Source organism: Brevundimonas goettingensis (assembly GCF_017487405.1).
GTDB classification, from domain to species: domain Bacteria; phylum Pseudomonadota; class Alphaproteobacteria; order Caulobacterales; family Caulobacteraceae; genus Brevundimonas; species Brevundimonas goettingensis.
This window is the reverse complement of the sequence record NZ_CP062222.1, coordinates 3,615,140-3,662,500: the sequence shown is the minus strand read 5'-3', so window position 1 is coordinate 3,662,500 and position 47,361 is coordinate 3,615,140. Positions and strand designations below refer to the sequence as shown.

General features: G+C 68.4%; 50 protein-coding genes and 1 riboswitch (2 of these 51 only partly in view). Of the genes, 27 read left to right on the top strand and 23 right to left on the bottom strand.

All coding sequences use genetic code 11. The features are described from left to right. The 5 genes from IFJ75_RS18040 to IFJ75_RS18020 all read left to right on the top strand — a co-directional run. Positions 1–324, top strand: partial view of an Hsp20 family protein gene (locus IFJ75_RS18040; RefSeq protein WP_207870085.1) — the 3' portion only. Its footprint begins 96 nt before the window's first position; only the last 324 of its 420 coding nucleotides appear in the window; the start codon falls outside the window, past its left edge; its stop codon occupies positions 322–324. 83 nt (positions 325–407) lie between these two features. After that, positions 408–668 carry a DUF1150 family protein gene (locus tag IFJ75_RS18035; RefSeq protein WP_207870084.1) on the top strand — a complete coding sequence of 87 codons (261 nt, stop codon included), beginning with the start codon at positions 408–410 and terminating at the stop codon, positions 666–668. Positions 669–795: 127 nt separating this feature from the next. Beyond that, on the top strand, positions 796–1,476 hold the full coding sequence (locus IFJ75_RS18030) for a nucleoside/nucleotide kinase family protein (RefSeq protein ID WP_207870082.1): 681 nt from the start codon (positions 796–798) through the stop codon (positions 1,474–1,476). Continuing rightward, positions 1,469–2,677, top strand: a complete 1,209-nt coding sequence (locus IFJ75_RS18025; RefSeq protein WP_207870080.1) for a BaiN/RdsA family NAD(P)/FAD-dependent oxidoreductase — start codon at positions 1,469–1,471, stop codon at positions 2,675–2,677. Before IFJ75_RS18030 ends, IFJ75_RS18025 begins: the two co-directional genes overlap by 8 nt. A gap of 274 nt (positions 2,678–2,951) precedes the next feature. Continuing rightward, complete coding sequence (locus tag IFJ75_RS18020) at positions 2,952–3,308, top strand: TFIIB-type zinc ribbon-containing protein (RefSeq protein WP_207870079.1); 357 nt, start codon at positions 2,952–2,954, stop codon at positions 3,306–3,308. Positions 3,309–3,311: 3 nt separating this feature from the next. On the opposite strand, the gene IFJ75_RS18015 is transcribed toward IFJ75_RS18020, so the two are convergent. Continuing rightward, complete coding sequence (locus tag IFJ75_RS18015; RefSeq protein WP_207870078.1) at positions 3,312–5,021, bottom strand: hypothetical protein; 1,710 nt, start codon at positions 5,019–5,021, stop codon at positions 3,312–3,314. A 165-nt stretch (positions 5,022–5,186) separates the two neighbouring features. Between IFJ75_RS18015 and IFJ75_RS18010 the strand changes: the two genes are divergently transcribed. The 7 genes from IFJ75_RS18010 (at position 5,187) to IFJ75_RS17980 (ending at position 10,390) form a co-directional block, all read left to right on the top strand. After that, positions 5,187–5,891, top strand: coding sequence for a response regulator transcription factor (locus tag IFJ75_RS18010; RefSeq protein ID WP_207870076.1), 705 nt, complete (start codon positions 5,187–5,189; stop codon positions 5,889–5,891). Then, positions 5,860–7,512: a stimulus-sensing domain-containing protein gene (locus IFJ75_RS18005; RefSeq protein ID WP_207870074.1), complete on the top strand. Its 1,653-nt coding sequence runs from the start codon at positions 5,860–5,862 to the stop codon at positions 7,510–7,512. The genes IFJ75_RS18010 and IFJ75_RS18005 overlap by 32 nt, the downstream gene beginning before the upstream one ends. 9 nt (positions 7,513–7,521) lie before the next feature. After that, positions 7,522–7,983 carry an HPr kinase/phosphorylase gene (locus tag IFJ75_RS18000; protein ID WP_207870072.1) on the top strand — a complete coding sequence of 154 codons (462 nt, stop codon included), beginning with the start codon at positions 7,522–7,524 and terminating at the stop codon, positions 7,981–7,983. A 110-nt stretch (positions 7,984–8,093) separates the two neighbouring features. Beyond that, positions 8,094–8,498 carry a PTS sugar transporter subunit IIA gene (locus IFJ75_RS17995; RefSeq protein ID WP_207870070.1) on the top strand — a complete coding sequence of 135 codons (405 nt, stop codon included), beginning with the start codon at positions 8,094–8,096 and terminating at the stop codon, positions 8,496–8,498. Between the two features lie 10 nt (positions 8,499–8,508). Beyond that, complete coding sequence (locus IFJ75_RS17990; protein ID WP_207870068.1) at positions 8,509–8,784, top strand: HPr family phosphocarrier protein; 276 nt, start codon at positions 8,509–8,511, stop codon at positions 8,782–8,784. Between the two features lie 60 nt (positions 8,785–8,844). Beyond that, entirely contained in the window at positions 8,845–9,633 is a 789-nt protein-coding gene (locus IFJ75_RS17985; RefSeq protein WP_207870066.1) for a cytochrome b/b6 domain-containing protein, read from the top strand. Further along, positions 9,626–10,390 (top strand): molybdopterin-dependent oxidoreductase, encoded by a 765-nt coding sequence (locus IFJ75_RS17980; protein WP_225896891.1) that lies wholly within the window; start codon positions 9,626–9,628, stop codon positions 10,388–10,390. Before IFJ75_RS17985 ends, IFJ75_RS17980 begins: the two co-directional genes overlap by 8 nt. Here IFJ75_RS17980 and IFJ75_RS17975 read toward each other — a convergent pair. From IFJ75_RS17975 to IFJ75_RS17965, 3 genes are all read right to left on the bottom strand, one after another. Then, complete coding sequence (locus IFJ75_RS17975; RefSeq protein ID WP_225896890.1) at positions 10,387–11,427, bottom strand: oxidoreductase; 1,041 nt, start codon at positions 11,425–11,427, stop codon at positions 10,387–10,389. The genes IFJ75_RS17980 and IFJ75_RS17975 overlap by 4 nt on opposite strands. A gap of 178 nt (positions 11,428–11,605) precedes the next feature. Continuing rightward, the gene (locus IFJ75_RS17970; protein ID WP_207870064.1) at positions 11,606–12,652 is read right to left on the bottom strand and encodes a ribonucleotide-diphosphate reductase subunit beta; all 1,047 of its coding nucleotides are present in this window, start codon (positions 12,650–12,652) and stop codon (positions 11,606–11,608) included. Positions 12,653–12,888: 236 nt separating this feature from the next. Further along, positions 12,889–13,446 (bottom strand): hypothetical protein, encoded by a 558-nt coding sequence (locus IFJ75_RS17965; RefSeq protein WP_207870062.1) that lies wholly within the window; start codon positions 13,444–13,446, stop codon positions 12,889–12,891. Positions 13,447–13,627: 181 nt separating this feature from the next. Here IFJ75_RS17965 and IFJ75_RS17960 point away from each other — a divergent pair, with 181 nt between their 5' ends. Then, a complete protein-coding gene (locus IFJ75_RS17960; protein ID WP_207870060.1) occupies positions 13,628–14,296 on the top strand; it encodes a glutathione S-transferase family protein in 669 nt (222 codons plus the stop codon). Between the two features lie 18 nt (positions 14,297–14,314). Here IFJ75_RS17960 and IFJ75_RS17955 read toward each other — a convergent pair whose 3' ends face one another. Continuing rightward, positions 14,315–16,483: a response regulator gene (locus IFJ75_RS17955; protein ID WP_225896889.1), complete on the bottom strand. Its 2,169-nt coding sequence runs from the start codon at positions 16,481–16,483 to the stop codon at positions 14,315–14,317. 122 nt (positions 16,484–16,605) lie between these two features. Further along, entirely contained in the window at positions 16,606–17,574 is a 969-nt protein-coding gene (locus tag IFJ75_RS17950) for a class 1 fructose-bisphosphatase (RefSeq protein ID WP_207870058.1), read from the bottom strand. Between the two features lie 210 nt (positions 17,575–17,784). Here IFJ75_RS17950 and IFJ75_RS17945 point away from each other — a divergent pair, with 210 nt between their 5' ends. Then, complete coding sequence (locus IFJ75_RS17945) at positions 17,785–17,970, top strand: hypothetical protein (RefSeq protein WP_207870056.1); 186 nt, start codon at positions 17,785–17,787, stop codon at positions 17,968–17,970. A 9-nt stretch (positions 17,971–17,979) separates the two neighbouring features. Here the strand turns inward: IFJ75_RS17945 and IFJ75_RS17940 are convergent, their stop codons facing one another. Together IFJ75_RS17940 and IFJ75_RS17935 are read right to left on the bottom strand one after the other, a co-directional pair. Further along, positions 17,980–18,768 carry an ABC transporter ATP-binding protein gene (locus tag IFJ75_RS17940; protein WP_207870054.1) on the bottom strand — a complete coding sequence of 263 codons (789 nt, stop codon included), beginning with the start codon at positions 18,766–18,768 and terminating at the stop codon, positions 17,980–17,982. A gap of 2 nt (positions 18,769–18,770) precedes the next feature. Continuing rightward, positions 18,771–19,340: a TMEM165/GDT1 family protein gene (locus IFJ75_RS17935; RefSeq protein ID WP_207932674.1), complete on the bottom strand. Its 570-nt coding sequence runs from the start codon at positions 19,338–19,340 to the stop codon at positions 18,771–18,773. A gap of 151 nt (positions 19,341–19,491) precedes the next feature. Continuing rightward, positions 19,492–19,639: riboswitch (yybP-ykoY riboswitch) on the bottom strand. Positions 19,640–19,911: 272 nt separating this feature from the next. Here IFJ75_RS17935 and IFJ75_RS17930 point away from each other — a divergent pair. The 3 genes from IFJ75_RS17930 (at position 19,912) to IFJ75_RS17920 (ending at position 21,963) form a co-directional block, all read left to right on the top strand. Then, complete coding sequence (locus IFJ75_RS17930) at positions 19,912–20,880, top strand: PAS domain-containing protein (RefSeq protein WP_207870052.1); 969 nt, start codon at positions 19,912–19,914, stop codon at positions 20,878–20,880. A 101-nt stretch (positions 20,881–20,981) separates the two neighbouring features. Next, positions 20,982–21,371, top strand: coding sequence for a response regulator (locus IFJ75_RS17925; protein ID WP_207870050.1), 390 nt, complete (start codon positions 20,982–20,984; stop codon positions 21,369–21,371). Positions 21,372–21,651: 280 nt separating this feature from the next. Next, the gene (locus tag IFJ75_RS17920; protein WP_207870048.1) at positions 21,652–21,963 is read left to right on the top strand and encodes a hypothetical protein; all 312 of its coding nucleotides are present in this window, start codon (positions 21,652–21,654) and stop codon (positions 21,961–21,963) included. Here the strand turns inward: IFJ75_RS17920 and IFJ75_RS17915 are convergent. After that, positions 21,947–22,708: a phosphatase PAP2 family protein gene (locus IFJ75_RS17915; RefSeq protein WP_225896888.1), complete on the bottom strand. Its 762-nt coding sequence runs from the start codon at positions 22,706–22,708 to the stop codon at positions 21,947–21,949. The two genes, IFJ75_RS17920 and IFJ75_RS17915, sit on opposite strands and share 17 nt — an antisense overlap. 304 nt (positions 22,709–23,012) lie before the next feature. On the opposite strand from IFJ75_RS17915, the gene IFJ75_RS17910 reads away from it, so the two are divergent. Both IFJ75_RS17910 and IFJ75_RS17905 read left to right on the top strand, forming a co-directional pair. Beyond that, a complete protein-coding gene (locus IFJ75_RS17910) occupies positions 23,013–24,905 on the top strand; it encodes a ribonucleoside-diphosphate reductase subunit alpha (RefSeq protein ID WP_207870045.1) in 1,893 nt (630 codons plus the stop codon). A gap of 197 nt (positions 24,906–25,102) precedes the next feature. Beyond that, positions 25,103–26,101 carry a lipid A-modifier LpxR family protein gene (locus IFJ75_RS17905; protein WP_225896887.1) on the top strand — a complete coding sequence of 333 codons (999 nt, stop codon included), beginning with the start codon at positions 25,103–25,105 and terminating at the stop codon, positions 26,099–26,101. A gap of 13 nt (positions 26,102–26,114) precedes the next feature. Here the strand turns inward: IFJ75_RS17905 and IFJ75_RS17900 are convergent, their stop codons facing one another. The 3 genes from IFJ75_RS17900 to IFJ75_RS17890 all read right to left on the bottom strand — a co-directional run bounded on the left by IFJ75_RS17900 (position 26,115) and on the right by IFJ75_RS17890 (position 28,781). Beyond that, positions 26,115–27,077, bottom strand: coding sequence for a magnesium transporter CorA family protein (locus IFJ75_RS17900; protein WP_207870044.1), 963 nt, complete (start codon positions 27,075–27,077; stop codon positions 26,115–26,117). Positions 27,078–27,098: 21 nt separating this feature from the next. Then, positions 27,099–27,653 (bottom strand): CHAP domain-containing protein, encoded by a 555-nt coding sequence (locus IFJ75_RS17895; protein ID WP_207870042.1) that lies wholly within the window; start codon positions 27,651–27,653, stop codon positions 27,099–27,101. A 72-nt stretch (positions 27,654–27,725) separates the two neighbouring features. Then, complete coding sequence (locus IFJ75_RS17890) at positions 27,726–28,781, bottom strand: acyltransferase family protein (RefSeq protein WP_263973059.1); 1,056 nt, start codon at positions 28,779–28,781, stop codon at positions 27,726–27,728. Between the two features lie 151 nt (positions 28,782–28,932). Here IFJ75_RS17890 and IFJ75_RS17885 point away from each other — a divergent pair, with 151 nt between their 5' ends. Next, positions 28,933–29,367, top strand: a complete 435-nt coding sequence (locus tag IFJ75_RS17885) for a hypothetical protein (RefSeq protein WP_207870040.1) — start codon at positions 28,933–28,935, stop codon at positions 29,365–29,367. A gap of 11 nt (positions 29,368–29,378) precedes the next feature. Here the strand turns inward: IFJ75_RS17885 and IFJ75_RS17880 are convergent, their stop codons facing one another. Continuing rightward, positions 29,379–29,819 (bottom strand): COG3650 family protein, encoded by a 441-nt coding sequence (locus IFJ75_RS17880; RefSeq protein WP_207870038.1) that lies wholly within the window; start codon positions 29,817–29,819, stop codon positions 29,379–29,381. Positions 29,820–29,934: 115 nt separating this feature from the next. Here IFJ75_RS17880 and IFJ75_RS17875 point away from each other — a divergent pair, with 115 nt between their 5' ends. Beyond that, positions 29,935–31,101 (top strand): DNA cytosine methyltransferase, encoded by a 1,167-nt coding sequence (locus tag IFJ75_RS17875; RefSeq protein WP_207870036.1) that lies wholly within the window; start codon positions 29,935–29,937, stop codon positions 31,099–31,101. Here the strand turns inward: IFJ75_RS17875 and IFJ75_RS17870 are convergent. Continuing rightward, positions 31,098–31,397, bottom strand: a complete 300-nt coding sequence (locus tag IFJ75_RS17870) for a hypothetical protein (RefSeq protein WP_207870035.1) — start codon at positions 31,395–31,397, stop codon at positions 31,098–31,100. The two genes, IFJ75_RS17875 and IFJ75_RS17870, sit on opposite strands and share 4 nt — an antisense overlap. Positions 31,398–31,764: 367 nt before the next feature. Here IFJ75_RS17870 and IFJ75_RS17865 point away from each other — a divergent pair, with 367 nt between their 5' ends. After that, the gene (locus IFJ75_RS17865) at positions 31,765–33,120 is read left to right on the top strand and encodes a M23 family metallopeptidase (RefSeq protein ID WP_207870034.1); all 1,356 of its coding nucleotides are present in this window, start codon (positions 31,765–31,767) and stop codon (positions 33,118–33,120) included. Positions 33,121–33,331: 211 nt separating this feature from the next. Here IFJ75_RS17865 and purH read toward each other — a convergent pair whose 3' ends face one another. The 6 genes from purH to IFJ75_RS17835 all read right to left on the bottom strand — a co-directional run bounded on the left by purH (position 33,332) and on the right by IFJ75_RS17835 (position 41,155). Next, positions 33,332–34,936, bottom strand: a complete 1,605-nt coding sequence (gene purH / locus IFJ75_RS17860; protein WP_207870033.1) for a bifunctional phosphoribosylaminoimidazolecarboxamide formyltransferase/IMP cyclohydrolase — start codon at positions 34,934–34,936, stop codon at positions 33,332–33,334. Positions 34,937–35,029: 93 nt separating this feature from the next. Then, positions 35,030–35,209, bottom strand: coding sequence for a hypothetical protein (locus IFJ75_RS17855; RefSeq protein ID WP_207870031.1), 180 nt, complete (start codon positions 35,207–35,209; stop codon positions 35,030–35,032). A gap of 9 nt (positions 35,210–35,218) precedes the next feature. After that, a complete protein-coding gene (locus tag IFJ75_RS17850; RefSeq protein WP_207870030.1) occupies positions 35,219–37,060 on the bottom strand; it encodes a heparinase II/III family protein in 1,842 nt (613 codons plus the stop codon). Then, positions 37,057–37,716, bottom strand: a complete 660-nt coding sequence (gene rpe, locus IFJ75_RS17845) for a ribulose-phosphate 3-epimerase (RefSeq protein WP_207870028.1) — start codon at positions 37,714–37,716, stop codon at positions 37,057–37,059. Before rpe ends, IFJ75_RS17850 begins: the two co-directional genes overlap by 4 nt. 53 nt (positions 37,717–37,769) lie before the next feature. Continuing rightward, entirely contained in the window at positions 37,770–39,170 is a 1,401-nt protein-coding gene (locus IFJ75_RS17840) for an RsmB/NOP family class I SAM-dependent RNA methyltransferase (RefSeq protein ID WP_207870026.1), read from the bottom strand. Further along, positions 39,167–41,155, bottom strand: a complete 1,989-nt coding sequence (locus IFJ75_RS17835) for a potassium transporter Kup (protein WP_207870024.1) — start codon at positions 41,153–41,155, stop codon at positions 39,167–39,169. The genes IFJ75_RS17840 and IFJ75_RS17835 overlap by 4 nt, the downstream gene beginning before the upstream one ends. Before the next feature lie 179 nt (positions 41,156–41,334). Here IFJ75_RS17835 and IFJ75_RS17830 point away from each other — a divergent pair, with 179 nt between their 5' ends. Further along, on the top strand, positions 41,335–41,805 hold the full coding sequence (locus tag IFJ75_RS17830) for an Rrf2 family transcriptional regulator (RefSeq protein WP_207870022.1): 471 nt from the start codon (positions 41,335–41,337) through the stop codon (positions 41,803–41,805). An 8-nt stretch (positions 41,806–41,813) separates the two neighbouring features. Next, positions 41,814–42,611 (top strand): SDR family NAD(P)-dependent oxidoreductase, encoded by a 798-nt coding sequence (locus IFJ75_RS17825; protein WP_225896886.1) that lies wholly within the window; start codon positions 41,814–41,816, stop codon positions 42,609–42,611. Between the two features lie 264 nt (positions 42,612–42,875). Here the strand turns inward: IFJ75_RS17825 and IFJ75_RS17820 are convergent, their stop codons facing one another. After that, positions 42,876–43,571, bottom strand: coding sequence for a MarC family protein (locus IFJ75_RS17820; RefSeq protein ID WP_207870020.1), 696 nt, complete (start codon positions 43,569–43,571; stop codon positions 42,876–42,878). Positions 43,572–43,702: 131 nt separating this feature from the next. On the opposite strand from IFJ75_RS17820, the gene pyrF reads away from it, so the two are divergent. Further along, positions 43,703–44,416 (top strand): orotidine-5'-phosphate decarboxylase, encoded by a 714-nt coding sequence (gene pyrF / locus IFJ75_RS17815; RefSeq protein WP_207932671.1) that lies wholly within the window; start codon positions 43,703–43,705, stop codon positions 44,414–44,416. Between the two features lie 127 nt (positions 44,417–44,543). On the opposite strand, the gene IFJ75_RS17810 is transcribed toward pyrF, so the two are convergent. After that, positions 44,544–45,209: a hypothetical protein gene (locus IFJ75_RS17810; RefSeq protein WP_207870018.1), complete on the bottom strand. Its 666-nt coding sequence runs from the start codon at positions 45,207–45,209 to the stop codon at positions 44,544–44,546. A 207-nt stretch (positions 45,210–45,416) separates the two neighbouring features. Between IFJ75_RS17810 and trxA the strand changes: the two genes are divergently transcribed. Both trxA and IFJ75_RS17800 read left to right on the top strand, forming a co-directional pair. Further along, positions 45,417–46,328, top strand: a complete 912-nt coding sequence (trxA, locus tag IFJ75_RS17805; protein WP_207870016.1) for a thioredoxin — start codon at positions 45,417–45,419, stop codon at positions 46,326–46,328. 13 nt (positions 46,329–46,341) lie between these two features. Next, positions 46,342–46,998, top strand: coding sequence for an LON peptidase substrate-binding domain-containing protein (locus IFJ75_RS17800; protein WP_207870014.1), 657 nt, complete (start codon positions 46,342–46,344; stop codon positions 46,996–46,998). Between the two features lie 5 nt (positions 46,999–47,003). On the opposite strand, the gene chrA is transcribed toward IFJ75_RS17800, so the two are convergent. Continuing rightward, positions 47,004–47,361, bottom strand: partial view of a chromate efflux transporter gene (chrA, locus tag IFJ75_RS17795; RefSeq protein ID WP_225896885.1) — the end only. It continues 851 nt past the right edge of the window; the window shows 358 of its 1,209 coding nt (coding positions 852–1,209); its start codon lies off the right edge, out of view — the gene reads right to left on this strand; its stop codon occupies positions 47,004–47,006.

Sequence of the window (47,361 nt, the reverse complement as noted above, 5' to 3'; positions counted from 1 at the left end):
AGCTATCCGCCCTATAATGTGGAGCAGCGCGGCGACAACGAGGTCCGGATCACCCTGGCGGTGGCCGGCTTCACCCCCGACGACCTGACCATCACCCTTGAAGGCCGCCAGCTGACCATCGCCGGCAAGCGCGAGGATGCCGGAAAGGTCGATCAGGCCTTCCTGCATCGCGGCATCGCGGCGCGCGGCTTCGTCCGCAGCTTTGTCTTGGCCGATGGGCTGGAGGTCGAGGACGCCTCGCTGGAGCACGGCCTGCTGCATGTCGATCTGGTCCGTCCCGACGACGCCAAGGTCGTGCAGAGAATTCCGATCCGCGCAGGCTAGGTCCAGACTCGCATTTTCCGGCGCGAAAACAGCGCCGAACCGTCCGCTCCCCCGGGCGTTACAGTTTTGAAGGAGGCGGTCCCATGACGCCGACGATGATTATGACCAAGGAAGCTTTCGCCGGTCTGGGCGCCCCGGACCTCGTCTATGTGCGCGAGATCAGCGCCGCGGACGTGATGGGCGACGCCAAGATCGAGGACGCGCGCGGCCTGGAGATCGATCCGGAACAGACCCTCTATGCGGTGCACAGCGCCAATGGCGAACGTCTGGCCGTGATGCTGGACCGCGAGACCGCCTTCGCCGCCGCCGTGGCGCATGAGCTGGCGCCGGTGTCTGTGCACTGACCTTGAAGCATCGGTAACGCTCGCGCCGCGGGCGTTCGCTACCTGAGCGACGATATCCCCACCGTCTGAGGATGCCTGTGTCTCGGCACGGTTGCCGTCTCGCGCCCCGGCGGCTAACCGTCCGGACATGATTATGGTTGCGATCGAAGGCATTGACGGCTCCGGCAAGGGGACCGCGACGCGGGCTGTCTGCGCGCTTCTGGAAGAGGCGGGATTGACGGTCGCGACCCAGAGCTTCCCCAACTACGGCAAGACCGCCGCCGCCCATGCGGTGCAGGCGGTGCTGAACGGCGAGGTGAAGGTCGATTCGGCCTATTATCTGGCCAGCCTGTTCTCGCTGGACCGGGCCGAGACCTTCCTGACCTCAGCGATGCCCGAGGTCGATGTGGTGGTGTTCGACCGCTATGTCCTGTCGAACGCCGCCTTCCAGATGGTGCGTCTGCCCGAGGACGAGCGCGACGCCTTCCTGACCTGGCTGTTCGACTATGAGTACAACCGCCTCGGCGTGCCGAAGCCGGATCTCAACATCCTGATGCGGATCGACCCCGAGATCGCCGCCCAGTGGGTGGCGAAGAAGGCGGCCCGGTCCTACACCTCGGCGACCCGCGACGCCTTCGAGGCCGACGACACCTATCAGCAGCGGGTCTCCGACGCCTATTCCAGCATCGCCACCCGTCAGGTGAACGGCCCCTGGGCCATCGTCGAGGTCGCCGACGTCGACGGCATGAAGACCCCCGAGGCCATCGCCGCCGAATGTCTGGCCCTGATCCGTCAGGCGATGGACGTCAAAGCCGCCGCGCATGGCTGAGACCGTCGACGTCCTGATCGTCGGGGCGGGGGCGGCCGGACTGATGTGCGCCATCGAGGCCGGTCGGCGCGGGCGCCGGGTTCTGGTCGTCGATCACGCCCGGGCGCCGGGCGAGAAGATCCGCATCTCGGGCGGCGGCCGCTGCAACTTCACCAATACGGGCACGACGGTCGCCAACTTTCTGGGCGAGAACCCGCGCTTCGCCGCCTCGGCGCTGAAGCGTTACAGCCAACACGACTTCATCAAGCGCGTCGATCAGGCCGGCATCGCCTGGCATGAGAAGACGCTCGGTCAACTGTTCTGCGACGACAGCGCCAAACAGATCATCCGGATGCTGGTCGATGACCTGCGGGCGGCCGGGGCGACGCTGAAACTCAATACCGGCGTCGATGCGGTTCAGCGGTCCGGCGATGGTTTCGAGGCCCGGCTGTCGGACGGATCCGTCGTGCGGGCGGCCTCCCTGGTCGTGGCGACCGGCGGCAAGTCCATCCCCAAGATGGGGGCGACCGGCTGGGCCTATGAGATCGCGCGGCAATTCGGCCTGCGCGTCACCGAGACGCGGCCCGCCCTCGTGCCCTTGACTTTCGAGACCGGGCTGCTGGAACAGCTGCTGCCTCTGGCCGGGGTGGCGGTCGACGCCGTGGTCTCGGCCGAGAGGAAGGACGCGCCTCCCTTCGCCGAAGCCATGCTCTTCACTCACCGGGGTCTCAGCGGCCCGGCCATCCTGCAGATCAGCTCATACTGGCGCGAGGGCGAGGCGATCCGCGCCGACATGGCTCCCGGCGTGAAAGTGTTCGAGGCCCTGAAGGCGGCCAAGGAGGCCAACGGCAAACAGGCCCTGGCCACCGCGCTCGGCCATATCATCCCGCGCCGGCTGGCGGATTCGATCCTGCAGCGCGAAGGCCTGCAGACGCCCGGCCGGGAGGGCAAGCTGGCCGAACTGGGCAATGCGAAGCTTCAGGCCCTCGGCGCCGCCGTGAACGGCTGGACCGTCAAACCGGTGGGCTCGGAAGGCTATCGCACCGCCGAGGTCACCCTGGGCGGGGTCGATACGGCTGCGCTGGATCAACGGACGATGGCCGCCAACGCCGTCCCCGGCCTGTTCTTCGTCGGCGAAGCGGTGGACATCACCGGCTGGCTGGGCGGCTATAATTTCCAGTGGGCCTGGTCGTCGGGCTGGGTCGCGGGCCAGAGCTGCTGACCAAGGCTGCTGGGTCCCTGCCTGCGACCTCCCGCCGCGCGACCTCTCGCCGGATTGGCGGGCGGACCCTGACTTCCTAGCTTTCAGACGCGGGACGGGCCCCTCTGGCGTCGTCTTCCGGATCCATCACGCCGACGGCTGTCCCCCCAGTGCGAGGCGTGTTCCGGAAGTCGGCGCGATGTCGGACCGCATCGGGTGCGCCCGACGGATGGCTTGTCCCCTCTTAACGGCCGGCCGTCGGGCGCCTCGAACCCCGTTCACAAGAGGACCGACCATGCCGCTGTTGATGTGCCCCAACGATTCGTCCGCCATGCAGACCATGGAGCGCTCCGGCGTCCAGTTCGACATGTGCCCCAGCTGCCGGGGCGTGTGGCTGGATCGCGGAGAGCTGGAGAAGCTGATGGAGGCCGCGACCGCCGATGGCCGCGCCTCGACGCCGGCGCAGCCCGCCCCCCAACCCGCCTACGCCCCGCCGCCGCAACAGCCGCCACAGCAACCGTGGGGCGGAGGCTCGGCCTACCGCGACGACCACCGGCGCGACGATCACCGGCGTGACGACCGCTATCGCCACGACGACCGCGATCACTACAAGAAGAAGAAGCGCGACAGCATCTTCGACATCTTCGACTGAGGCCTAGGCGGCCAGGCCCGCCGACTTCATCAACCCCTTGAGCTCGCCGAGCGCTTCCGGCGCGGCGCCCAGGGCGACGCGGGTGTCGGGCGCCCGGAACAGGCGGATGACCTCGGCCTTGGCCCGGTCGGCGGCGGGGCCGAAGGGCGCCGTCTCTCCGGCCGCCAGCCGTAGCAGCACCGCCAGTTTTTGCGGCGCCGGCGCCTGGGCCTTGGCCAGCTGAGCCGTCAGCTTCGCCTCGCCCTCGACCACCCCGCCCACCTCGCCGATGGCGGCGGTGATCTGGGTCTCGTCATGTTCGGCCAGGGCGCAGGCCCGGACCGAACGCTGCAGGCCGGCGAGGACATGCAGCTTCTGGGTCGGACGCGTGGTCGCGTTGCGCATCTCGGTTTCGAACCGCAGGGAGGTCACGCAGGCCACGAGCCAGCGCGCCGCCGACCGCTTGTTGGCGCCGCCGGTGACGTTCTCGCACAGGCGCGTCAGGGTCTCGGCCTCGCACAGGACGGTCTCGCACAGGCTGACATAGGCCTGGACGAAATCGGCGGTGACCAGGCTCTTGGAGCGTTCGATGAAGGCGTTCTGGACCTCCTCCATCGTCAAAAGACGCCCCGCCGTCGCGGTCAGGGACATGGCCAGGGTCCGCAGGATGTCGATCTCGCCGACCGGATCGGTCGGACGCAGGCGACGCGGCCCCATCAGCTCGCGCAGAACCAGTCGCGCCAGGGAGGCAGCCAGGATCGGGAATTCACCCGCCGCCAGATGCTCGCCCAGCCGGGCCGCGGGGCCGTCGACGATGGGCATCAGCAGGGCCAGACGCGGGTCGGCCCGAACCAGACGGTCGATCTCGCGCGGGGCCACCATGCGCACGATGGCGGCCATGCTGCCGCCCTGGTCCAGCGACGGACCGAGTATTTCCGCCAGGTTGGTCCGGCTGGCGAACAGCTCGCACAGGATCTGTTCAAGTCCGACGAGAACCAGGGCGCGCGGCGGCCCCGACGGCGGAGCCCGGTCGGCCAGGTCCATCAGGGCCCCGAGCCGCGCCCGGGCCCCCTTGATCCCGACCAGGGCGCCGCAGATCACGCCGCCGATGATGAAGGCCCGGTCCGGCGCGCCCGAGATCCGGTGCGCGATATCGGCCAGGGAATGGTCGGCCAGGTTGGAGAACAGATTGCGGCGGCCGGCCGTGATGACCCGCTCCATCGCCTGACCGGTGAGCTTCTGGTAGTGGCGGATCAGGTCGTGGGTGGCCATTCCGTTGGCCTGGGCCTCGGGAATGGCGATCTTCTGAAGCGCGTGCTGCAGCTCGACCCCGGAGGCCTCCAGCCTCTCCACCAGATCGGGCCGGTGCAGCAGCTCATAGGGGGTGGCGCTGTTGCGGTGCAGCCAGTCCTCCAGCACCCGTCCGATCAGTTCGCGCGCATGCGGCGTATAGAGATCGCCCGGCTGTTTGCACGCCGGTCCGGTGTCGATCTCGGCGACCTTCTTCCTGGGCGCCTCGGCCGCGCCCCGGGTCATCAGAACGACGGTGTTGAACTCCATCGTATCCGGATCGAGGGTCTCCTTGGTGACCTTGACCGCCACCGCCTGTCGGTCGCGCATCAGGTCCTCGGCGGTTTCGATCGCGTTCTTGCGGTCCTCGGTCGCCATGGACAGGGTCCAGGGCGAGGGCGCCGTCTTGCGGATATAGATCTCGTAATGGACAGGTCCGGCCATTCCGCCACCCTCGCACAGAGGCTTTAAGGCGAGGTTGAGCCCCTAAACGCTTGGTTCCGATGGGCTGTGGCCGTAATGTCACCGCGATTACAGTCGAACGGTTACGCTTGAAGTGCGTTGATCGGGTCGAACCGATTGACCGCCCACGATTTGAGGAGGCCCCGCTTGGCCAATATCACCCTGGTCGACGACGACGAGAACATCGTCGCCTCCGTGTCCCTGGCGCTCGAAAGCCATGGCCACAAGATCACGGCCTATCACGACGGCGCCACCGGACTGGAGGCGCTGGAAGCCAGCCCGCCGGACCTGGCCATCCTGGATGTGAAGATGCCGCGCATGGACGGGATGGAAGTCCTGCGCCGGCTGCGCCAGACCTCGCAGATCCCCGTCATTATGCTGACGTCCAAGGACGAGGAGATCGACGAGATCCTCGGATTCAACCTCGGCGCCGACGATTACATCCACAAGCCGTTCAGCCAGCGTCTGCTGATCGAACGGGTCAAGGCCCTGCTGCGCCGCACCGGCGCCGACGGCGGCGAGCCCGAGCCCTCGGCCGAGATTTCCGGCAAGGCCATCCGTCGCGGCAAGCTGGTCATGGACCCGGCCCGTCACGAGAGCACCTGGGACGGCAAGCCGGTCAAGCTGACGGTCACCGAGTTCCTGCTGCTTCAGGCCCTGGCCCAGCGCCCCGGCTTCGTGAAGAGCCGCGACAACCTGATGGACGCCGCCTACGACGATCAGGTCTATGTCGACGACCGCACCATCGACAGCCACGTCAAGCGGATGCGCAAGAAGTTCCGCGTGGTCGACAACGAGTTCGACGCCATCGAGACCCTGTATGGCGTCGGATACCGATACCGCGAAAGCTGATCCCGCCCGCGAGGGTGAAGAGGCCACGACCCGCCGCCTGAAACGCTTCGGCGGGTCGCGGCTGGGCGGGCTGATTCTCGTCCTGAACCTGCTCAGCCTGCTGATCCTGTTCGGCGGCGCCCTGCTGCTCAACGAGTGGCGGCGCGGCCTGGTCGAGGCGCGCGAGGAAACCCTGATCGCCCAGGCCGAGCTGCTGGCCAATGTGCTGGCGGACAAGGAATATACGGTCGGCGAGCCGATCCCGCAGTTCAACATCGAAAAGACCCCCGGCCTGCTGCGGGACATCTTCATCCCCGAGGGCCAGAGGGCGCGTCTCTACGACGCTGACGGCCTGCTGTTCCTCGACAGCTATACGGTCACCGAAAACATTCCCGGCGCCCCCCTGCCCCCGGCACGGCCAGCCGGGTCCCGGGCGCCGGACACGCGCAAGACGGAAGAACGCAACGCCGCCACAGTCCGCAAGGCGGAGGCCGCCCTGATCGCCGAGGTCGAGCGCGCCCTGCGCGGCGAACCCCAGGCCGAGGTGCGCGTGTCGGAGACCGGCGACCGCGTGGTCTCCGTCTCCATTCCCGTGCGCCATGTCCAGAAGATCCTCGGCGTCCTGACGCTGGAGGCTGGCGACGTCGACGAAATCCTCGACAACCAGCGCCGGGCCCTGACGCCCTTCGCCCTGGTGGCCCTGGCGGTCAACCTTCTGGCGTCGCTCTTGCTGCACCTGTTCGTGGCCCGGCCGGTGATGCGGCTGTCGGCCGCCGCCGACGAGGTCAAACAGGGCCGCGCCCGCGCCATCTCCCTGCCCGACCTCGAAGGCCGCAAGGACGAGATCGGCGACCTGGCCCGCTCGCTGGAGAGCATGACCGAGACCCTGTCGGACCGGATGGACGCCATCGAGGCCTTCGCCGCCGACGTCTCGCATGAGATCAAGAACCCCCTGACCTCGATCCGCTCGGCGCTGGAGACCCTCGACCTCGTCAAGGACCAGAGCCAGCGCGACCGGCTGACCGCCCTGCTCCAGGCCGACGTCAAACGGCTGGACCGGCTGATCACCGACATCTCCAACGCCTCGCGCCTCGATGCCGAACTGTCGCGCGACCGGCCCCGGCCGATCGACCTCAATGTCCTGATCGGCGACATCGTCGGCATCTATGAGACCACCGCCAAGCCGGGCGAGGCGACGGTACGTCTGACGCCCGGGACCGGCGACACCCGGGTGCTGGGCCGCGACGGGCCGCTGGGTCAGGTGTTCCGCAACCTGATCGACAACGCCCGCTCGTTCAGCCCGGCGGGCGGCGAGGTCCGGGTCGAGCTGCATCGCAACGAGGCCGATCCGACACGGGCGCTCAGCGTGACCGTCGACGACGACGGCCCCGGCATCCCTTCCGACAACCTCGAGACGGTCTTCGAACGCTTCTACACCTCCCGGCCCCGAGGTCAGGGGATGGGGGGCACGGTCTTCGGCGCCAACTCGGGCCTCGGCCTGTCTATCGTGCGCCAGATCGTCGAGGCCCACGGCGGCCGGGTCATCGCCGAGAACCGCGCGAGCCCGGACGGTTCGGTCGCCGGCGCCCGCTTCCGCGTCGATCTGCCGACGACTCATCTGGCTGTCATCCGGCGCGGCTAGGGTCTCTCCATGACCCGCCACAAGACCGGCTCCATCCACGCGACCGCCGTCGCCCGCTTCGGCCCGAAAGGCTGGAGCGGCGTCCTGCTGACCGGACCGTCGGGATCGGGCAAGAGCGACCTGGCCCTGCGGCTGATCGGCCTGGGCTGGCGGCTGGTCGCCGACGACTATTGCGAGGTCTGGGCCTCGGGCGGCGCGGTCTGGGCCAAGGCGCCCGTGCGCATCGCCAACCTGATCGAGGCCCGTGGGCTGGGCATCGTCCCGTCGTCCGCACGCCCCCTTGCCCGGATCGCCCTGGTGATCCGCTGCGGGCCCGAGCCGGTCGAACGCCTGCCCCTGCCGGAGACCACCACCGTCTGCGGCCTGAGCCTGCCCCGGCTCGTTTTGGACACCCGTCCGGTGTCCGCGGCGAACACCGTCGAGGCGGCCCTGAAGGCCACACTCGCCGGGCTTGATGTCGCACCGCTTTAAACCGGCTCCGGTTTCCTCTATCTAGGCCCGCTTGCGGTCCGGTCGGGGCTCCCTTCCCGGCGGACAGACGCAAGACTTGCGGCCGGGGGGCGTAGTTTGGTGAAGCCTTCATGATCGGGCTGGTGATCGTCACCCACGGAGGGCTCGCCTCCGAATTCCTGGCGGCCATGGAGCATGTCGTGGGCCCTCAACGGGGCGTTGCGGCCATCTGCATCGGCCCCGAGGACGACATGGAGCGCCGCCGGCGCGACATCGTCGACGCCGCCGCCGCCGTCGATGACGGCTCGGGCGTCATCCTGCTGACCGATATGTTCGGCGGCACGCCGTCGAACCTGGCCATCTCGGTGATGGAGCAGACCCACGCCGAGGTCATCGCCGGACTGAACCTGCCGATGCTGATCAAGCTGGCCAGCGTGCGCGGGCGCGAGACATTGGAAGCCTGCGTCGCCCATGCCCAGGACGCCGGCCGCAAATACATCTCGGTCGCCTCCTGGGTTCTGGCGGGCGAGAAATAGGGACCACCGCATGCCCACATCCTCGGCCACCGCGAACATCTGCAACACCCGGGGTCTGCACGCCCGGGCCTCGGCCAAGTTCGTGAAGCTGGCCTCCAGCTTCGAATCCGAGATCCAGGTCACGCGCGACGGCACCACGGTGGACGCCCGCTCGATCATGGGCCTGCTGATGCTGGGCGCCGGCAACGGCTGCACCATCGACATCTCCGCCGAGGGCTCCGACGCCGCCGAGGCCATCGAGGCCTTGAACGAACTGGTCGCCACCCGCTTCGGGGAAGACGAATAGGGGTAACCTCCCTGCGCGTCCGGGCGTAGTCTTCGATGACGCACGGGCAGGGAGGCCTCGATGATGGATCAGACTGTCGACGAGATTCCGGCCGAGGTCCCGGCTCCCGTCACCTCTTCCCATGAAGACCGCCCCCTGCCGGGAGGCCGCACCGACACCTTCCGCCATCCCGTCTGGGTCCGCATCGGGCACTGGATCAACGCCACGGCGGTGATCGTCCTCCTGATGAGCGGGGCCAATATCCTGCTGGCCCATCCGCATCTCTACTGGGGGCTGAAGTCGACCTTCGCCGAGCCCTGGCTCGACATCCCGACCATCCCCGACTGGCTGCTGCTGCCTCAGGGTCGGGATCTGGCGACGGCCCGGCGCTGGCATTTCTTCTTCGCCTGGCTGTTTGTCATCAATGGGCTGGTCTGGCTGGCCTTCGCCTTCCTCACTAGGCGGTTCCAGACCCGGCTGTGGCCGACGACTACCGACCTCAAGGGCTTCTGGCCCTCGGTGAAGAAACACGCCCGTCTCCACTTCCCCAAGGACGGCGAGGCCCGCGCCTATAACGTCATCCAGAAGCTGACCTATGCGGCGATGGTGCTGGTGGTCCTGCCGATGATGCTGATCACGGGGCTGTCGATGTCGCCGGGGTTCAACGCCATAGGCGGGGTCCTGCTGGAGCTGATGGGCGGGCGGCAGTCGGCGCGGACCCTGCATTTCATCTCGGCGAACCTGATCCTCCTCTTCCTTCTGGTCCATGTCGGGCTGGTGATCTGGACGGGGCTCGCCAACAACATGCGGGCCATGATCACCGGCTGGTTCGTCATCGAGCCCTCGAAAGAGGAGGCCGACCGTGAGTAGTCTGAACCGCCGGAGCTGGCTGGTCAGAGCCCTTGCCACCGCCGGGGTCATGGCCCTGTCGGCCTGCGAGCGCGGGTCGCAGATCGGGACCCGGTTGCTGGTCTCGGCCGAGAGCCTGACCAAGGCGGCCCAACGGCTGATCCTGCCCCGCGACGCCCTGGCCCCGGAATATGGGGCTGACCAGATCTCGCCCGACTTCAAGCCCAACGGCTCGATCGACCCGGCGGCGGCCGACTATCTGGCGCTCAAGGCCAACGGTTTCGCCGACTACCGGCTGGAGATCGGCGGTCTGGTGGAACGCCCCTTACGCCTTTCGCTGGCCGAGCTCAGGGCCCGGCCGTCCCGCATCCAGATCACCAAACACGACTGCGTCGAGGGCTGGACGGCGATCGGCCAGTGGTCGGGGGCGAAGCTGTCGGCCCTGCTGGACGAGGCCGGCCTCAGGCCCGAGGCGAAATACATCGTCTTCCACTGTTTCGACGCCCTGACCCAGACCGAGGACGGGCCCCGGTACTATGAGAGCATCGACCTGATCGACGCCCGCCACCCCCAGACCATCCTCGCCTACGACATGAACGGCGAGGTCCTGGGCGTTCCGCACGGCGCGCCCCTGAGGCTGAGGGTCGAGCGGCAGCTGGGCTACAAACACGCCAAATACATCCGGCGGATCGAGGCGGTCGAAAGCTTCGACCATATCGAGGGCGGCAAGGGCGGTTACTGGCCCGACCGCGGCTATGAATGGTACGCGGGGATCTAGAGGGCGACCTCCCTGCCTTCGCGGCTGCTGATCATCCCGGCCTCCAGCACCTCCATGACCATCAGGGCTTCCGACGGCGGGACCGGGTTGGGGCCTTCGCCGCGCACGGCCTTGGCGACAGCGGCGTAGTAGGCGGGATAGTCGCCGGCGGGGCCGGGGGCGGAGGTGCGGGCGCCGGTCTCGCCCTCGACGATCGTCGGGGGAGAGGGATCGACGCCCCAGCCGGGGGCGCCCGGGACCATCCCGGCCTTGAGCTGGTCCTCCTGCGGGTCGAGGCCCGAGGTCAGGAAGCTGGCCCTGGAGCCATGGACGGCAAAGCGGACATCGGGGGCGGCGATCAGCATGGCGGCGTTGAGCACCACCCGCAGGCCGCCGTCATAGCGCAGGGTCGCATGGGCCCGGTCGGGCGACAGGCCGCCGTCGCGCTGGATGGCGAGGTCGCAGGTGATGCCCTCGGGGCGGCCGAACAGATTGAGGGCCTGATCGATCAGATGGGGGCCGAGGTCCTGCCAGACCCCGGCGCCGGGGGCTTCGCGCCAGCGGTCGCGGACCACCGGGCGGTAGCGGTCGAAATGGCTCTCATAGGTGACGATCCGGCCGAGGCGGCCCGAGGCGATCTCGGCCTTCAGGGCGAGGAAGTCGGCGTCCCAGCGGCGGTTCTGGAAGACGGAGAGGAAGAGGCCCTTCTCATCCGCCAGGTCAACCACCCGGCGGGCGTCGGCGAGGCTGAGGGCGAAGGGCTTGTCGACCACCACCGCCTTGCCGGCGTTCAAAGCCGCCTCGGCCTGTTCGGCGTGCAGGGCGTCGGGGGTGGCGATGACGACGAGGTCGATCTCAGGGTCGGCGAGGGCCGTCGCGAGGTCTGGGACGACGCGGGCCTCGGGCCAGTCGGCGTGGACGGCCTCGGGCCGGGTCGAGACGACGGTGTGGAGGCTGAGGTCCGGGCAGGCCGAGATCAGCGGGGCGTGGAAGGTCTTTCCGGCGAAGCCGTAGCCGACCAGTCCCACATTCAGAAGGGCTTTGTTCAAAAGAGTCATCTGCTGTCCTTACCCCTCTCCCCCAGGGAGAGGGAGGGGTCCGACGCAGAGCGGCGGGAGGGTGAGGGGTTGTGCCCCCACCGGTGGGCGGCGAACTCCCACACCCTTTCGGCTCGCGCATCGCTGCGCTCTGCGAGCCTCAAGCCCTCTCCCGCAGGGAGAGGGTCTTTCTTTGTCTTCACCCCGGGACGTGGCTCATGTCGCGGCGGGCCATCATCTTGTCGAACTCGCCCCAGACGCCTTCGGCGCCGTGCCAGGACCCTTGCGTGGCGGCCTTGGAGTATTCGGTGGCGCGGGCCTCGAAGAAGTTGGCGTGTTCGACGCCCGACAGCAGGGACTGCAGCCAGGGCAGGGGGTTTTCCTTGATGCCGTAGAGCTCGGGCAGCTTGAGCTGACGCAGGCGCCAGTCGGCGATGAAGCGGATGTATTGCTTGATGTCGTCCGGCGTCATGCCGTTCACGTCGCCGGCCTCGAAGGCCAGGTCGATGAACTTGTCTTCCAGACCGACCACGGTCTCGCAGCACTGGACGATGTCATCGGCGACGGCCGGGGTGACGCAGCCCGTTTCCTTGTTGAAGGCGTGATAGAGCTTGATGATGCCGTCGCAGTGCAGGCTTTCGTCGCGCACCGACCAGGACACGATCTGCCCCATGCCCTTCATCTTGTTCTGGCGCGGGAAGTTCATCAGCATCGCGAACGACGCGAACAGCTGAAGCCCCTCGGTGAAGCCGCCGAACATGGCCAGGGTGCGGGCGATGTCCGCCTCGGTCTCTACCCCGAACTGGCCCATGTAGTCGTGCTTGGCCCGCATCGCCTCATATTCCATGAAGGCACCGAACTCGCTTTCGGGCATGCCGATGGTTTCGAGCAGCAGGGCATAGGCCGCGATATGGATGGTCTCCATGTTCGCGAAGGCCGAGAGCATCATCTTGACCTCGGTCGGTTTGAACACCCGACCGTATTTTTCCATGTAGTTGTCCGCGACCTCGATGTCCGACTGGGTGAAGAAGCGGAAGATCTGCGTCAGCAGATTGCGCTCCTTGTCGTTCAGGTTGACGGCCCAGTCCTTCATGTCCTCGCCCAGAGGCACTTCCTCGGGCATCCAGTGGACTTGCTGCTGCTTCTTCCACATGTCGAACGCCCACGGATAGCGGAACGGCTTGTAGGCGGCCGAGGAGGTCAGGAGGCCGGGGGTTCCCGGCTTGATGATGGCGTGGGCGTTCATGGGGAGGAGGCTCTGCGAACGATTCCGTGGACTGGGATTCACCATGCGGGTTGAACGCAACGGCGCCAAGACCCAAAGCGGCTATGTTGCGATCACTTTCGTACGACACGCTATATCTAGCGTGTTTATCCAGAGGTTAACGCGATGGGCTGGGGATGGTTTGGGGACTGTCCGAGGTAGAAGCTGAGCCGTTTGGCGGTTTGAAAAACACCGCCACACCGCCAAACACCGCCACTTCACCCGTCGGACGACGGTCCTGCCGGCTCCTCGGCCGTTCCGAAATCCTCGCCCATGCGGCGGAGGAAGGCCGAGCGGAGATGATCGACCGGGGTGAAGACCGAGTTCTCACGGTCGATCCGGTCTCCGGGCCTGTCGAGCATCTGCACCAGCCGCATCCAGATCAGGGCCTGACGCGGTGAATCCGTGGCCGCCAGCTCGGCGGCGCGACGAAAGGCGAAGCGCCGCAGCTCGACCGCCGACGGCTCGAACAGAAGCTGGAACATCTCCTCGGCGCGCGCCGCCTCGATGTCGGCGAGCTCGGGATGAAGGTCGATGAGTTGGGCCTTGGTCAGGCCGCGCGCCCAGATCGGGGCGTCGCCGGGCGACAGAACCTCCACATCAGCGCGACGCCAGCCCTCGACGCCGGCGCGGCGCTGGAAGCTGCGTAGCGAGAGACCGTGGCGTTCGGCGACCACCGGAGCGCTGTCGCCGGCCAGATAGTCGTCGCGGGCGGCGGCCCAGATTTCGGGAGGCGTGCGGGACGCCGGTTTGGCGGGGGTGTCGGACTGGGTCATGAGCCGAGCCTAGGCCCGGCCTCGACCGGGGCGAGTTCGCGACGCTGAAAAACGCGCAAAGGCCTGAAGGCCAAGGGATTGGCCGCACGAATTACGATGGCTGAACGCCTCGGCCCGGCCCCCGAAAGGCTGAAACAGCGTTAGGTTGGCTGAGAACCTGATCGCGAATGAGGAGGCGGAAATGGCCGGAGAGTACATCGTCTATGGCGCGTCAGGCTCCGGCTCGATGCCGGTCGAGGCGGCGCTGACACTGATGGGCCAGCCGTTCCGGGTGGTGGAGGCGGTGACCTGGGAGGGCGAGGCCGAGCGGGACAAGGTCGCGTCGGTCAATCCGATGCGGCAGATCCCGGCCCTGATCACCCCGGAAGGCGAGACGGTCACCGAGAGTGCGGCCATCCTGCTGTTCCTGACAGAACGCCATCCGGAGGCGGGGCTGGCTCCCCTGCCCGGCGATCCCCGGAGAGGCCAGTTCCTGCGCTGGATGAGCTTCATCCCGGCGTCCGTCTATTCGATGTACTGGGTGCGCGACGTCCCCTCGCGGCTGGTGGGGCAGGATGAGGCGGCGCAGGCCGTGCTGCTGCAGCGAACGTCCGGGCGGATCGCCGACTGCTGGGCGGTGATGGAGAGCCAGATCGGGCCGACGATCGCTCCGGGCGGGTTCCTGGCGGGGCCGGGGGTCAGCGTGCTGGACCTCTATGTGACCGTCGCCAGCCGCTGGACGCCGCGCCGCAAACGCTTCGCCGAGGTCGCGCCGAAGATGGCGGAGGTGGTGAGAAGAGTGGATGCGCTGCCGGAGTTGCAGGCCTTCTGGACCGGGCGGTGGCCGTTCGCGGAGGGGGAGGAACGGTAGACCGCTCCAACCACCGGATTAAGCCGCTTCGGCTTCCACTTCAGCTGCGGCAGGCTCGGCGCGTTCGCCGGACAGCAGCCGCTCCATCGCCGCATAGAGGGCGTGGTGGGAAATGGGCTTGGGCAGGTGGTCGTCCATGCCGGCGGCGAGGCAGCGGGCGGCGTCCTCGGGCATGGCGTCGGCGGTGACGGCGAGAATGGGCACGGCGTTGCCGGCCGCGCGGATGGCGCGGGTGGCGGCCAGGCCGTCGACGCGCGGCATGCGGACATCCATCAGGATCAGGTCGAAATCCTGGGTCGCGGCCATGGCGATGGCTTCGTCGCCGTCGCAGGCCTCGGCGGTCTCGCAGCCGACGGCGGCCAGCATCAGACGGGCGACCTCGCGGTTGGCCGGGTGGTCGTCGACGACAAGGATGCGCGGGGCGGCGGCGGGGCAGTCTTCATCCTCGGCGATATCCACCGGGGCGGCCTTGGGCGCGGGCGCGGGAGACGCAGCTTGGGCGGCGGCGCCTTCGGCCAGGGCCAGGGGCAGGCGCAGGGTGAAGGTGGCGCCGTCGCCCGGGCGGCTGTCGACCACGACCGAGCCGCCCATCAGGGCCGCGTGACGCTGAACCAGGCTCAGGCCGATGCCGGCGCCGATATGGGTGCGGCTGATGGAATCGTCGCCCTGAACAAAGGCCTCGAACAGGCGGTCGGCGCCGGCCGTGTCGAGGCCGCAGCCGCTGTCGGTGACGGCGATCAGGACCTCGCCGTCGATACGGTCGGCGAGGATGGAGACGGTCCCGCGCTCGGTGAATTTCACCGCATTGGAGATCAGGTGATGCAGCGCCTGACGCAGGCGGCGGCGGTCGCCGACGAACATGAGGCCCGCATCCGGACGGATGTCGATGGTCAGGCTCAGGCCCTTGTCCTCGGCCGCGATGCGGCTGGGGGCGGCGGCGATGCCGATGACGTCGGACAGGCAGAGGGGGGCGAGCGACAGGGCGTCGTCGCCGCGCGAGATCTCGAGCACATCCTCGACCAGCATCAGCAGGGCGTCGCCCGAGCGCTGGATATGGCCCAGCTGGTCGATGGCGACGGCGTCCAGACCGGGGCGGCGGGCCAGGACCTCGGCATAGCCGGTGACGCTGTTCAGCGGGGTGCGCATCTCGTGGCTCATCAGGGCCAGGAAGCGGGACTTGGCGGCGTCGGCGTCCTCGGCGCGACGGCGGGCCTGCTGGGCGATCTCGGTGCGGCGCTTCAGGCGCTGGATCAGTCGGCGGCGCTCGGACATGACCGTCGACACCGGCAGGGCGGTGATGATCACCCCCAGCAGGAACAGATAGAAGACGCTGAGCTGGCGCAGCAGCGGCGGCACGTCCTCGAGCCCGGGCCAGGCGGCCAGACGGGTCATCAGGACCGGGCCGTGACCGGTGACGGTGGCGGCGCCGCCGATCACCGCGACCCCGATGATGGAGACCGCGACCCAGGTCGGGGCCGTTCGGAAGGAAACCAGCAGCAGGAAGGGGAAGATCAGGAACAGGCTCGGCGTCCGGTCCTGGAAGAAGCAGCTGGCGGTGATCACCATGAGCAGGGCGACCACGACCCCCGTCTCCAGCCGCGAAGCCGGGGCGGTCGAGCGGAAGCGGTGCGACTTGGCGATCAGCAGCAGGGCTGGAGCCACCAGCAGCAGGCCCAGCGTCTCCATGTCGAAGAAGCGGTGCAGGGTGAAGATATAGATCGGCAGGGTGTAGTCGCGCATCGGGCCGACGACGCTGAGGATGGCGAAGGCCGACATCAGCACGGCCGGGATCACCGCCATCAGGGCGAAGTTGGCGAGACGCTTGGGCCGGCGCAGGTCGAGGGCGGCGCCGCAGACCCGGCGCGCGATCAGGGCGGCCAGACAGGCCTCGCCCAGATTGAGCACGGCGTTCAGCCACAGGAAGGGCTGGGGATCGCCCCGCACGACGTTGCCGATAATGTTGAGGACGAAACAGGCGGCCAGGACGCGGATGGCCTGGCGCCTGTGCAACTGCAGGGCGGCGGCCAGCATGACGCCGTTTGCCGGCCAGATGACGATGGCGTCGAAGGTCCGGGCGCTCCAGATGCCGACCAGCAGACAGGCGGCGAACATCGCCACATAGGCCCAGGGCGGCGGCCCCGAGGCCTGCCCCGCGTCATGTCTGAACAGTCGCCAGCGACCGTGCATCCGGTCCCTCCCAACTGCGAACCTAAGACCCTGATCGCACGCAGAAGTTAAATTTCAGATGCCAACGGTGTCATTCGTTCCAGTTTTGAAACATCGCCAGGAGGGGGCGGCGTGAACCGGCGTCAGGCCGCCGCGATGGCGTCCACCTCATTGGCAGAGCCGAGGGCGACGGCGACGCGGTCGTGGAGCCTGGTCGGGACGACGTCGAGGATGGGTTGTGTCCCGTCGGTGGTGGCCTTGCCGCCGGCCCGCTCGATCAGCAGGGCCATGGGGGCGCCTTCATAGAGAAGACGCAGCTTGCCGGGGCGGTCGGGCTCGCGCTGGTCCCAGGGATAGAGGAAGACGCCGCCGCGCATCAGGATGCGGTGGACGTCGGCGACCATGGCCGCGACCCAGCGCATGTTGAAGTCCTTAGCCCGAGGGCCCGTCTTGCCGGCCAGGGCGGCGTCGATATAGCGGCGCACCGGTTCGGCCCAGTGGCGGCGGTTCGACATATTGATCGCGAACTCCTTCGTATCCGCCGGGACGCGGATGTCGGGATGGGTCAGTCGCCACTGGCCCTGATCGTCGAGGGTAAAGCCGGTGACGCCCTCGTTGATCGTCAGGACCAGCATGGTCTGGGCGCCGTAGACCGCATAGCCCGCCGAGACCTGATGACGGCCGCCGATCAGGAAGTCGGCCTCGGCCGGGGCGCGGCCCTCGGGCGCCGGCAGGATGGAGAAGATGGTGCCGACGGGGGCGTTGATGTCGATGTTGGACGAGCCGTCCAGCGGATCGAAGGTGACCAGATAGCCGCCCTGACGGCCGGTGGGCTCGATCAGGTCCATCTCCTCGGAGCCGACGGCGGCGACGGCGGCGCACCCTTTCAGCCGGTCGGTCAGCATGTCGTTGGTCATGACGTCGAGCTTTTTCTGCTCCTCGTCCTGGACGTTGACGCTGCCGGCGACGCCGAGGGCCCCTGCCAGGGCGCCGAGCGAGACGACGCGGGAGATAGCCACGCACTCCTCCGCCACCGCCGCGACCACCGTCTTCAGGGCCTCGGGCGCTTCCTGGCCGGCCAGCCAGTCGGAGAAGGGGGCGAAGGTCGTCATGGAAAAGAGTCCGGTTCTGCGTGCGCGCCGTTCCTAGCCCGGAAACGGCCGGGAGGGGAACTGTCGCGGTCCGCATAGGCCGCGACTGTGACGGCTGTTTACCACCCCAGGTCCCGCTCAGGTGGAACCCGGGGCGGAGGAGCCGGGTTTCGCAGAGGATTCGAATCCTCTCCCGGATCGCACAGGGAAAGGCCGCCGCCTTTCAACGCCATGGAAGAGCCGCCCCTCAACGCCGCCCAATGCCGCGAACGCGCCCGTCGCTGCTTCGAGCGGGCCATCCGCGAAGAGAGCCTGACCGCGCGCGAACAGCATCTGAGACAGGGCGAGAACTGGATGCTGCGCTGGCGGACCTGGGGGTCTGGAGACGGGCCGCGCGGGGTCAGCGGGTCGGCCTGATCGGGGAGCCTAGTCCAGATCGGCGCGGTACCAGCCGCCGCGGCGTTCGACCGTGATTGCCATGCCGAACAGGTCGGTGAGGACGGGGCCGCTCAGCAACGCCTCTTTCGATCCCTGCGCCAGCACCCTACCCTCTCGCAGCAGGACCAGCCGGTCGATCTCGGGCAGGATCTCCTCCACATGGTGGGTGACCATGATCAATGTGGTCCCGGACGCGGCGATCCCGCGCAGGGCGTCGAGGAAGCGGCGGCGAGTGGCGGGGTCGAGGCTGGCGCAGGGTTCGTCGAGCAGCAGGGCTTCTGGACGATGAACCAGGGCGCGGGCGATCAGGACGCGGCGCGCCTCGCCCGTCGACAGGGTGGCCATGCGCCGTCCGATCAGGGCTGTGGCGCCCATGCGGTCGAGGGCCTCACGGGCGGCGGCCCGCATCTCCGGCGAGACCTTGTGGTGTCGCCACAGGCCCCGAGCGGCGAAGAAGCCGGAGAGGACGGCGTCCATCACCTCCAGAGACTCCTCGCCGGCGAGGTCGGCATGGAGCGCGGGCGAGACGATCCCGAGCCGCTTCCTCAGTTCGAACACGTCCCAGCGGCTTTCGCCGAAGATGCGCACCCCCTCGCCTCCTCCCGCCGGATAGAGGTCACGCGCGATCAGGCGGACGAGGGTCGACTTGCCCGAGCCGTTGCGGCCGAGGATGGCGGTGTGGGCCCCGGCCGCGACCGAGAGGCTGACACGGTCCAGCAGGACCGCATCGCCACGCGTGACCGAGACGTCGTCAATGGAGAGAAGAAGGTCGCTCACCCCTACCCCGCGATCAGGATCCACAGGCCCGTCAGGGCGAAACCGGCCGCAGCCGCCATACGGATATACTTCAAGGGGAGACGTTTGGCCGCCGCCTCGCCCATGAAGACCGCCGGGCCGTTGACCAGCATCATTCCGAGCGTCGAACCCGCGACCACCAGCGGCAGGGTCTCGAACCGGGCCGCCAGGCCCGCCGTGGCGATCTGCGTCTTGTCGCCCATCTCGACGAGGAAGAAGGCGACGGTGGTGGCCCAGAAGATGGCCAGCGAGGTCCGGTGCGGCTTCACAGCGCCTTCATCGTCGTCGAGGGTATCGGGGATCAGGGCCCAGCCGGCGAAAGCCAGGAAGGCGAAACCGATGATCCACTTCATCCATGGACCACTCAGATAATGGACAGCAAGTGTCCCGGCCAGCGCCGCGAGGGCGTGGTTGGCGAGGGTCGCCACCAGAATGCCGAGGATGAGGGGGACCGGCCGCCGCCAGGTCGCGGCCAGGGCGATGGCCAGCAGCATGGTCTTGTCGCCGATCTCGGCGATCGCGACTAGGCCGGTCGAAATGAGGAAGGCTTCCATAAGGGTCGTCACTCGGGCGGGGTCGTAGACAAGACGAAAGGCTCGCACGCCAGACGACCCCGCAAAGGTCCGCCGACGCGAAAGCCAAAGGTCTTGCCATTCCTGTGGTCCTACGTTCGCCTCGCGGAGGCTCACGACTTGAGGACCGAAAGGTCCTGCCCTCAAGCAGCATAGCGCCGCGCGCGATGCGATAGGGCCACTGGACTCTCGCGCCATCGATGCGTCCTGAGACGAACCGAAGTCTGTTGACGCGAGCCCCGCTGGAGATGCGGGCGGCTACTCCCCAATGACAGGGGCGGCCTTTACGGCGCAGCGCCGCATCAAGGCAAGCGAGAGCGACTCGCAAGTTTTGCCGGCTGAACACCGGCTTCCGGGAGGGCTGGTTCGGCAAATGGGTCGAGGACCGCTTCCGACCCGTTGCGGACGTTAGCCCGGGGCCGGACGGATCCCGGCCGCGACGAATGGGCAGGTCCGGCCAGGCCTCTAGCACTTTAGTTATCCGGACGCAGGACTCGCTCGCACTGCGGCGCAGGTGTACCCTGCGGGCGCAGTCGGGGGACGGCGGATTTCAATGAGCGTCATGAACACCAACCCGACGGCCGTCGGCGACACCGGCGACTGCCTGAAGACCATCGGCCTCGACGGGACACTCCAAGCCATGGATAACGACGGCCTGTGCGTGATGGAGATCGACGACTTCGGCCTCGTCGCGGGTCGGCCCTGGGCCTCGCTCTGGCCGGAGGAAAGCCGTCAACTGGTCCTCGCTTCGGTCGCCGCAGCAGCCAGCGGAAAAGTCTCGCGCTTCAGCGCCGATTGCCCGACGGCGAAGGGCACGATGAAATCCTGGGACGTGGCCGTCACCCCGATCCGCAACGACAGGGGTGAGATCATCGCCTTGCAGTCCCTGTCGCATGACGTCACCCGGCGCGAACAGGACCGCCGCGAGTCGGCGCTGGTCTCTCGTGAACTGGCGCACCGGATCAAGAACCTGTTCGCCGTCGTCGACAGCCTGGTCTACCTCTCCGGCCGATCCCAGCCCACGTCCCATCCCTTCGTCGCCTCCCTGCGGGAGCGGCTCGGCGGCCTCGGGCGAGCCATCTCCTTCATCCACCCGATGGACGCCCGCGACGTCAACGAGGCTCCGCGATCGATCAAGGGCCTGATCGCGACCCTTCTCGCGCCTTATGAACAGGCCGGAGCCCACGTCGCAGTCACGGGAGACGATGCGGACGTCGGCCAGGACGCCGTCACCTCAGTCGCCATGGTCCTGAACGAACTGGCCACGAACGCTGTCAAGTACGGCGCCATGCGCGACCTCGTCGGCCATCTGGCGATCGACCTGAAGCGCGACGGAGAGCGGCTGATCCTTGTCTGGAAGGAGACAGGTGTCGGACGCCCCGCGGACGCCGTGACAGAGGGCTTCGGCACGAGCCTGTTGGACCGGACCGTGAAATCCCAACTGTCAGGCGTGATCACACGCGACTGGGCGCCCGACGGTCTGATCGTCACAATCTCACTGCCCCTGAAGCGCCTGGCCTGACACCGCACGTAACGTCGCTCTCCGAGCGTGACATCCTTGCCGGTTATCAAATAGATCCACCCGATCACGGAACGATCACCCCCAGGTCCGGTTGCGGTCACATGGCTATCCTCGACGTTCCGAACCCTGTCGTTCTCGTCGTCGATGACGAGCCCCTGCTCCGCCTCGACGCTACCGAAGCGCTTCAATCGGCGGGATGCACGACCCATGAGGCGGGCGACACCGATGAGGCTCTGCAGATGCTGGTCCTGCACCCGGACATCTCGGTGCTCTTCACCGACATCAACATGCCTGGCCCCCGGGACGGGATGGCGTTGGCCGAAGAGGTTCACCGCAAGCGGCCGGACGTGCACCTGATCATCACCTCGGGCAACGAGCGTCCGGGGCCCGCAGAAATCCCCCCTGACGGACAGTTCCTTCCGAAACCCTACGACATGGAAATCGTCGCCGGCATCGTCAGCGGCTATCCGGCGCGGGACAAGCTTGCGTAAGCGCCAGCAGACGCAGATCGCCGAACCTCCAATCCGCGAGAAGCACCCCCTCCATTCGGAGTGGTACGTCTGACCCCATTGGCGGGGGGCGCGGAATGGCGGAGCTTCGGGGCACCGCTCGGAGGCCCCACCCTGAACGGAATGGGCTCCGCACGATGATGTCAGGCCGTGCGGAGCCCCTCTTTCCAACCTGACGGCCGATGGCGTCGGCGTCACAGACTTGCCGAACCCGGAAATCTCACCGTAGGGTTGAGGTCGTCATTCAACCGGAGCGACCCCGATGATCTCGATGGCGATTTCGATGGCCCTAGCCATGGCCATGCCGCAGCAGGTGAGCGGGGCGAACGGCCAGACCCTGGCGGGCCAGACGACCTATGGTCCGAACGCCTTCGTCTCGGCGGCCGCCAACTGCGGCGAGGCCTGTATGAACCGGCAGGACCGCATCCAGTCGACCTGGGTGCTGCGTCGTCAGGTGCGCCAGCTGGTTTCGGATAACCGTTGCGACGACGCCCGCGCCCTGGCGAACCGCAGACAGGACGCGCGCTCGACGCGTCTGGTCGAGGCCCAGTGCCCGGTCACGCCGGCGCGCTGACTTCGTCGCGAGCCTCCGGCGCCGCCTGATCCTGCAGGACGGCATGGTGACGCCGCTGGCGGCGGGCAACGGCGTAGGAGACCAGCCACAGGGCCATGGCCCAGGCCGCGCCGACGCTCCAGCCGGCGAAGACGTCGGTGGCCCAGTGGGCGCCCAGATAGATGCGGCTGAGCCCGACCAGCAGGGTCATCACGATCGCCATCCCCATGACGTAGGCCTTGAGCCGTCGGCGCGGGAAGGCGCGCGTCAGCATGACGCCGAGAGAGAGATAGAAGACCGCCGACAGCAGGGCGTGGCCCGACGGGAAACTGGCGTTCAGGGTGTGGACGCTCTGAAACTCCACGGGCGGTCGCGCCCGCTCGAACACCGCCTTCAGGCCTTCGGACAACGCCAGCCCGCCGGCCAGTCCGACAACCAGCAACAGGGCCGACAGCCGTTTCTGCAACATCAGCAGAAGGCCGACCGCCATCAGGGCGAACAGGACGAGAAGCGCCGTACTGCCGAGAGAGGTAATGTCGGCCGCCACAATCCCGGCCCAGGGCGGTCCCAGCGGGCGCGCCGGATCGTCGGCATAGGGGTGCAGGGCATGCAGGACCGCCAGATCAAAACCCTGGTCATCGGCCTCGCGCGAGTCCTCGGCCAGGTCGGCGAAGGTCGCGGCGCACAGGGCGATGACGGCGAAGGCGGCGAGGGCCGCGATCTCGGTCCGCGCCAGAGTGAAGGCGCGGCGCGCGAAGAGGATCAAATTCTGTGTCGGCATCGTCCGTGAACGGCAAGGCTGCGTCCCCGTTCCGATGTGCGACGATTCACGCCTTCGTGATTCCGGCGTCGATTTCGGCGTCACGCCTGCGTCACGGCCTTCGCGCACGCTTTCCACAGAGTCGCCCCCTGTCTTTCGTCTGATTCGCCTGAGAAGTGCGCGTCAAGCCGTTGACGGCTCGTTAGGCATCTGCGCCCTATATGTGGGCTCGGGGAGCGCTTTGGCCACTAGATGATGTGTCCGGCGCTGAGCGGCTTCACTTGCGCATTTGTTCAGGACGTTGACGATCATGGCTGGCCTAGAGGCTTACAAGACCACGGAATTCGCTACGGTTTCCGGCGAAACGGACGCGACGCGTCCGCAGCTGTCCGTGGTCCGGTCGCTGGAACTGGACCGGTCGCGCGACGACCTGCTGACCGATTTCGGCAAGAAGACCCTGGAGGATCGCTACCTGCTCAAGGGCGAGAGCTACCAGGACATGTTCGCCCGGGTCTCGACCGCCTTCTCGGATGACGCCGACCACGCCCAGCGCGTCTATGACTATATGTCGAAGCTGTGGTTCATGCCCTCGACCCCGGTGCTGTCGAACGGCGGCGCGGACCGCGGCCTGCCCATCTCCTGCTTCCTGAACGCGGTCAGTGATTCGCTGGACGGCATCCAGAACGTCTGGAACGAGAATGTGTCGCTGGCTTCGAACGGCGGCGGCATCGGCACCTACTGGGGCGGCGTCCGCTCCATCGGCGAGAAGGTCAAGGGCGCGGGCCAGACCTCGGGCATCATCCCCTTCATCCGCGTGATGGATTCGCTGACCCTGGCGATCTCGCAGGGCTCGCTGCGTCGCGGCTCGGCCGCCGTCTATCTGGACGTGCACCACCCCGAGATCGAGGAGTTCCTCGAGATCCGCAAACCCTCGGGCGACTTCAACCGCAAGTCCCTGAACCTGCACCACGGCATCAACATCACCGACGAGTTCATGGAGGCCGTGAAGGCCGGCGGCTCGTTCGGCCTGCGCTCGCCCAAGAACGACGAAGTCCTGAAGGTCGTGGACGCCCGCGCCCTGTGGCAGAAGATCCTCGAGATCCGCCTGCAGACCGGCGAGCCCTATCTGATCTTCTCCGACACGGTGAACCGGCAGATGCCGCAGCACCAGAAGGACCTGGGCCTGAAGGTCAAACAGTCCAACCTGTGCTCGGAAATCATGCTGCACACGGGCCGCGACCACCTGGGCATCGACCGCACCGCCGTCTGCTGCCTGTCGTCGGTCAACGCCGAGAAATTCCTGGAGTGGCGCGAGGAGCCCCGCTTCATCGAGGACATCATGCGCTTCCTCGACAATGTCCTGGAGGACTTCATCAAGCGCGCCCCGCCGGAAATGAAGGCGGCCGTCTATTCGGCCAAGCGCGAGCGTTCGGTGGGTCTGGGCCTGATGGGCTTCCACTCCTTCCTGCAGTCACAGGGCGTGGCCTTCGAAAGCGCCATGGCCAAGTCGTGGAACATGCGCCTGTTCAAACACCTGCGTCGTGAGGCCGACAAGGCCAGCCGCCTGCTGGCCGAAGAGAAGGGCGCCTGCGAGGACGCCGCCGAGCGTGGCGTGATGGAGCGGTTCTCGCACAAGCTGGCCATCGCCCCGACCGCCTCGATCTCGATCATCTGCGGCGGCACGAGCGCCGGCATCGAGCCGATCCCGGCCAATATCTATACCCACAAGACCCTGTCGGGCTCGTTCGCGGTCAAGAACCCCTATCTGGAAGAGCTGCTGGAGACCAAGGGCGCCAACACCGCCGGCGTCTGGTCCTCGATCCTGGAGCATGAGGGCTCGGTCCAGCACCTCGACATGCTGAGCGACGACGAGAAGGGCATCTACAAGACCGCCTTCGAACTGGACCAGCGCTGGGTCGTGGAACTGTCGGCCGACCGCTCGCCGGAAATCTGCCAGGCCCAGTCGATCAACCTGTTCATCCCCGGCGACGTCAACAAGTGGGACCTGCACATGCTGCACTGGCGCGCCTGGGAGACCGGCGTGAAGTCGCTTTACTATCTGCGCTCCAAGTCGGTTCAGCGGGCCGCCTTCGCCGGCGCCGACGACAAGGCCGAGGCCGAAGGGACCGAGGTCGATCCGAACCAGCCGGACCTCTTCTCTGCCGCCCGCACCGACTATGACGAGTGCCTCGCCTGCCAATAAGGCGAGCATGACGCCCTGAGCCGGGGGTGGGGAATCCATCCCCCGTTGCATGGGTAATCAACCGGACCCTCCCTCCGGGAACCGACCTCTCCACACCTGCGTTGGTCAGGCGTCAGGATTGTGTCGTGAAAAAGTCGTTTGGCGTCTGCCCGGATTCGAGTCAGGGTAATCAGACGTTCACGGCTGTGAGGGGACCGTTGAAGCGTTTCGGGTGTGTCATCGTCGGTCTGGCCGTCTTCGGGGTTTCCGCGACCTCGGCGTTCGCCCAATCGACTCTGACCCCTGAGTGGGCCCGGGCCCAGGAAATCCAGGCCCTGAAGGTCCAGGTTTCTCCCGCTCCGACCCCCGCCACCCACGCCGCCGCACCCTTGGTTCCCGTCAGCGGCCCGGTCAGCGGCGCGCCCGTCAGCGGCGCGGGAACCCCGTCGCAGATGGCCCGGCTGAACCAGCAATCCTATGCCGTCTCCAACGCCCCGGCAGCGGCCGACTTCGGACCGGCCATCGATTTCCAGAGCGCCTATCCCACCGACCGGTTCGCCCCGGCCGCAGAGCGCGCCTCGCCCTTCGCCGCGACCAGCCGGTCGGATGTCTGGCGCGAGGGCGACGGCTATACGGACCGGCTTCGGGTGACGACCCACGGGACGCTGCGCCGCGCCGACGGCTCGCCCCTGCCGGCGACCCTGCATGACGAGAGCGACTTCGCCGTCGATGGCTATGACGTCAGCTATACGCGCGGCTGGCCGGTGGCGCGGGGCTATACGGCCTCGGGCCTGGAAGTCAGCCTGACGCCCCACGCCGGGATCGGCGTCGGCGACGAGGGCGGCTCGGCCGAGGCCGGCGCCACGCTCAAGATCGGCTCCGACATCGAGCGTCTGGTGCCGCGCGGCTCCAGCGCCTTCGGCGAACGGTCGCGCTGGTATGTCTATGCGGCGGGATCCGGCCGGGCGGTCGGCTATAATTTCGCGCGCAACCGCGACGGCGACTACACCCGTTCGGGCATGAGCCAGGAGCGCGGCTCCTCCTTCCTCGGCGACGCCTCCATCGGGGTGGCCATGCGCCGGGGCGACATGCAGACCTCGTTCGGCGTCGTCTATCGCGAGCTGAAGGCCGACGGCATCCACAGCGGCACCGGCATCGACCGCGAGGTCTCCGAAGGCCTGGTGGCCTTCCAGTTCTCGATCCGGCCGGAACACTGACCGGCGAGGGCGGCTAGAGCCAGCCTTTCCGCTTGAACCACAGCAGGGGAAGCGCCGCGGCGACGACCATGGCGACGAGGGCGGCCGGATAGCCCCAGGTCTCGTGCAGTTCGGGCATGTGCTCGAAATTCATGCCGTAGATGGCGCCGATCAGGGTCGGGGGCAGGAAGGCCACGGTGAACAGCGAGAAGACCTTGAAGATCGACGACTGCTGGATGTTGATCATGCCGAGCGCCGCCGAGAGCTGGAAATTGATCCCCGCCGCGACCGCCTGGTTGTGAGAGATCAGACTGGCGGCGTCGCCGCTGAGCGAGCGCAGATGCTCGCGTGAATCCGGGACGTGGTCGATACGCTCATCGGAGGCGATATAGACGAAGATGCGCGCCAGGCCGGCCAGGGACTGTTCGATCCGGGCATTGGCGATATGGGCGCGGCCCAGCTTGGTCAGCAGATGCTCGAAGCCGACCTGCTTGCCCTCGGCGAAGACGTGAGTGGCGACGGCGTCGACCTTGTTGGCGTTGACCGACAGGATGTCGGAGGCCCGGTCGATGATCGCCTCCATCAGGTTCAGGAACAGGTCCGCGCCGGTCGAGCACAGGTTCGGCTCCCGCTCCAGCTTGTCGACCAGCATGGTGAAGGGTTTGGGATCGAAATAGCGGATGGTGACCAGCGGTCCCTTGGTCAGGACGAAGGTGACCGGGTCGATGGTCGGGGTGTCGGCGTCGCCGTTGTGAATGATGTCGGCGGTGACATAGGTGGCGCCGTTCTCACGATACAGACGGCTGGAGGCCTCCAGCTCGGCCATTTCATCGCGGGTGGGGACGGACAGGCCCAGGGCCTTTTCGACCGCCCGATCCTCGTCGGGGGTCGGGGCGACCATGTCGATCCAGAGGGCGTCGGGGGGCAGGGTCCAGTCGAGGACCGGGCCCTGGACCGGCTCACAGACGCCGCTGCCGGCGTGACAGACGCGGATCACGCCGCGCCGTCCCTGCAGGGATTAGTTCTGAGCGCCGACCGAAGCGGTCGAGGCGTCGGCCGACGCCATCTGGCGGGCGCCGTCGAAGGCGTCGCGCGCGCCGTTATAGATGAACCCGTAGGTCGGATAGACGGTCGTGCCGAGGTCATGCACCGGGCTGTACCACACCTTGACCTCGCTCCAATCGTTCTGGCTGGAAACGTCGACGACGGTGACGTTTTCCTCGACCTTGCCGCGGCTGCCGCCCCAGTTGGCGTGGGTGACGCGGATCACGCGGTCGGTCAGGATGTCGGAGACGACGGCGACGTGGCCCCGGGTCATGCGACCCTCGGGACGGAACACCAGGACGGAGCCGGTCTCGGGGGCGCGGCCGGTGCGGAACTTGTCGACGGCTTGCGACCACCAGGTCCAGGCGTCGCCGAAGATCTGGATGCCCGAAAACATCCGGGCGAACGTCACGCACTGCCAGTAGGGATCGCGGGCGTTATCTGCGGCCAGGGCGGCGGACGGCGTTACGCCAACCGCGAAAAATCCCAGGGACGCTGCAACCACAGCGGCGGCGAGCCGTTTCTTCATGCCGTCTATGTGTCCGATTGTTACGCCCGACCCTTGGGTAGACGATTAGCCTCTCAGGGGAAACCCCGACTTTCAGGCGAGTGATTGTGCGCTGCGAGAGAGCTTTGCCGCAGTGCGGCGACGGGCGGCCAACCCCTTCAATGCCCGCCGGGCGGGGAATTCCACGAGGTGGTAGGACGCCGCCGCGACCAGCGGCAGGGCCAGAACGATCGCCAGCCACACGAAAACGTGAAGATGCTTGTCCGGGGCGTTGGTCAGCTTGGCCGCAAGATTCACGGCCAGCAGCTGCCAGGGCACCACGACCATATAGACCGAATAGCTGATCTCCCCGAGATAGACGGCCGGCTTCGAGGACAGCCAGCCGGCGCGGGCGTTGGGCAGGCTGGCCAGGCCGAGGATCAGGGCGCCGGCGAGGGCGACGATGATCCCGTCCCACAGCTGAAGCGCGGCGGCGGCGATCATCAGGGCGGCGGCGGTGGCGGCGATCAGGCCGGGCATGGCCAGGGGCGCGCGGCGGAAGGCCAGATAGAGGGCGCAGCCATAGGCGAAGCAGGGGACGATGCGGAGCGCGCCCCAGGCGATGGTCGCCTCGGTCAGGGGGAAGCCCGCCAGGCGCGGGAAGACGAAATAGAGGCCGCCCAGCAGGATCAGGGCCCCGGCGATGGCCGTGACCGGGCGATGCCGCAGCTTCCAGGCCGCGAAGGCGAAGAGGGGGAAGGAAAGATAGGCGAACCATTCGGCCGAGATGGACCAGGACCGGTGGTTCCAGCCCGCCTCGGGCGCCAGACCCCAGGCATGGACCATGAAGAGGTTGGCGGGCAGGGAGGCCCAGCTCATGACGCTGCCGTCGATGCTCATGCCCGCGAAGAGGGCGGCGAAGCCCAGCGCCATGACGGCCAGAAGGGTAGCGATGTGCAGGGGATAGACCCGGGCGATGCGGGCCCAGAGGAATTCGCGATAGTTGAAGCGCTTCTCTCCGGCCGACGCCAGATAGACGTGACAGAGGATGAAGCCCGACAGGACGAAGAAGAGCTCGACGCCCAGATAGCCCTTGGCGATCACCGCCGGCTTGAAGGTCACCGCCAGATTGTCCCACAGGGCGTAGACGGCGACCCACATGGCGGCCATGAAGCGCAGGGCCGTGAGCGAGCGCAGGTCCGTCGGGGCGCCGTTCGCCTGCACCAGATGGGCGGCGTGGAGGTGATCCGGCTCGGCGTTCTGCGTCTGGGTCATGCCCGATCCTTAGGATCATTGGGCTTTGAGAACCGTTAAGGGCGCGATGAACAACACCATTTCGATCGAAGACGTGATGTCGCAGGCCTCGGCGAAGGCCGGGCAGGAGCCGGATCAGGCGCGGGCTGCGCTGATCGGGGCGCTGGGCCTGCTGGAGAAGCATGCGGCGCCTGAGGCGCGCGACGCCTTCTATGCCGCCGTACCGGGCGCGGCGGATCTGGCGCTGTCGCCCGAGGCGAAGCCGCGCGGCGGCGGACTGATGGGCGGGCTGATGAAGAGCGCGGGCGGGGTCTCGGGCGCGGCCATCGGCGACGCCATGGGCCTGCTGGACCGCTTGAAACGCGTGGGGATCGGCAAGGACGAGCTGAAACGTCTGCTGCCCGCCGCCCGCGATGCGGTCACCGGAGCGACCGGCCGCGACTGGATGGGCGAGGCGGTGAAGACGGTTCCCGGCGTCGGCGCCCTGCTGGGCGACGGCTAGGCCCTGTCCGTTCAGGCGGGCGGCTGGCTGTTGAGGAAGGTCTGGGAAGCGGCGCAACCCGTCAGGGTGGCCTCGCCCATCTGGACCCGGGCCGTCAGGGGATAGAGGCGGTCGCTCATCCCGTCCGAGCATTCGGTGGCGATCAGGGTCACGACCATCTCGGCGCCGTCCTCGGTGGCGGCGGTGTAGACGGCCTTGGCGCCCAGGACGACGGGCTGGGGGTTGGCCGCACGCCGGGTGTCGCGATCGACGCCGGTATAGACCATGGCGTCCTTCGTGATCTCCACGCTCCAGAAGGGCTCGGTCCCGAGCGCGCGCAACGGCTGGTTCAGATCGACCCCGCCCAGGCTGGCCGGGGTCGGAGCGTCGGCCGGAGCCTCGGTCTTCTCGGTCGTACCCTGGGAACAGGCGGCCAGAAGGGCGAGCGGGGCGAGGAGCAGGATGGGGCGCATTGGGGGCTTTCCGGAGGGGGACCAGGACGCCGCTATGGTCCCCACAGCGCCTGCCGGGTCAAGTCCGTCGCCAATGGATGTCGCCAACAGATTCGGGGGCGCCTAGAATCCGCACATGGCGATTCGCGGGGACAATTCAGCAGCCAAGGTGGCGCCGGGAGGCGTGCTCGAGTTCTTCGCCGGCGGCGGGCTGGCGGGGATCGGGCTGGCGAGCGCCGGCTTCCATACCCTGATGGCCAATGACATCGATGCGGCCAAGGCCCGTGCCTTTCGCGCCAACCATCACGATACGCCCCTGCACGAAGGCGACGTCTGGGACCTGACGACCGCCGATCTGCCGGGGACGCCCGACCTGTGCTGGGCCTCGTCCCCCTGTCAGGACGTCAGTCTGGCCGGGGCGCGCGGCGGGCTGGAGGCGCGGCGATCGGGGGCCTTCTGGGGGTTCTGGCGGCTGATGAAGGGACTGGCCGACGAGGGTCGGGCGCCGCGAGCGATCGCGATCGAGAATGTGGTCGGGCTGCTGACCTCGGCGGGCGGGCGGGACTTCGCCGCCGTCTGTCAGGCCCTGACCGAGGGGGGCTACCGCGTCGGGGCGCTGGAGATGGACGCGGGACTGTGGCTGCCGCAGTCGCGGCCCCGGCTGTTCATCGTCGGGTTGAAGGACGCGGCAGGAGCCGAGGCTGCACCTGGCATCTTCCATTCGCCGCGCCTGATCGCGGCCCATGACCGGCTGCCCGAGGCGGTGAAGGCGAACTGGGCCTGGTGGTCCCTGCCCGCCCCGCCGCGGCGCAACCTGGACCTCGCCGCCCTGCTGGAGCCGGATGCGGCGGTCGACTGGTTCGATGCGAACCAGACGCAAGACCTGCTGGCCCTTTCGGCGCCCCTGCACCGGGCCCGGCTGGAGGCGGCCCTGGCCTCGGGCGAGCGCCGGGTGGCGGCGGCCTTCCGGCGGGTGCGGACCGAGACCGGGGTCAAGGTCCAGCGGCTGGAGCTGAGGCTGGACGGCCTCGCCGGCTGTCTGCGCACCCCCTCGGGCGGATCGTCGCGCCAGTATGTGCTGGTGTGCGAGGCCGGACAGGTCCGCGCGCGGCGGCTGACGGGGCGCGAGACCGCGCGGCTGATGGGACTGGCCGAGGCCTATCGGCTGCCGGGCAGCGAGAGCGCGGCGCTGAAGCTGATGGGCGACGCCGTGGCCGTCCCCGTGGTGCGGGCCCTGGCCGAAGGGCTTCTGGCCCCGGCCCTAGGTCTGCGCGTCCTGAAGGGCGAAGGGATCGCGGCCTAGTAGATCAGGTCGTCGTCCCCGGACCGGTTCTCCTCGCGGCCGGGATCCAGACTGTTGTCGACGCGGTCGTCCCAACCCTCGCGGTCCGAGCGGAAGGCGAGGCTCATCAAGACCCAGCTGAGCGCCACCGTCCCCAGAATGCCCAGCCCCATGGCGATCCAGCCGTGCAGACTGAGCGCCCCGCCGCCGATCAGTCGCCAGACCCAGGCCAGACCCAAGGTCGAGACTGCCGCGATGACGCAGGCCAGGCTGATGGACCAGAGCAGGCGCCGGAGACGGGAGACGGGGCGGGGCATGACCCAATCTCGCACAGGGCCGGGCCGGAACGTAAAATTGTTTGAGTGATTTCTGCGAGCGCTTCGCACGGTTCAGAGTTGCTTTGAGGCCACGCGCTGTGACCTTGAAACACCTTTAGTCTAACTGAACTACTGTCAGTTGCGTCAAACGGCTCAGCTGAATGTCTTTGGTTATAATCTCATCGCCTGTTCGGCGAAAACGCCCGCCAGCGCTGGAATACAGGAGCGTTAACCGAATGTAACGGACTGCTTCCCATTGTGACACCGGCAGGCTATACGGCTTGTCTCGCGACACCGGGGGACACCGGGCGCGATCCTTGCATACTGTTGAGTGGCGCCGTCGGGCGTCGTCATTTCCTGGGGACCGATGGCTCAGTTCGATCCACGCCGCCAACCGACGCGTTTTGCGCCGCACCTGCTGACCGCCGCCGCTGCGCTGACGGTCGCGATGCTGGCCGGTCGAGTGTACCAACCCGCCCAGGCGGCGGAAGTTCCCGAACTGACCTCTCAACAGGTGGCCAACCTTGAGGCGCGCGCCTTCGCCTCGGCCAATGCGCCCGAAGGCCTGACCGCCCCCGAAGCCGTCAACGTCCAGATCCGCAAGGGCGAGACCTTCGAACAGGCCGTGCGCCGCACCGGCATCGGCGAGGCCGACGCCCACGCCGTCGCCGAAACCATTTCCAACGCCTTCGACCTGGCCGATCTGCGCGCCGGTCTGAAGTTCGAGACCGCCATTTCCAAGCCGCGCGGCGGCATGGGCGAGGCCCGGCTGATCGGCCTGACGATGCGCACCGGCCCGGCCAGCCAGCTAACCGTTTCGCGCAGCTTCGACGGCGCCCTGCGCCTGCGCGCCCTCGACGAGAAGGTGACGCACGAGATCGTCGTCGCCCACGGCACGGTGAACTCCTCGCTGGCCTCCTCGGCCGGCGCCTTCGGGGCCACCTCGGCCATCATCCGCCGCGCCACCCAGGTCTTCTCGGGCAAGGTCGACATGCGCCGCGACGTGCGCGGGGCCGACGAGTTCACCCTGGTGTTCGACCGCTCGGTCACCGAACAGGGCCGCACGGTCTCGACCGGCGACCTGATGTACGCCGAGATCAAGGGCCAGGCCTTCTATCGCTTCAAGCCCGCCGGCGCCCGCGAGACCGCCTATTTCGACGCCAGCGGCAAGAACCTGAAGACCACGGCGATGCGCGCGCCGCTCGCCACCTTCCGCCGCATCTCCTCGGGCTTCGGCGTGCGGGTCCACCCGCTGTCGGGCTTCCGCAAGATGCACCAGGGCATGGACTATGCCGCCGTGACCGGCACCCCGGTCGTGGCCCCCGCCGACGGCGTGGTGGTCGAGGCCCGCCGCTGGGGCGGCTACGGCAACTGGCTGCGCATCCGTCACTCGAACGGCCTCGAAACCGGTTATGGCCACCTGTCGCGCTACGGCTCGGGCATCCGCGCCGGCCAGCGCGTGTCGCAGGGCCAGATCGTCGCCTATGTCGGCACGACCGGCGCCTCGACCGGCCCGCACCTGCACTATGAAATCTGGCGCAACGGCCAGCGGATCAACCCGGCCTCGGTCCGCACCTCCGAGGGCACAGTCCTCGCCGGCGCCGATCTGGCCGCCTTCCGCGCCGAAAAGGCCCGCATCGACCGCATCATCGCCCAGGGCGGCGAGCGCAAGCCGGCGACGATGCAGGCCGATGTCCAGGGGCTGCGTCCGGCCCGGGGCTGAGACGCCACTCCAGACGGAAACGAAAAACGGCGGCCCGATCATCGGGCCGCCGTTTTGCTGTGTGGGGTGGTCAATCTTCACCGCTCATCCCGACGAAAGTCGGGATTCAGATCCAGACACCGGGCCTGCGGCAGAGCCGTGCAGAGCGCAGAACTTCAAGCAGCAGATGTGAATCTGGACCCCGGCCTTCGCCGGGGTGAGCGGTGTGTGATCAGTGCCTGAACACCCGCACGCCGGTGAAGGCCATGGCGATGCCCTTTTCGTCGGCGGCGGCGATGACCTCGGCGTCGCGCATCGAGCCGCCGGGCTGGATGACCGCCGTGGCGCCCGCCGCAACCGCTTCCAGAAGGCCGTCGGCGAAGGGGAAGAAGGCTTCGGACGCGCAGGCCGAACCCTCGGCCAGGGAATGGGCCAGACCCTTGGCTTCACCGGCCTCACGGGCGCGGATGGCGGCGATGCGGGCCGAGTCGCGGCGGTTCATCTGACCGGCGCCGATGCCCGCCGTCTGGCCGTCCCTGGCATAGACGATGGCGTTGGACTTGACGTGTTTGGCCACGGTGAAGGCGAACAGCATGTCCTGGATCTCGGTCGGGGTCGGCTGGCGCTTGGTCACGATCTTGAGATCAGCCGGCTTGATCAGCGAGCGGTCGCGCGACTGGACCAGGAAGCCGCCGGCGACCGAGCGGAAGACCTCGCCCGCACCGTGCGGGTCGGGCAGGCCGTCGGTGATCAACAGGCGCAGGTTCTTCTTGGCCGCGAAGATTTCCTTCGCCTCCTCGTCCGCGCCGGGGGCGATGACCACTTCGGTGAAGATGTCGGTGATGGCGCGGGCGTCGGCGCCGTTCAGCGGGCGGTTGACGGCAATGACGCCGCCGAAGGCCGAGACGGCGTCGCATTCCAGCGCGCGGGCATAGGCTTCGGACAGGTCCTTGCCGACCGCGACGCCACAGGGGTTGGCGTGTTTGACGATGACCACGGCCGGCTGCTCGAACTCGGCGACCAGCTCATAGGCGGCGTCGGCGTCGGCGATGTTGTTGTAGCCCAGCTCCTTGCCCTGGATCTGGGTGGCGTGGGCGACGCCGGGGCGAGCCTCTCCGGTGCGGTAGAAGGCGCCCGTCTGGTGCGGGTTCTCGCCGTAGCGCAGGGTCTGGGCCAGGGATCCGGCGATCGACTTGCGGGCCGGGGCGGCGTCGTCCAGCTGGCCGGCGAACCAGCCCGAGACGGCGGCGTCATAGGCGGCGGTGCGGGCGAAGGCGCGGGCGGCGAGGCGTTTGCGCAGGGCGAGGTCGGTCGAACCCTCGGCCTTGAGGGCCTCGACGATCAGGGCGATGGACCCGGCGTCGACGGCGACGGCGACATAGCCGTGGTTCTTGGAGCCCGAGCGGATCATGGCCGGACCGCCGATGTCGATGTTCTCGATCACCGCGTCGAAGCCCGCGCCCGAGGCGACGGTGGATTCAAACGGATAGAGGTCGATCCAGACGATATCGATCGGGCCGATGCCGTGTTCGTCCATGGCCGCCTTGTGCTCGGTGGCGTCGCGCACGCCCAGCAGGCCGCCGTGAACCACGGGGTGCAGGGTCTTGACCCGGCCGTCCATCATCTCGGGGAAGCCCGTCAGATCGGCGACGTCCTTGACCGGCAGGCCGAAGCCCGCGATCGCCGCCCGGGTGCCGCCGGTGGAGACCAGCTCGACGCCCGCGTCGTGCATCGCGCGCGCCGCCTCTTCCAGACCCGCCTTGTCGGACAGGGAGATCAGGGCGCGGACGGGCTTCACCCGGTCAGGAGCGGGCGGGAAATCGGGAGCTGCGGGCATGGGTTTCGTCCGGGTCGGTAGAATCGGGGAGCGATTGCGCGCGCCCTTAACACTCATGAACCGGGGCGTCACCCAAGGAGGGACGCCTGAGCCCTACTTTCTCCGCGCGCGCGACCACAAAAGCCACGCGCCGAGGGGAAGCCCCCCGAACAGCCACAGGCCGATGAAGAGGGTCTGGGCGGCGTCGGCCGAAACCCATCCCACTGCTGAAGCGACAGTCACCGCTCCGGCGGCGACAAAGAGGGCGGCGATGGCGAGCCGAAGCCGGATCATCTCATGGTCCTAGACCGGGTCGCCCGCGGCGCCGGCGGGGCTGAGCTTCCAGCGGATCCTGGTCTCCGCGTCGGTGCGGGCCGAGCCGCGCACGACGATCTGCAAGGATCGCCGGGTCAGGCCGTCGTCGATGTGGACGCTGGGCTCGATGGCGACGTCGGGGCCATCGGTGCGGAACCACCAGCCGCGTCCCGAATGGCCGCGCAGCAGGATGGAGCGGCGATCGCGGGCCAGTGAGGCCTGAACCCCGGGCTCCAGATGGAAGCGGACGGCATAGGGGGCGGCGATGGCGCGAACGTCTTCCTCGTGGCCGGGGGCCGGGTGTAGCCGCTCCTCGGCGCGCAGTTCGTCCAGACGCTGGTCCAGATAGAGGCGGCGCTGGTGCAGCAGGCCGAAGGGCACGGCCCAGCCGTCATGCTCCAGCTCCAGCCAGACGGCGCCTTCGCCCTCGCGGTGCTCGTTGGTGACGTGGATCGGGCGGCCGATCATGCGCGGGCCCAGAAGGTCGCCCTTCCAGCCGCCGAGCGGGTCGCCGAGCGAGATTTCGCCCAGCGTCAGGGTGGTGTGGGCCGGGGTCAGGCGCAGGCCCTGACGGTCGCCCGCGCGAGGCGTCCAGCCGCAGCCGGTGATCAGCCGGTCCTTGCCGCAGCAGACCTCGAGCGCCAGAGGCTGGGCGCAGGCGGCCTCGCCCCAGGCCCCGTGCGACAGGGCGCCGGTGTCGGCGATGACGGTCAGCAGGGAGCCGTGGATGCGGCGCAGGCCGCCGACGAGACCGGCCAGCGGCGCTTGGGCGCCCGGGCTCTGGGTCCAGTCGTCATGGGCCCGGGCGGCGGCGACCAGATCGGCCTTGGACGGGCCCCCGCCCTGGAAGCTGGTCAGACGGCCGTCGGGCAGGGTCTGTACCCTGAGGGCCGAGGTCAGGCGCTGGATGGCGCCGGCGGCGGCCTCGGACAGGGGCTCCGACAGCTGTGACAGGGCGTCGTCGAGGGTCAGGAGGTCGAGCAGCAGGCTGAGGCCGGCCTCGGGATTGCGCGAGGCGTGGCCGCCGTCGCCCTGGACCGTGACGCGCAGGGCGCCGTTCAGGCGGCTGAGCGCCGCCTTGCGGATCGAGACACCGGGCGGTCCGGCGAGAACGCAGCCGGCGAGGGCCGCGGCGATCATGCGCTCGGCCTTGCCCGCGAGGCCGCCGGGCGGACGCAGCAGCTGACGCCCCTGACGGGCGAGGATGTCGCACAGCCGCAGACGCTCGACCTCGGTGGCCACGCCTCCCATCCGGCGGGCGGCGCAGGACAGGTTGAACACCCGCCGCGCCAGAATGCCGGGCTCCCAGGCGAAGGGCGACCAGCGGGTGAAATGATCGGCCCAGGCCAAGGTCAGACGCAGGGCCTCGCGCGCGCCGCGGTCGCCCTGGAGCATCAGGGCCGGCAGCCAGGCGAAGGCGTGCAGGTCGACGGCGAAGCTGCGCGAGGGGCTGGGCCGGTCCCACGGATCCTCGGGCGCCGCGACCTCAAGGCTGACGCCGGCCAAGGTGAAGCGGCCGTCGAGCAGGGCCTTGCCCAGGGTCGCATCGGCGGGACGGAAGTCGCGCGGAGTGGCGGCGAGCGCGGTGGCTTTGCCCCCGGTCAGGGCGCCGGCGAGGGTCAGGCCATAGCCGGGCAGGCCGTAGAGCTCGATCCACATCTGGCGTGTGAGCAGGCGGCCGAGGATGGCGGGCCACATGGTCGGGCCAGTATGGGGGCCGCCGGAGCGGATCGGGGTGCGCACGGGCGCGCCCCTGAGCCCCGGGATGGCGCCGGGCGCGGGCCCCTCGGCCTCGGCGGGCCGGGGGGCGAAGGGACCGAGGGGATTCACGCGGCCTTCAGTGCGGCGATGTTGGCGGCGTAGGCCTCAGGCCCGCCCTTGAACACGGCCGTGCCGGCCACGAGGGCGTCGGCCCCGGCGGAGACGCAGGCGCCCGCGTTGGCGGCGGTGACCCCGCCGTCGACCTGCAGATGGGCCTTGGACCCGGCGGCGTCGAGCAGGGCACGGGTGCGCTCGATCTTGCGCAGAGAGCTGTCGATGAAGGACTGGCCGCCGAAGCCCGGATTGACCGACATGATGAGCACCAGATCGACCAGCTCGACCACGTCCTCGAGCACGCTCAGCGAGGTGCCGGGATTGAGCACGACGCCGGCCCTGGCGCCCAGCTGGCGGATGCGGCCCAGCGTCCGGTGCAGGTGCGGCCCGCTCTCGGGGTGGACGGTCAGGATGTCGGCGCCGGCGTTGCGATAGGCCTCGAGCCAGGGATCGACCGGGGCGACCATCAGATGGACGTCGAAGGGCAGTTTGGCGTGCGGCCGCAGGGCCTTCACAACGTCCGGGCCAATGGTGATGTTGGGCACGAAATGGCCGTCCATGACGTCGACATGGACCCAGTCGGCGCCCGCCGCCTCGATGGCGGCGACTTCTGAGCCAAGCTTCGCGAAATCGCTGGCGAGGATCGAGGGACAGATCAGGGGCGCGGTCATGCGCACGGGATAAGACGGGTCGCGCCGGGGGGCAAGGCTCCCCCGACTTTGATCTAGCCCTGAACCCGCTCCAGCTTCGCGGCGAAGAAGCCGTCGAGGCCGCCGTTTTCGGCCCACATGGAGGGCAGGATGCGCAGCCAGCCCTCGGGGGTCAGGGCCTCGGCGGGGGCGCCGACGGCGGCCGGCTCGGCCGTCACCGTGCGGAAGGCCGGGTTGCGGCGCAGGAAGGCGATGATCTGGGTCTCGCCCTCCTCCCGCTCCAGAGAGCAGACGCAATAGACCATGCGACCGCCCGGGGCGACGCGTTCCGCGGCGGCGTCGAGCAGCCTGTGCTGGACATCGGCCAGCTTGCCCACATCCGCCGGCTTGGTGGCGCGCAGGACTTCCGGATTGCGGCGGAAGGTGCCGGTGGCGGTGCAGGGGGCGTCGAGCAGGACGGCGTCGAAGGTGCGGCTGTCCAGCCAGTCCTCGGCCGGCATGACGGCGATGGCGGCCTCAAGCCCGGTGCGGTCGAGATTCTGACGCAGGCGTTTGAGGCGGGCCTCGGAACGGTCCAGCGCCTGAACGGTCGCGCCGGCGGCCGCGATCTGCAGCGTCTTGCCGCCCGGGGCGGCGCACATGTCGAGGGCGGTCTCGCCGGCCATGGGAGCCAGCAGGCGGACGGGCACGGCGGCGGCGGCGTCCTGGACCCACCAGTTTCCGTCCTTGAAGCCGGGCCAGGCCGCGACGTCGCCGCGACGGCCCGTGCGGACCGAACCGCCGGGGAGCACCTCGCCCTCGACGGCTTCAGCAAGGGCGGCCGCATCCTGACCGGGTTTGAGGCTGAGGTCGGTCGGCGGCTCCTCGCGGGCGGCGAGGGCCAGGCCGATCAGGGCCTGGTCGCCATAGGTCTGTTTCCAGCGCGCCGCGATCCACTCGGGCAGGTTCGATTCCGCCGTGGTCAGGCCGGGGCCTTCGCGGTCGATGCCACGCAGGACGGCGTTCACGAGGTTCTTGTAGGGCCGGGTCTTGGGATCGCGCTCGGCCAGCTTCACAGCCGTAGACACCGCCGCGAAGGCCGGGGTCTCGAGCACCAGCGTCTGGGCCAGGGAGATGCGCATCAGGGTGCGGACGGCCTCGGGCGGCCGCTTCTGGAGCTTGCGGTCGAGGATCTGGTCGATCTCGCCCAGACGGCGCAGCGCCGCCATGGCCACGGCGCGGGCGAAGGCGCGGTCCGGTCCCGGCAGGGCGGTGACGGCGGGCAGGGCCAGGGCCTCGTCGAGGCCGCCGCGACGGATCAGGGCCGCGTTGAGCAGGACGCCGGCGGCGACGCGGGCCTCGACGCCGACATCGACCGAGTCATCGTTGGGGTTCTGGACCTGCGGCTTCGGCTCACGGCGGGGACCGCGCGCCTTGTCGGCGAGGCGGCGACCGCGCGCGCCGGAGTCTTTCCCCTTGGGGGTTCCGCCGGTCAAACCGAGACCTGCGTGCCGAGCTCGACCACCCGTCCGGGCGGAATGTGGAAGAAGTCGGTCGGGTTCGCGGCGTTACGCATCAGGAAGATATACAGCTTGTCCTGCCACAGGGGCATGCCCTGGCTGGCCGAAGGAATGACCGAGCGGCGGCCGAGGAAGAAGCTGGTCGACATGATGTCGAACTTCAGCCCCTGTTTGCGGCACAGACCCAGGGCGCGCGGGACGACCGGGCTCTCCATAAAGCCGTAGCTCAGGGTGATCTTCTTGAAGTCCTCGTTGATGGGCTCCATCAGGACCCGTTCCGAATCCGGCACGCGCGGCCGGTCGGTCGTGCGCACCGTCAGGATGACGTTCTTCTCGTGCAGCACCTTGTTGTGCTTGAGATTGTGCATCAGGGCGACCGGGGCGACGTCGGGGTCCGAGGTCAGGAAGATGGCCGTTCCCGGGGCGCGATGCGGCGGACGGGCGCGCAGCATCTCGATCAGATCGGTCAGCGGCAGGCTGTCCTTCTTGGCCTTGGCGGTCAGGATCTGGGAACCGCGCGTCCAGGTCCACATGATCAGGATCAGGATCGCGCCGAGCACCAGCGGCAGCCAGGCGCCGTCGGGGATCTTGAGCAGGTTCGAGGTCAGGAAGACGGTGTCGATGAAGCCGAACGGGATCAGGCAGGCCAGGGTGGTCCAGATCGACCAGCCCCACTTCTTGGTGATGACCGGGAAGCTCATCAGGGTGTTGATCAGCATGACCCCGGTGACGGCGACGCCATAGGCGGCGGTCAGATTATGCGAGCTCTGGAACACCACCAGCAGGGTCAGGACCCCGACCATCAGGAAGGTGTTCACCGCGGGCACGAAGATCTGGCCGGCCTGGGTCTCGGAGGTGAAGCGGATATCGATGCGCGGCAGGAGGCCCAGCTGGACGGCCTGCTGGGTCACCGAGAAGGCGCCGGTGATCACGGCCTGGGAGGCGATGACGGTGGCGACGGTGGCCAGACCCAGCATCGGCCAATAGGCCAGCTCGGGCACCATGGCCCAGAAGGGGTTATCGGCGGCGCCGGGGTGCGACAGGATCATCGCGCCCTGACCCAGATAGTTCAGGGTCAGGCAGGGCAGCACGAAGCAGAGCCAGCCGGCGCGGATCGGCGCCTTACCGAAGTGACCCATGTCGGCATAGAGGGCCTCGGCCCCGGTCACAGCCAGGAAGACCGACCCCAGGATGATGAAGCCCAGGAAGCCGTCATCCAGCAGCAGCATGACGCCATAGTGGGGCGACAGGGCGCGCAGAATGCTGGGGTCGTCGAAGATGTGGATCAGGCCGATGACGCCGAGGCTGAGGAACCAGACGGCGGTGATCGGGCCGTAGAATTTGGCCAGACCCGCGGTGCCGCGCGACTGGACCAGGAACAGGCCGACGAGGATGGCGGCCGCGATGGGCACGATGAAGGGGTCAAGCGAGGTCCCCACGCCCGGCGCGTCCTTCACGCCCTCGATGGCCGAAAGCACCGAAATGGCCGGGGTGATGATGCCGTCGCCGTAGAAGAGGGCCGCGCCGCAGACGCCGAGGATGAAGATCCAGGCGCTGCGTCGGCCGATCGCATGCGTGGCCAGAGCCATCAGGGCCAAGGTCCCGCCCTCGCCCTTGTTGTCGGCGCGCATCAGGAAGATGACGTATTTGAACGTCACAACGATCATCAGGGCCCAGAAGGCCAGCGAAACGACGCCGACGATGGCCAGATCGCCGCCGACGCCCGACTGGGCATGAGCGATGGCCTCGCGCAGGGCGTAGAGCGGGCTGGTGCCGATGTCCCCGAAAACGACGCCGATGGCGCCGATGGTCAGGCCCCAGAAGCCGGTCTTGACCGCGGCGTGGCCGCCGTGGCCGCCATGGGCGGCGGCGTGCGCTCCGGCGGCGACGCCGGTCGTGTCGGTAATCGAGGTGGGCGGAGCGGGGGGAGCGCCGTCGCCTCGGGGAGCATCCCCAGCCATGAATATCCTCCGGGCTGCGCGATCGGCGCGCCCATCAAAGCGGAGCGCCTGTAGGCTCATTCCGCGCCCGGTTCAATCGTGCGACACCGGTTTCAGTTGCACCGTGTTCTCCCGATCCGCCACACCGATTTGTGAATCCGCCACGGAACGCTTACCTTGGGGGCTGGAACCGAGCAAAAATGTCAGACAGCCAACGCTTTCCCGTCGCCGCCCACGCCCTGGCCTATCTGGCCCACAAGGACGCGTATGATGCTGCGCGCGCCATGCCCAGCGCCGTGCTGGCCGGCTCGATCCCGACCAATCCCGTGGTGATCCGCCGCGTCACCGCCCTTCTGGCCAAGGCCGGGCTGATCGCCACCCGTCCTGGCGCGTCCGGCGGCAGCTGGCTGCTGCGTCGGCCCGAAGAGATTCGGTTGGATCAGGTGCTGCGCGCGGTCAACGGCTGCGCCCACCTCGGCTCGCCGCCGCAGGGCGCCAAGGGCTGCCCGGTCAGTGAACATATCCCGCGTCAGGTCGCCCGCGCCCTGACCGCCGCCGACAGCGCGGCCCATGAGGCCCTGAGCCGGATCACCATCGCCGACCTGCTGGCCGAAAGTCCCGAGTCCCTCGCGGCCTTCGCGCCCCACGCCTCCTGTCCGGTCGCGGCCTGATCTCACCGGTGAAACGCACCGCCCTGATCACCGGCGCCTCGGCCGGCATCGGCGCGGCCCTGGCCCGGGTCTATGCCGAAAAGGGCTGGGACCTGATTTTGGTCGCCCGCCGCGCGACGCTTCTGGAAGATCTGGCGCGCGAACTGACCGTCGACCATGGCGCGACCGCCGTCGTCCTGACCGCGGATCTGGCCGATCCGGACGCGCCGCATCGGCTGGCCATGACGCTGGAGCAGCGCGGCCTGACGGTCGATGCCCTGATCAACAATGCAGGGTTCAGCCGGACGAGCGGCTTTCTCGCCACCGACCCGGACGAACACGCCGCCATGATCGACGTCATGCTGACGGCGCCGATCGCCCTGAGCCGACTGCTGATCCCCGGCATGGTCGAGCGTGGCTTCGGACGGGTGCTGAATGTGGCCTCGCTGGCGGGGCTGATGCCCGCGACAGGCGGCGATACCCTGTACGGACCGATAAAGAGTTTCCTGATCAAGGCCTCGGCGGGGCTGCATCTGGAGCTGGCGGGAACGGGGGTCAACGTCACCGCCCTGTGCCCCGGCTATACTCTGACCGAGTTCCACGACGTCAACGGCAGCCGTGAGGAGGTGTCCTCCGCCTATCCGGCCTGGATGTGGCAGACGGCGGACCATGTGGCCCGGGTCGGCTATGCGGCGGTGGAGGCCAATCGGCCGCGGGTCGTGCCCGGCTGGCGCAACAATCTGCTGGCGGCGATCCCGAAACTTCTGCCCGACAATCTCGCCCTGAAGATCATCGGCGGACACGCGAAACGGCTGAAGCGAATCTGACTTCAGGATCAGTGAACCCGGTGCAGACCTTCTGCGAGCGCGGCGCCCGCAGCGATCATCGCCACCGGAATCGCCAGAATGACGAACCGCGCATTGCGATGAAGAAAAGTGACGACCTCGCCGAGCATTTCGGGAACCAGAAACCGTGTTGCGTATTGAGATTACGCTAGGTCTGTGTGCGGCGCACAATCCAGCCCTACCTTGGTTATAAGGTCCGATTGCGGACAAAAAGGGCGTTTTTCAACTTCCGAATTCTAGCCTGCGTCAGTGCCCGCTCGGGTAGGGCGAGGTCACCGAACCCGCGAACATGCCTGGAATGGCCTCGCCGAGACCCGCCAGAATGAACTGGATGGCCAGGGCGCAGAGGATCAGACCCAGGACTCGCACGATGATCGCCATACCAATCTCGCCGAGAATCCGGCTGAGCGGCCCGGTCAAGGCGAAGGTGACGAAGGTGGCCAGGGCCGCCGCCCCGATGGCGACGAGGCCGGCCGCCGTCCCGGCAGCGCCCAGCTTCTGGGCCTCGCCGGCCTGGATGATGATGGTCGATATGGCGCCGGGGCCGATCAACAGAGGCATGGCGAAGGGGACGATCAGCCGCTGGAACCGCCGCCGGGCATAGCCGCGCACATCCTTGGCGTCGGCCAGGGCGTCCTTGTCGGCGAACATGGTCAGGAAGTCCTCGCGGGTCATGTCGAGGCCCAGCAGCAGCAGCAGAATGCCGCCGGCGATGCGGAAGGCCGCCAGGGAGATGCCGAAGAACTGCAGCAGCCCCAGGCCCGTGAAGAAGAAGAAGGCGAGGAAGAGGGCGATGAAGACGCAGATCAGTGCGGAGACCGACAGACGCTGACGGGTGTTGGCCCCGGCGGTCGCCGCCGCGAAGATCGGGATGTTGCCGATCGGATCGACCAGGGCGAACAAGGCCACGAACAGGTTGACCCCCAGATCAAGCGCGTCCATGCCTGTTTCTCAGCCCAAATCCGCCGCCGGCCCCGCCCGACGCACCTCTGCGTCCGGTCTAGCCGCGAAACGCGAGTCCGTCGATGACCCTGCTTGACCCGAACACTCCGGAAACGGCCCCGAAAGCGGAGATGAACCCCAACCGGGCGCCCGATCCGCGACTGATCTGCGCCCTGGACACCCCGACGACGGCCGAGGCCCGCGCCCTGGTCGAGCGCATCGAGGACGCGGTCGGCTTCTACAAGATCGGGCTGCAGCTGTTCGCTTCGGACGGGATGGGGCTGGCGCGCGAACTCAAGGCCGAGGGGCGCAAGGTCTTTCTGGACTGGAAGCTGCACGACATCGGCGCGACCGTGGAGAAGGCCGCCGCGGTTCTGGCCGGCGCCGGATGCGACCTGCTGACCGTCCACGCCCGGCCCCAGGTCATGGCCGCCGCCGCCCGGGGCGTCGCGGGATCGGATCTCAAGGTGCTGGGCGTCACTGTCCTGACCAGCCTGGACGCCGAGGACCTGATCGCCGACGACCACAGCCTGTCGCCGGCCCTTCTGGTCGAGCACCGGGTGCGGCAGGCCCTGGACAGCGGTATCGCCGGGGTCGTGGCCAGCCCGCACGAGGCGGCCCGGGTGCGCGAGATCGCCGTCGCGGCCGGCCGTCCCGACTTCCTGATCGTGACCCCCGGGGTTCGCCCGGTCGGCGCCTCGATGGACGATCAGGCCCGCGCCGCTACCCCTGATCGCGCCCTGAGGGACGGCGCCACCCATCTGGTGGTCGGCCGCCCGATCAGCGCCGCCGCCGACCCGCGCGCCGCCGCCCTGGCCATCGCGGAAAGCATCGCGCCGATCTGATCCCCGCCTTCGCGGGGATGACAAGCCTTCCCGGGTGAGCCCCGCCATGCCCCAAAACGAAAAGAGCGGCCCGCCTTTCGACGGACCGCTCCAGTTTTCGTAACCTGACCCGAGGGTCGAGGTCTTATCAGCCGCGCTCGCCGGGCTCTTGCGAGTAGCCCGAGCTGCTGCCGACGGCAGGAGCAGGGTAACCACCGGCCGGAGCGGCATAGCCGCCCGAGGTCGGGGCCGGAGCGGCCGGATAGGTGGCGGGGCCACCGTCCACCGGACCCATCGGGGGCGGCGGCAGGTTGTTCGAAGCCGACGGCGGCGAAGCGACGTCGCAGCAGTGCTCGTCCGGATGATCCGGGCCAGCGGGCGTGAAGTGGATTTCCGGCGGAGCGACGGACACTTCCGACGGGCGGACGTGGACGTCAGGCGCTTCCAGGTAAACCTGGGCGGGCGCGACCTGGACCGGCGGGGCGTCGACGTAGATCGGCGGGCCCTGGATGTAGATCGCCGGCGACGGCGCGAACACCGGAGCGGACGAGATGCGCATGCCGGGCGCGCGGACGCGGATCGGCGGTGCGGGCGGACGCACGGTGTAGAAGGGAACGCTGACGGTCGGGACCGAGCATTCGCAGTTGGGATTAACGGCGGTCATCGCGCCGCCGCCCCAACGTTCGCCCTCGATGATCGTGGACGTGTTGGACGACGCCGTGGCATAACCGGCGGCTTCTTTATCACCCGCGAAGGCCGAACCGGCCGCCGCGAGAGTGGTGGCGCTCAGCGCCAGGATCAGAACTGATTTCACGATTGATGTCTCCCCAGTCACCCAGACCTTAATGAAGCATGAAGCAGAGCGGTTTGGCTTGCACCCAATAAGAGGAAAACCACGGATATTTTTCGCGTTGCAGGAGAGTGACACCCTGCGGCGGGAGAAATCCTTGAGTTTGTCGCCTCCGGGGACCATTTGACGCCTCCCGGCGTTATTCCCGACTCCAGATAAAGCAGGCTTTTGATGACCTTCGCCGACCCGAAAGCGAATTCGCAGACCAACGATCACGGCGATGTGATCGTCGAGGGCTCCGACGCCGGATTCATGACGGACGTCATCGAGGCCTCGCGCGCACGGCCGGTCATCGTCGATTTCTGGGCCACCTGGTGCGGGCCGTGCCGCACCCTGACCCCGGCGCTGGAAAAGGCCGTGCGCGCGGCGGGCGGCGCGGTGAAACTGGTCAAGATCGATGTCGACAAGAACCCGGCCTATGCGGGCCAGCTGCGGGTCCAGTCAATCCCGACGGTCTATGCCTTCGTCAACGGCCAGCCGGTCGACGGCTTCCAGGGCGCGGTGCCCGAAAGCCAGATCAAGGCCTTCATCGACAAGCTGACCGGCGGCGAGGGCGTCAACGCCGACGTCGAACAACTTCTGGCGCTGGGCGAGGAATCCCTGGGTCTGTCGGACTTCGGCGGCGCGGCCCAGGCCTTCGCCCACGCCCTGACCATCGAACCCGAGAACCAGAAGGCCATCGCCGGCATGGCGCGGGCCTATCTGGGCGAGGGCGACGCCGAACAGGCGGCCCAGACCATCGCCATGGCGCCGCCGGCCTCGACCGAGCCCGCCGTCGTCGCGGTGCGCGCCCAGCTGGCCCTCGCCGCCCATGCCCCGGCCGGCGAGACCGCGGCGCTCCAGGCCGCCGTCGCAGCCGACCCCGCCGATCATCAGGCCCGTTTCGACCTGGCCCTGGCCCAGGCGGCGGCGGGCGACCTCAAGGGCGCGGTCGACAGCCTTCTGGCCATCGTCGCCGCCGACCGCGAATGGAACGAACAGGCCGCCCGCAAACAGCTGCTGACCGTGTTCGAGGCCGCCGGCGCGACCAGCGAAATCGCGCGTGACGGTCGCCGCCGCCTGTCCTCGATCCTGTTCGCCTAACCGAAAGAGTCCCATGCCCCAGGGCTATGTGAAGGCCGCCGACCTGCCCCAGGTCATCCCGGTGTTTCCCCTGCCCGGGGCGATCCTGCTGCCGCGCGGACAGCTGCCGCTCAACATCTTCGAGCCGCGCTATCTGAACATGGTCGACGACGCCATGGCGGGCGACCGGGTCATCGGCCTGATCCAGCCCTCGGGCGGACCGGCCAGCCTGCCCAGCCTGACCGCCGTCGGATGCGCCGGGCGGATCACCAGTTTCGCCGAGACCTCGGACGGCCGCTATCTGATCACCCTGACCGGGGTCTGCCGCTTCCGCGTCACCACCGAACTGCCCAGCCAGACCCCCTATCGCCAGATCCGCGCCGCCTTCGCCCCGTTCGAGAGCGACCTGACCGTGCCGTCCGGCGAGCCGTTCGACCGCGATCTCTTCCTGACCGCCCTCAAGGCCTATCTGGAACGCCGCCAGCTGGAGATCGACTGGGACACAGCCGAGGCCGCTCCACAAGAGGCTTTGATTAACAGCTTGGCCATGGCCCTGCCCTTCGAGCCCGCCGAGAAACAGGCCCTGCTGGAATCCCCGACACTCGACGACCGCTGCCTGACACTGACCGCCCTGATGCAGATCGACGCCGCCGAACCGGGCGACGGGGACTCGACGACCGGGATGCAGTAGCGGCTTCAGGCTGCGCGGAACACAAGCCACCCCGCCAGCCCCGCCGACGCCAGGACGACCGGCCCGGCATAGCGACTTTTCCAGAACCAGACGGCGGCCAGGGCGGCAATGAAGATCGCCACGGCGGCAGGGATCGAGGGTGCGCGTTGCAGCGTCCCCCAACCCAGCTGCAGGCTGGTCGCGGCGATGATCCCGACCACGGCGGCGGCGACGCCCGCCAGAAGCTGATGCAGGCGCGGATCGGCGACGATCGCCTCCAGCCGCTCGTAGAAGATCATCGAGAAGGCGAAGGCAGGCAGGAAGACCCCGGCGGTCATGGCCAGGGCGCCCGTCCACCCACCCGCGACGAAGCCCACGAAGGTG

Coding starts and splice junctions, on each gene's coding strand:
- pyrF (WP_207932671.1), top strand. CDS start 43,703: ATGAACCCCAACCGGGCGCCCGATCCGCGACTGATCTGCGCCCTGGAC.
- IFJ75_RS17865 (WP_207870034.1), top strand. CDS start 31,765: ATGGCTCAGTTCGATCCACGCCGCCAACCGACGCGTTTTGCGCCGCAC.
- IFJ75_RS17990 (WP_207870068.1), top strand. CDS start 8,509: ATGCCCACATCCTCGGCCACCGCGAACATCTGCAACACCCGGGGTCTG.
- IFJ75_RS17835 (WP_207870024.1), bottom strand. CDS start 41,155: ATGGCTGGGGATGCTCCCCGAGGCGACGGCGCTCCCCCCGCTCCGCCC.
- IFJ75_RS17800 (WP_207870014.1), top strand. CDS start 46,342: ATGCCCCAGGGCTATGTGAAGGCCGCCGACCTGCCCCAGGTCATCCCG.
- IFJ75_RS17870 (WP_207870035.1), bottom strand. CDS start 31,397: ATGCCCCGCCCCGTCTCCCGTCTCCGGCGCCTGCTCTGGTCCATCAGC.
- IFJ75_RS17955 (WP_225896889.1), bottom strand. CDS start 16,483: ATGCACGGTCGCTGGCGACTGTTCAGACATGACGCGGGGCAGGCCTCG.
- IFJ75_RS18030 (WP_207870082.1), top strand. CDS start 796: ATGATTATGGTTGCGATCGAAGGCATTGACGGCTCCGGCAAGGGGACC.
- IFJ75_RS18005 (WP_207870074.1), top strand. CDS start 5,860: ATGGCGTCGGATACCGATACCGCGAAAGCTGATCCCGCCCGCGAGGGT.
- IFJ75_RS17935 (WP_207932674.1), bottom strand. CDS start 19,340: ATGGAAGCCTTCCTCATTTCGACCGGCCTAGTCGCGATCGCCGAGATC.
- IFJ75_RS17885 (WP_207870040.1), top strand. CDS start 28,933: ATGAACAACACCATTTCGATCGAAGACGTGATGTCGCAGGCCTCGGCG.
- IFJ75_RS17820 (WP_207870020.1), bottom strand. CDS start 43,571: ATGGACGCGCTTGATCTGGGGGTCAACCTGTTCGTGGCCTTGTTCGCC.
- IFJ75_RS17995 (WP_207870070.1), top strand. CDS start 8,094: ATGATCGGGCTGGTGATCGTCACCCACGGAGGGCTCGCCTCCGAATTC.
- IFJ75_RS17875 (WP_207870036.1), top strand. CDS start 29,935: ATGGCGATTCGCGGGGACAATTCAGCAGCCAAGGTGGCGCCGGGAGGC.
- IFJ75_RS17925 (WP_207870050.1), top strand. CDS start 20,982: ATGGCTATCCTCGACGTTCCGAACCCTGTCGTTCTCGTCGTCGATGAC.
- IFJ75_RS17895 (WP_207870042.1), bottom strand. CDS start 27,653: ATGAAGAAACGGCTCGCCGCCGCTGTGGTTGCAGCGTCCCTGGGATTT.
- IFJ75_RS17945 (WP_207870056.1), top strand. CDS start 17,785: ATGGAAGAGCCGCCCCTCAACGCCGCCCAATGCCGCGAACGCGCCCGT.
- IFJ75_RS17880 (WP_207870038.1), bottom strand. CDS start 29,819: ATGCGCCCCATCCTGCTCCTCGCCCCGCTCGCCCTTCTGGCCGCCTGT.
- IFJ75_RS18000 (WP_207870072.1), top strand. CDS start 7,522: ATGACCCGCCACAAGACCGGCTCCATCCACGCGACCGCCGTCGCCCGC.
- IFJ75_RS17970 (WP_207870064.1), bottom strand. CDS start 12,652: ATGAACGCCCACGCCATCATCAAGCCGGGAACCCCCGGCCTCCTGACC.
- IFJ75_RS17830 (WP_207870022.1), top strand. CDS start 41,335: ATGTCAGACAGCCAACGCTTTCCCGTCGCCGCCCACGCCCTGGCCTAT.
- IFJ75_RS17975 (WP_225896890.1), bottom strand. CDS start 11,427: ATGACTCTTTTGAACAAAGCCCTTCTGAATGTGGGACTGGTCGGCTAC.
- IFJ75_RS17890 (WP_263973059.1), bottom strand. CDS start 28,781: ATGGCCGCCATGTGGGTCGCCGTCTACGCCCTGTGGGACAATCTGGCG.
- purH (WP_207870033.1), bottom strand. CDS start 34,936: ATGCCCGCAGCTCCCGATTTCCCGCCCGCTCCTGACCGGGTGAAGCCC.
- IFJ75_RS17965 (WP_207870062.1), bottom strand. CDS start 13,446: ATGACCCAGTCCGACACCCCCGCCAAACCGGCGTCCCGCACGCCTCCC.
- IFJ75_RS18035 (WP_207870084.1), top strand. CDS start 408: ATGACGCCGACGATGATTATGACCAAGGAAGCTTTCGCCGGTCTGGGC.
- IFJ75_RS17985 (WP_207870066.1), top strand. CDS start 8,845: ATGATGGATCAGACTGTCGACGAGATTCCGGCCGAGGTCCCGGCTCCC.
- IFJ75_RS18020 (WP_207870079.1), top strand. CDS start 2,952: ATGCCGCTGTTGATGTGCCCCAACGATTCGTCCGCCATGCAGACCATG.
- IFJ75_RS17930 (WP_207870052.1), top strand. CDS start 19,912: ATGAGCGTCATGAACACCAACCCGACGGCCGTCGGCGACACCGGCGAC.
- IFJ75_RS17950 (WP_207870058.1), bottom strand. CDS start 17,574: ATGACGACCTTCGCCCCCTTCTCCGACTGGCTGGCCGGCCAGGAAGCG.
- IFJ75_RS17910 (WP_207870045.1), top strand. CDS start 23,013: ATGGCTGGCCTAGAGGCTTACAAGACCACGGAATTCGCTACGGTTTCC.
- trxA (WP_207870016.1), top strand. CDS start 45,417: ATGACCTTCGCCGACCCGAAAGCGAATTCGCAGACCAACGATCACGGC.
- IFJ75_RS18015 (WP_207870078.1), bottom strand. CDS start 5,021: ATGGCCGGACCTGTCCATTACGAGATCTATATCCGCAAGACGGCGCCC.
- rpe (WP_207870028.1), bottom strand. CDS start 37,716: ATGACCGCGCCCCTGATCTGTCCCTCGATCCTCGCCAGCGATTTCGCG.
- IFJ75_RS17920 (WP_207870048.1), top strand. CDS start 21,652: ATGATCTCGATGGCGATTTCGATGGCCCTAGCCATGGCCATGCCGCAG.
- IFJ75_RS17855 (WP_207870031.1), bottom strand. CDS start 35,209: ATGATCCGGCTTCGGCTCGCCATCGCCGCCCTCTTTGTCGCCGCCGGA.
- IFJ75_RS17960 (WP_207870060.1), top strand. CDS start 13,628: ATGGCCGGAGAGTACATCGTCTATGGCGCGTCAGGCTCCGGCTCGATG.
- IFJ75_RS18025 (WP_207870080.1), top strand. CDS start 1,469: ATGGCTGAGACCGTCGACGTCCTGATCGTCGGGGCGGGGGCGGCCGGA.